Origin of the sequence: Pseudomonas sp. S4_EA_1b (assembly GCF_016307435.1) — a bacterium.
GTDB classification, from domain to species: Bacteria; Pseudomonadota; Gammaproteobacteria; order Pseudomonadales; family Pseudomonadaceae; genus Aquipseudomonas; species Aquipseudomonas rhodesiae.
Window position 1 is genome coordinate 1 of sequence record NZ_JAEILC010000044.1, and the last position, 55013, is coordinate 55013.

The following is a 55013-nucleotide window of genomic DNA, read 5'->3' on the forward strand; positions in this document are numbered from 1 at the left end:
GGCGTGGAATCCGCACTGTAGGCCCAAAAGCCCTGTCTGGGCGAGATATTGATGGCGAGGTGGGTTACATGACTGCAGCCCTGCCCTTTTTCAAACTTAGTGAATCTGTTACGCAAGCGTGTACGCCTTCGCATAGTTTGCCGCCACCAAACTTGATATCGAAATCGAAAGCACGGGGCGATTTACTCACGAAAGCAAACATGACCGTCCATAGCAGAGCGGAAAATAGTGCCCATTGTCAGCCTGTTGCTTTCAGCATATCTTGCACAAATGTTATACAAGAGCGTCCACCATGTACAAGAAAATGAATTGGCCACTGACGCTGTACTTTGACGGTGAATGCCCTCTATGTGCGCGCGAAATCAAGCTCCTGCGCGGGCATGCCGTTAAGGATCATCTGCTTTTCGTGGACATCAGCAACAGTGAATTCGACGCAAATGCACTCGGGTTCACGTTCGAGCAGATGCAGTCCTCGCTGCACGCCCGCTTCGCTGATGGACGCTGGATAACCGGCCTGGATGCCACCCTGTGGAGCTGGCGAGCCGCCGGCTTGGGCTTTTGGACAACGCCACTGACTTGGAATGTACTCCGCCCGCTGCTTGAATTCGGCTATCGCCTTTTTTGCCGTATACGCCCCCATTTGGCGTGGTTACCTCACCCAGATAGCGGCAGCCGCTGTGTCGATAACCGTTGCGTAGTGCCGGCGTCAAAACCCGCATCAGACGAGCAGTCCACTTTGAAAAATAAGCAGACCTAGACAGCTTCGCCTTGTCATGTCGCAGACGCATAAGCTGGGTCATAGCTGATCCGGCGAAGCCTGTGGCATCTGCGTCAGATAGTGCGCAGTAGATACTCTCCTACCACCAAGGTTTGCCGACTCATAAAGCGCAGCGTCGCTGATGGGATTCAAGATGAACCCATCATCAGTCGAACATTATCGTGAGATTCTCCTCGGCGTAGATGGGAACCCTGAGCGTGAAGAACTGCTGGATACCCCCACAGCGCGAAGCCAAAGCGATGCAGTACCTGTGCAATGGCTACACACTGAGTCTGGAGGAATTGATCAATGGCGCATTGTTCGAATCGCAAAATGATGAAATGGTCATCGTGCGCGACATCGAACAGTGTTCATTGTGTGAGCATCACATGCAGCCCTTCATCGGCAAGGCTCATGGAGCGTACATCCCCACTCGAAGGGTACTGGGCCTGTCGAAGATAGCCCGAGTGGTAGATGGCGTGCGAGTTATCATTGACTTTACCTCGCTGCAAGCAATCGGAAGGCACTGTGAGTGAGAGCTATGCCGAAGATTCGAAGAGCACCGCAGCCGCTTCCCTCAGAAAAATTTCAATAGTTTTTGGCCCTATCCCTTCGAATTCAGACAAGCGTTTTTCGAACGCGCGACGATCGGCGCTAGCCGCAACAATGTTGCTGACCTTGCCATCGTATTCAGTATTCACTTTGTTAGCTAATGCGAGTAACCGCGACGACGTAGTCTCGTCGTAACGCACGTAGTGAGCCTCTCCAAGCATTGTGACCAACTGGCGGTGAGTGCAGCTCGCCAGTTTGTGCGGCGTATCCCGATGGTGTTTCTCGACGATCACCCGGTACGCGTTAGCCGCAATCTGCCCCTGGATTCTTTTGCCCATCAAGAAACTGGCAAGCAGCCATTTGAACAACCCGGCTTCGTTCGCACCTTGAAGGTCGATTTGTAAGTCATGTGCGCTGATGATTTTGCTCACTGGTTCACCCTTTAAGCGACGATCTCTATATAGACCACCTTACTCTCAGATACAGGCGAGCTTGGTCTGAAGCAACCAATGCTGAGTCATCAGTTTTTCGTAAGCGCCTGAACAACCCACCTTGTGAAGTGCGCGCTGAGGAGTAAGCGTCTGACCAACACATCTTGCTCAATGTTCAGCGCCTGTCTGGAAGTAGGAAATCTACCTCGTAGATTCCCCGTGCCGCACGGATGGCCACAGGGTGTGTGACTGGCCTTACGTCACTCAACTCCCATGCGAGCCAGCCATCCTCAAAATAGCTTGCACAGGCCGCTTGCATGTCAGCGAGGATGAAGGGGCGCACGGTTTTCACGCGCACAATTGCGACGGCAGTACCGTTATTGTCTTCGTCCCCGTCGTTATGGAGAAAACGCCCGTTTTCCACAATCAGGAGATCCTCAGAAGGATCTAAGTCTGGATGCCAACGACGGACTTCGAGGATTTTCTCGCCAGAAGCGATTCGGCGTAATAGATCGCGGTCGAGAAAAAAATCAGCGTCGCCAGGCATGCCCCGGTGCTGCCGAACAACAGTCGTGAGAACAACGCCACCGACAAACCGCTGCGAATCGCAAAGCGGCTGAGAACGCTGTTGACCAATCCATAACTGATCACCGACAGGAGCATGCCGATCAGCGCATTGCGCGCACCGAACGACAATGCCAATGAAGCCCCCACTACGATGTAAAACATCGCACTGCACACCGCCCACCACGCCATGGTCAGAGACAGTCGCCCCATGCGCGCTTCGGTGGGAACAGGATAATGCGCCGGGTCTTGCCCGGTTTGACTCGATTGCGATAAAGCAGCCATATGCGTGAACTCCAAAACCAGTCAATGGTTGAAGCGCGGGCAGCCATCACCGCACCGAAGTGCGGCGTTGGCGTACCGTTTGGCATGGCCCGCGCTAGACGGCGGGCAGAATCAGGAAGGGAACAGCTTGCTCAGGCAGCTGAGTTTTTTCTTATAGGAACGTCGCGCTTCCAGCGCCTCTTCGAGGGTTACCGCAACAAAGCGGGCATTCTGGTTGGGTTGCATCTGGCCGATCAAATCGAGGTCGGCGCTGATCACCGTGCCAATCATCGCGTAGCCGCCACCGGACACCGCATCTCGGTGCAGCACGATGGGTTCGAGCCCGGCGGGCACCTGGATCGAGCCGATTGGGTAGCAACTGTCGACGATATTCGACGGATCGGAACCGGCTCCGAACGGCTGCTCTCGGGGCTGAAAGCTCAGCGCGCTGCCGCCCTTGAAGCGATAGCCGATGCGATCGGCTTCCGAACCGACCGTCCACGGCTCGGCGAAAAAGCTTTTCGCCGCCGATTCGGTCAAGCGGTGGTAGTACAAACCGGGCACCACTCGCAGGGTTATCTCGCCACCCAATGATTGCCGTAACGTCATGGGCAAACTGGCCCCGGCGCGGCTCTTGCCACTGGCGATGCCCACCGGCAACTCGTCGCCTGCAATCAGGCGTCGCCCCTGAAAACCGCCGAGCGCGCCGAGCGCATAGGTGGAACGACTGTTGAGCACCACTGGTACATCAATGCCGCCGGCCACCGCCACATAAGCGCGGGCACCAGCCTTGGGAAAATCAAAGCGCAACACTTGCCCGGCCTTCACGGTGAACGCGGTGTCGTGGTGCATTTCCACGCCATCGAGCCGAGGCGTCATGTGCGCGCCGCTGACCGCCACCAATGCATCCTGCTGAAACTCCAACTCAGGCCCGAGCAACGTGCATTCCAACCCCGCCAAACCGGCCGGGTTGCCGACTAATTGATTGGCCGCGCTCAAGGCGTATTGATCGAGTGCGCCGGACGGCGGAATGCCCAAGTGGTAATAGCCTTCGCGGCCCAGGTCTTGTACCGAAGTGGCGAGGCCGGGTTTGAGGACCTTAATCATGCCAACACCTCCTGCAGCGACTTGGGATAGCCAACGGGATCGGCGAGGAACGCGTCCAGCGAAAACTCCACCGGCCGAATCCGCAGATCAAAGCAACCGGCGTCCACTTCGGCCACCGCGTGGTCGTAAGCCTCACGGTCCATCGGTTTGAACTGCACGATGTCGCCTGGACGGAAAAACACCATGTGTTCTTTCAGGTACGCGAGCTTCTGTTGCGGGTCGTAGATCGGCGCGGGGGTCACGCCAAACATCTGATAACCGCCGGCGCCGCGCACCGAGTAAATGCAACCAAAGCAACCGCCATGGCCCAAGGTCAATTTCGGCGTGTCGGTGCGTGGGCGCAGGTACTTGGGCACCTGCAACTGACGCTCGCGCTCAACCATCTGGAACATGAACGGCAACCCCGCAACGAAGCCGACCATCGAGACAAACCACGGCGCGCCACTGTGGGCCGCGATGAACGCATCGACGTCGGCCAAACCATTGATGCGTGCGGCGTATTCCAGGTCTGTGGCGCTCGGGTCTTGGTGGCGGTCGCGAAAACGCATCAGGGTTTCGTGAGTCCAGGGATCGTTGTAGAGCACTGGAATCTCGATAATTCGCGTCTGTAAGGTGCGCTCGGCGACGGCTCCGGCCTCGGCGGTTTTTACCGCTTCAAGCAAGGTGTGCGGAGCGATGCGATCCGGGTCGAAACGAATCTGGAACGACGCGTTGGCCAGGCAGATATCGAGCACGCCATCCAGCGCCAGCCGCTCCACGGCGCGGGTGACGGCCAGTCCTTTAAAAAACGCGTCCAGGGACATGCTGTCGCTGACTTCGGCAAATAAATGCTCATCGGCGCCAAAGCTGTAGCGGATGGGCGTACTCATGCTTCACCTCCGCTGCGGCGCTCGGCCAGCCAGGTTTCCAGGGTGCCAGTGTGAAAGTCGGCGCTGTGCAGCCACGGTTGTTCCAGCAATTCACCGTGCAACGCCAAGGTGTTGGCCATACCGGTGAGCGTGGTGTTCGCCACGGCATCACGTGCGCGAGCCAAAGCCTCGGTACGATCGTGACCATGAACAATCAACTTGGCCAGTAGCGAGTCGTAGTATGGCGGCACGCGGTAACCTGGGTAGAGATGGGTATCGACACGAATACCCTCCCCTTGCGGCCAGATCAGCGATTCGACCAGGCCGGGGCTGGGGAAAAAATCCCGCGCAGGGTCTTCAGCATTCAGGCGCATTTGCAGGGCGGCGCCGTTGAGTCGAATGTCGCTTTGCTTGAAGCCCAGCGGCTCGCCGCCAGCGATGCGCAACATAGCCTGGACCAGGTCGATGCCCGTGATCAGTTCGCTGACCGGGTGCTCCACCTGAATCCGCGTGTTCATCTCGATAAAGAAAAACTCACCGGTAGTATCGTCATACAGGTATTCCAGGGTGCCGGCGCCCTTGTAACCCAGGGATTCAGTCAGGCGTACCGCGCTGGCGCACAGCGTTTCCCGTTGCTGCTGGCAGAGGACTGGCGATGGCGCTTCTTCGAAGATTTTCTGCCGGCGCCGTTGCAGCGAACACTCGCGCTCAAACAAATGCACGGCGTGCTGACCGTCGCCCAGCACTTGCACTTCAATATGCCGGGCCCGGCTGATAAACCGCTCCAGGTACACCGCGCCATTGCCAAACGCCGCTTGGGCTTCGCGCTGGGAACGGGGGAATTCTTCGCTCAGCTGCTCGGCGTTTTCCGCCAGCCGAATACCGCGCCCGCCGCCACCGGCCGAAGCTTTGATCAACAGCGGGAAGCCAACGGATTCGGCAGCCTTGAGCGCCGATTCAACGTCGAACAGTTCATCCGGCGAACCCGGCACCACCGGCACACCGGCGGCTTGCGCCGTGCGCCGCGCCTCGGCTTTATCGCCCATGCGCCGGATCGTCTCCGCGCTCGGGCCGACAAAAATGGCGCCGGCAGCCACCACTGCTTCGGCGAAGTCGGCGTTCTCCGACAGAAAGCCGTAACCGGGATGCACCGCGTTGGCGCCCGTGGCTTTCAAGGCGCCGAGCAATGCCTCGACATTCAGGTAACTTTTGTCGGCACGGGCCGGGCCGAGAATATGCACCTCATCGGCCATACGCGCAGCCTGGGAGTCGACGTCCGCCTCGCTGCACGCAGCAACGGTAGGAATGCCCAGTTCCTTGGCAGCGCGGATAATCCGCACGGCGATCTCGCCACGATTGGCAATCAGCAATTTATGAATGGCGTGAGTCATGATCGTGCCCTCACTCGCCGTCGAGTGTTGCGACGACTTGACCCGGTTCCACCGGATCACCGTCTTCTACCAAAAAGGCATTGAGGCGACCGGCCGTCCCGGCGGTCAGTTCGGAGAACTGCTTCATGACCTCGATCAGGCCAATCACCGTGTCGGCGCTGACCTGCGCGCCGACCTCGACGAAGTTCGCCGATTCCGGAGTAGCTTTGCGGTAGAAGGTTCCCGGCAACGGGGTGATTACAGTGTGTTCGGCCATGTCTGTTCCTCTTGGAATAGTTGTAGAAAGGCAGGCAAAAAGTAAATCGGTGAGTCAACCCTGGCGTCTGTGTGCCAGGTGTTTTCATTCGGTCTCAGCGCGGTGCTCGGACCTTTATGCTCGCGCCATCAAGTGCACGACGCGTGGCTTCGACCAACGCCAGGGCACCCGGCGTGTCGCTGTGCAAACAGATGGAGTCGAACTCAATCGCCAGGTCCTCGCCCTCGACGGTGCGCACCACGCCTTGTTGGCAAGCACGCAGCACTCGCTCGGCGACGAAGGCCGGGTCGTAAGCTCGCACGTTGCGGGTGAAAACGATGGAGCCGCTGAGGTCGTATTCGCGGTCGGCGTAGAACTCGCGGATCACCGGTTGCCCCAGTTCCGTGGCAACCCGCCAGATCACCGACTCGGGCATGCAATACAGCAGCAACTCCGGTTCCAGACGTTGGAGGTTCTCCACCAGCAAACGGGCAGCCTCTTCGTCCCGGGCCAGATGCATGTAGAGCGCGCCGTGGGGTTTGATGTGTTGCAGGGCCACGCCTTGAGCCCGGGCGAGTTCACGCAAGGCGCCCAACTGATAGAGCATGTCGTCGACCAGTTCTTGGGCCGGTGCATTGATGTGCCGTCGGCCAAACCCCACCAAGTCGCGAAACCCCGGATGCGCGCCGATGGCCACGCCCAGGCGCTTGGCCTGCTCGACGGTGCGGCGCATGGTGCCGGGATCACCGGCATGAAAACCGGTGGCAATGTTGGCCGAACTGATAAAGCCCATCAGCTCATTGTCGACACCATCGCCGATGGTCCAGGGGCCAAAGCCTTCACCCATGTCCGAGTTGAAATCTACTGCCTGCATGACGCTTGCTCCCGACGCTTGTGACTTCATACAGGCCAAGTTAAATTCCTGCCTACCCCTTGGGAAGATCTATTATCAGATAGGCCATCTTCTGAAAAACAGATACCTCATCGTCCGGAGTGCTAATGTCCCTGACCCTGCGCCAAGTACGCTATTTCGTCGCTACCGCCGAGATCGGGCAAATCTCTCAAGCCGCAATTCATCTGAATATTTCCCAATCCGCAGTGACCACGGCGATCAAGGAACTGGAAGGCATTCTCGGCACGCTGTTGTTCCAGCGCTCGGCCCAGGGCATGAGCCTGACCGACGCCGGGCGGCACTTTTTGAACCGGGCCTACGTGATTTTGCGCAGCGTCGATGACGCGTTGAACAGCCCGTTGCCGGATATCCGCGCCAGTGGCGTGTTGCGCTTAGCGGCAAGCTACACGGTGATCGGCTATTTCCTGCCGCACCATTTGCAGCGCCTGGAACACTGGCATCCGGACGTGGCGATTGAAGTCCATGAACAGGAACGGCAAGCGATTGAACAAGGCTTGTTGGAAGGTCGTTTTGATATGGCCGTGGTGCTCACCGCCAACCTCACGCACCCAGACATCGTTTCAGAGATTCTCTTCAACTCCGAACGGCGGTTATGGCTGCCCAGCCACCATCCGCTGTGCGAGCGCTCGGCGGTCAGTCTCGCCGACGTCGCGAAAGAACCCTACATCCTGCTGACCGTCGACGAAGCCGAACAAAGCGCCATGCGCTACTGGGAACATGCGCATCAGCAGCCAAACGTGCGGGTGCGTACCAGCTCAGTCGAAGCGGTGCGCAGCATGGTCGCCAATGGCAGCGGCGTGGCAATCCTCTCAGACTTGGTGCACCGCCCCTGGTCATTGGAAGGAAAACGCATCGAAACCCTGACAGTCACCGACAAGGTGACGCCGATGAGTGTCGGATTGGCGTGGCATCGCGAGCGCGAATTCAGCCCGGCAATGCAGGCTTTTCGTAACTATTTCCACGATGCATTTTTGGCGCCGCAACAGCTGTCTGCGCGCCGCTGAAACAGAAAACTCACCCTGAGCATGGCCCGAGCGCCTTGCGGCGTCGGGCCAAGGTTCACTCAATCAGAACGGTTTGGTAGGCAGGTACTTACCGTCCAGCGTGATGACGGCACGCGAACCGCCGTCTGGATCTTCCACTTTTTTGACATCCAGTTTGAAGTTGATCGCGCTGATAATGCCGTCGCCAAACTTCTCGTGGACCAGCGCCTTAAGCGTGGTGCCATACACCTGAATCATCTCGTAGAAGCGGTAGATGGTTGGATCGGTCGGCACGCCGTTACCGATGCTGCCGCGTACCGGGATGGTTTGCAGCAGCAGCACGGCATCCGCATCGAGGCCCAGGGTGTCGGCGACGACTTGGGCGGCGTTAGCCGGCAGCGGGTGCTGGCCAAGCAAGGCGGCGGTGACGAAGGCTTCGTGCAGGCCGGTGCCTTCGGCGATCTGGGCGAACGATAGGTCTTTACGAGCTTTGGCCAAGAGGATGACGTCGGTCAGGGCAAGGCGAGTGGTTTGGCTGATTTGCGACTGGATCATGGGGATTTCTCCGTGGGTAAAAAAGGGGCATAGGCTTACCTGCGATACAGGTACCTGGGAACTTCAGTTGGAGCGAGGTGTTGCCGGGATGTCGGCGCTCACTGGGTAGTCGGCCAAGGCCACGAACGTGCCGGTACGGCTGTCGAAAGCCTGGATGCAGCCGCTTTCGATGTCGTAGACCCAGCCATGCAGCGTCACGCGTTTTTCTTCAAGGGCCAGGCGCACAGACGGGTGCGTCTGGAGATTGGCCAACTGTGCGATCACGTTTTCGCGCACCATGGACGCGACTTTGGCGGGCTGGTCGACGTGCTGGCGTGCTTCGTTGACCACTCGGCCGGAATCGGCGTAGCGCAACCAGCCGGCCACTGCAGGCATATGGTCCAGGCAGGTGCAGGTGGCGATGGCCGTCATGGCGCCGCAATCGGAGTGGCCGCAGATCACGATGTCGCTGACTTGCAAGGCGGCGACGGCGTATTCCACCGAGGCCGACACGCCGCCCGGCTCAGGGCCATAGGACGGCACGATATTGCCGGCATTACGGATCACAAACAGGTCGCCCGGCTCACGCTGGGTGACCAGCTCCGGCACCAGGCGGCTGTCGGAGCAGGAGATGAACAACGCACGGGGGTTTTGCTGATTGGCCAGGTCTTTGAACAGACCGGCCCGCTTGGGAAAGGCATTGCGCTGAAACTTCAGAAAACCGTCGATGATGTCTTGCATGGGGTAACTCCTTTGGCTCGCATTGCGATGAACCAAGGTTACGGCGCCCTTAAAATAAGGTAAAAGTCTTATATATGATCAACTGCATCAGATAATCTTATGGAAACAAACAAGCTCGCACGCCACCTTCAATACTTTCTCGCCGTCGCGGAACATCAAGGTTTCACTAAGGCGGCAGCGGCCCTGCATGTCTCGCAACCGGCGCTGTCACAGCAAGTTCGACAACTGGAAGAAAGTCTGGGCGCTCAGTTATTTGATCGTTCAGGGCGCAAAACCCGCCTCACCGACGCCGGTGAGGTCTACCTGCGTCATGCGTTGCGGGCGGCGCAGGAGCTACAGCAAGGCAAACGGGCCATCCACGATGTGGGCGATTTGAGCCGGGGCACCTTGCGCATCGCCGTCACACCCACCTTCACCACGTACCTCGTTGGGCCGTTGGTGGACGCCTTTCACAGTCGCTATCCCAACATCACGTTGACCGTGCGTGAAGTTGCCCAGGAACAAATGGAGAACCAACTGCTGGCTGACGAGCTGGATGTAGGCATCGCCTTTGACGAGGTACACGCGCCCGACATCGACGCTTACCCCTTGCTGGTGGAAACCCTGGCGCTCGTGGTGGGCAGCCAACACCCGTTGGCAGGCCGGTCGTCCATCGGGCTGGAAGCGCTGAACAGCGAATCACTGATTATGCTGAGCAAAGAGTTCGCCACCCGCGACCAGATCGACCGCTATTGCAACCAGCACGGTATCCGCCCGCGTGTAGTCATGGAGGCCAATGTGATCGGCGCCTTGATTGAGGTGGTGCGCCGGACTGCCTTATCGACACTCTTGCCGGCTGCGATTGCACGGGCCCATCCCGAGTTGGTGGCGATTGAGCTGGCCCCGCAGCGCTTGCAGCGCACGGCGGTGTTGATGCAGCGCAAAGGGGTGTATCCCTCGGCGGCGGCGCGGGCGTTTATCGACGTGGCCAAAGCCGTGGCCGTAGCCCTGAATAATCATGAACGGGCAAACGCAGCCGATTGAGGGCGCGTGGGCTGGCCTGCGAGCGCGCTGCGGGCTCCTCACTCCTCGTCCATGGCCGTACCCGTACCTTGCAATCACCCCCATAACACGATGACTCGCCTTGTCACTTATGCTCATCCGCCTTGCCTTCTTGCATCTGCACAGAAGATTTGGTCGTACTGCTATTGCCTTTAGTGGCGTTGTCCGAGCTGTCGAAGCAGCCATGCAGCAGGAACAGGCTGCACACACTCAAACACAGATATAACTTCTTCATGATCGTTTACCGGATTAATAAAGCGACGTGTGATGGCGTGCGCTTCGCATGCGCCAGCCCCTTTTGGTCTGGCCGGCCGCTCGCAGTTTATGTTCAACAAATGTGCTCTGGGCCTGATGAACGGTTGACCTCGCGCGTTGTATGACTCGGCCTAAGAAACTTTCCCGGAGTACGGGTTATCCATAGGAATGCACTCGACTCAACGGAAAGGACTCAAACATGGCGGGCATTCAAACAATCCCTACACTCAAAATGGCCTGTGCAAGCGCAATGGCGCTGCTGCTCGGCGCCTGCGCGGCTGGCAATTCGGCATCCAACGTGGTCGCACCTGGCGATGCCTCTTCGACCACCACGCGCTCCCTGGACGCTGGCGCAGCGCTGTTGCAGTCGCGTCCCCCGATTGAGGCGTTGAACGCCTACCTCGACGGTTTCCATTTCTACAACGGTCAGATGGACGTGCAAATGGAGGCGCATCATTACTGCGCGATCCTCAACGAAGAGGTGATCCAGTGTGTGATCTACGATGGCAACCGCAAGGACGCTAAGTTGATGGGCGTGGAATACATCATCAGTGAGCGCTTGTTCACCGGCCTGCCCAAGGCCGAGCAGGCGCTATGGCACAGCCATGTGCATGAGGTGAAGTCCGGCCAACTGGTGGCGCCTGGCATTCCTGAGGTGGCCGAGCATGCACTGATGGAAAAGCTCGTGCACACCTATGGCAAGACCTGGCATACCTGGCATACGGACCTGCATAAAGACCTGCCCTTGGGTGTTCCCCAGCTGATGATGGGCTTCACCGCCGACGGCCAGGCCGACCCACAGAAAGTCGCCGAGCGCGACCGTCGGTTCGGCATCGACAGTGCGCAAAAGCGCAGAACCCGCGCCGACATACCGACGCCTACCGTGGCACCGGGCGCGGATGCGTGGCGCGAGGGGCAGGTATTTCAGATAGCTGACCCTACCCGCACGCCCCATCAGCACTGACGTCACCGGTTGAGGAGCCTGGCCATGCACCCTCTCAAGATCGCCACATTCAATGTCAATGGCATCAGCGCGCGGCTGCCAAACCTGTTGCGGTGGCTGGAGCGGGAACGTCCGGACATCGTCTGCCTGCAGGAGTTGAAAGCGCAGGACAACGCCTTTCCTGCCGAGGCGCTGGAGCACGTCGGATACGGCTCTGTGCACCATGGGCAAGCTGCATGGAACGGGGTGGCTATCCTGGCGCGCGACGCCGAGCCGCTGCTGATTCATCGAGGTTTGCCAGGGGCCGATAACGATCCCCAGGCCCGCTACCTGGAAGCGGCGGTGCTGGGCGTGGTCGTCGGCTGCCTGTACTTGCCCAACGGCAACCCTCAGCCTGGGCCGAAATTCGACTACAAACTGCACTGGTTCGAACAGTTGATCCAACACGCCCAAACCTTACAAAGCAGCGAGCACCCGGTGGTGCTGGCCGGGGATTACAACGTGGTGCCCACCGATCTGGATATCTACAACACTCGCTCATGGCTCAAAGATGCGCTCCTTCAGCCGGAAACCCGCGCGTGCTACCAGAAGCTGCTGGATCAAGGTTGGGTCGACTCGTTACGGCACCTGTATCCCGATGAGCGCGTATACACGTTCTGGGATTACTTCCGTCAGCATTGGCAGACGAATTCCGGCTTGCGCATCGATCATCTCTTGCTCAACCCGGTGCTGGCCTCGCGCCTTAAAAACGCAGGCGTCGATGCCTGGGTGCGCAACGAAGAACATGCCAGTGACCATGCGCCTGTGTGGATTGAAATCAGTGCCAAGCCGCGGACGCACAAACGTACCCGCCGCACCAGCACAAGGTGACCCTTATCTCTTTAGCTCGGTGATGCAACGGGCGTCGCCAGACGGTTGCAGCCATACAACATAACCCCAAGCAGCATCAGCGCACCGCCCCGCAGCCAGGTGTCGAGGCTTTGCTGGCTGAGCAGAACCAGGCACGACATGATCGCTAGCACCGGCACCCAGATCGGCACGCGGAAGTAATCCCTGTCGACACGGTCCCGACGTAGCACCAGCACGGCCAGATTAGTGCTGAGGAACACAAACAACAGCAGCAGCACCACCGTTTCGGCCAGGGCCGCGAGCGTGCCGGTGGCGGTCAGTGCCATGGCCACGCCGCTGGTGGCCAAGATCGCCACCAGCGGCGTACGGCGTTTGGGCAGAACCCGCGACAATGGCGCCGGCAGCAACCCCATGCGAGCCATTCCGTACGCCAGGCGGCTGGCCATGATCATCGTCAGCAGTGCGCCATTGGCAACCGCCACCAGGGCAATGAAGGCGAATAGTTGGGGCGGAATGTTCAGGCCCGAAGCCCGCACCACTTCCAGCAGCGGCGCTGAGGTAGCCATCAGTCGGTCCGTCGGCAGCACCACGGAGGCAGCGACTCCGACCGCCATGTACACGATACCGGCGGTGATCAATGCGGCGAACAGTGCGCGCGGATACACGGTGCGCACGTTACGGATTTCTTCCGCCAGGTTGGCCGAGGTCTCAAAGCCGACAAACGAATAGAACGCCAACAATGCCGCCCCCAATACCGCGAGCATTGGGTTCACGCCAGGCTTGAATTCTACGGCGCGCCCCAGGTTCGCCTCACCGGCCTGGAAACACCAGCCCGCCGCTATCACCACCAGCAACAACCCAGACAACTCAATACAGGTCATGACCATATTGGCGCCCAGGGACTCTTTGATACCACGCGCATTGAGCAATGCGATCACCGCCAGGAACACCAAGGCCGCCAAGGTCGGTGGCACCTCAAAAAACGCCGCCAGATAGTCGCCGGTAAACGCCAGGGACAGCCCCGCCGCACTGGTGACCGCGGCCGCGAGCATACTGAAACCCACCAGAAACGAAACCAGCGGCGACTTGAACGCCTTCTCAGCGAACACCGACGCGGCGCCGGCGTGGGGGTATTTGGTCACCAGTTCCGCGTACGAGCCGGCGGTGAGCATGGCGAAGAACAACGCCACCAGCAGCGGCACCCAGATCGCCCCGCCCACTTGCCCGGCAATGGTGCCAGCCAACGCATAGACACCGGCGCCCAGCACATCGCCAAGGATGAACAAAAACAGCATCGGTCCGGTGACGGCGCGGCGCAGTGACGGCTTGGAAGGCGAAGCGTTGCTGAGGCTGGAATCAGTCATGGGCGGCTCTACGGGCGGGTTGCACTGTGGATTCAGCCGGCGTGAGCCGGCAATAGCAAAGTTGTTTAAACATGGAAAAGCTTTACGCTGCCATAGTTCATTTATTTGCTAATTCCAAAGCCGTAAGAGCCATGAAAAAGAGTGATCTGCCAGTCAAGACCTGCGCCACATGTGGCCTGCCTTTCACCTGGAGAAAGAAGTGGGCGCGTTGCTGGGACGAGGTACGTTATTGCTCGGAGCGCTGCCGACGCAACAAGCCCTGAGCATGACCTTGGTCAACGCTGGACGATCAACTGCAGGGCTTACGGCCGCATAGCCAATTCCGGTAAGGCTTGTGCTGCGGGTCCTGCACCGTAAAAAGCAGCGGCGCCTTGATTTCCAGCTCCCCCGAACTGTCCGTCAAGGGCGCGGATTCGCCCATGGTCACCCGCGCGGCGGCCCTCATGACCCACTGATCCACATTGGCATCCCCCGATGGCTCGACCATTGTCACCTGAGGGGCGCCACTGTCTGACTTGAAGCGGTAGGACAGCGTGACGCGCTTGGCCTCGCCTGTGGCGTCAACGGCCTCGAACACTTCACCCACTGCCATCCGCCGCTTTTGTAAATTGACGAAGCTGCTCAGCCACATCTGCTGATAACGTTTGGCCTGAACCTCAGTGAGCGGCTGGCCGGCTTTACGCAAACGGTTCATCGCCAGCCAGGCCTCATCGCCACAGCGTTCGGAGGCCTCCAGATATAAGGCCAGGGCGCCAGGCAGGTCCTGCGACCCTCCTTTGCCCTCCTCCATCAAACGCCCCAACGGTAGCGCAGCGTTCTTACCGGAAAGACGGTAGAACGTACGCGCCCTGGCGTAATCCACCGGCTCACCTTCGCCGCGCTCGGCCATCTGCCCGAGCAGCACATTGACAGCCGGGTCTAACTTGGCGGCTTCGACGAACAAGGCGTGGGCCTCGCGAAAGTCTTGATCGACCCCATAGCCACCCTCCTGATACAGCTTGCCCAAGATCGCCATGCACGTAGCATTGCCATACTCGGCATAGCGCTCGATATAGCGCAGATTGTCGCGCTCAAACGGTTTCTGGCCGGCAATCCACATGCAGCGAAAGCCAGTCATCGATGAGTCGTAATCGGCGGGTCGGGTCAGGCTTTTACAGCCCATGATGGTGCTCAACAGCACCAGAAGCGTCAGGGTCTTTAACATAGCGTCCATGCATCCGGTTGAACGGGAAAACGGCATTATGCCAGTAATGACTGGATTGGCTTTAACCCTAGAAGCCGCGAGTCAGGGTTGCTTGCGCCTGGATCGGTAATGGCGTATCAGCCCCACTGCCACCACCACGCCGACGACGCCTAGTGCAATGGGCAGTCGATAAGGTTTCAAGTCGCCCAGGACGCGTTGCAAAAACTCCCCAGCCCAATACCCTGCACTGGCAAACAGCGTGGCCCAGACCAGCGCGCCCACCGCATTGATGCAGGCAAACTTGAGCGGTGAAATCCTGCTCGCGCCAATCACCATCGGCCCCAACAAACGCATGCCATAGAGAAAGCGCACCGAAAAAATCGACACCGTGGGGTACCGATGGATCAACGTTGTGATCTTGTCGATGGCCGCTTGTTTTTTATGTAAGCGCGGCAACAAACGGTCGCCGAAATAGCGCCCCGCCCAGAACAGCAATTGGTCCCCCAACATGCCGGCGAGACTGGCGTAGGCGATCACGGGAAGCAACTTGAGCACCTGCTGATGCGCCGCGACGCCTCCCAGTATCAGAATGGTTTCGCCTTCCAGTAGGCAGCCGACAAAAACGGCCAAGTAACCATAGGTGGCCAGCAGGTGATTAAGGTCGAGGTGTTCAAACATGCGCGCGCATTTGCTCCATAACGGCTAGATATCTCGGGGCCAGTGCTGACAGGTGGCGACAGCACATGGACACAGCCGTGAGCGAGACGGTTCCTTCAACAGGTGATGAGCAGCCGCTTATGGGACATTCGCGCCAGCGCCGCCCCCTGCTTTATTTACCCCCGGTCACATCGAGAAAGGTGCCGGTTACGAAAGACGCCTCCGCGCCCGCCAGCCATAGAATCGCCCGTGCCACTTCTTCCGGCTGGCCGCCACGCCCCATGGGGATTGAGTCCTTGACGCGATCGACCCGCCCAGGCTCACCGCCACTGGCGTGCATCTCGGTGTAGATATGCCCGGGGCGAATACCGTTGACGCGTATGCCTTCCCGCGCCACCTCTTTAGCCAGCCCGATGGTGAACGTTTCGAGGGCGCCCTTGGAGGCCGCGTAGTCCACGTATTCATTGGGGCTGCCAAGTCGGGCCGATGCCGAAGAGACATTGATGACCACCCCACCAGGGCCATTATGCCGATAGGACATGCGCCGTACCGCCTGTTGGGCACAGAGTATCGGCCCGATGGCGTTGACAGCGAAGATGCGCTGCATCCGCTCGAAGTCGAGAGCCTCCACCCGTGATTGCAGCGCCAGTACCCCGGCGTTATTGACCAGGACGTCGATGCGCCCGAACTCACGGTCGATGGCTTCGAATAGATCGGCCACCTGGCGCGGATCCGCACTGTCGGCGCGCATGGCCAAGGCTTTGCGTCCCAGTGACTGCACATCCGCAACCACCGCCTGCGCCGCGGACTCGTTGCTGACGTAGCTGATGGCCACGTCATACCCTCGTTGGGCCGCCAGCCGGGCGGTGGCGGCACCCACCCCGCGACTGCCGCCGGTTATCAGGATCAAAGGGGCCTGCGAAACAGTGGTCATAGTGAATCCCTCTCTAGGTGATTGGCCGAGTCAGCCGATGATGATGGCGCCGCAGGCGATCACCACGCACGCCAGAATGCGGCGCGCAGTCAGCGCCTCGCCGAGGAACCCGTAGCCAATCAATGCTGCGAACAACACGCTGGTTTCGCGCAATGCGGATACTGCGCCCAAGGGCGCTTCGTTCATGGCGTAGATGACCATGGCATAGGCAAGCAAAGAGACTAGCCCGCCGAGCACCGCCGTCAGGGTGCCGGGCCGCGCGCGGAACAGGCTGCGGGTATCGCGCAGAGCGATGTAAACCATGGGCATCAGCACACCCCAGAGGGCGCTCATCCAGACGGTGTAGGCCATTGGCGCGCCGGAGAGCCTGGCGCCGATGCCATCGACAACACTGTAGGCGGCGATAAAGCAGCCTGTGCCCAGGGCATAGGGCAGGCTGGGGACCGAAAGCCGGCGCCCTTTGAACGCCAGCGAAATAATCCCACCCGAGACCAACGCAATACCGAGCAACTGGCCAGGAGCGATGGTTTCCCCGGCAAAAACGGCGGCCCCGAGGGCGATCAGCACCGGCGAAGAACCACGGGAAATCGGATAGATCTGCCCCAGGTCGCCGACCCGGTAACTGCGCACCAGGAACAAGTTGTAGCCCACATGCAGCAGCCCCGACAGCAGCGCATAGCGCCAACTTTCCACCGCAGGCGGCAGCATAAACACGGCAGCGACCGCGCAGGTGATAGCGATGGCCATGCACATCACCGTCATGGACCACAGCCGATCGGCACCGCTGCGCAGCAGTGCATTCCAGCTGGCATGCAAGAGCGCGGCGAAAAGGACGAGGCAGACCAGATGAATAGGCATGCCTCATTCTATTTACGCCGATGTCGGGACTACAGCGAAGTCTCCTCATCGAGGCATGAATGAACACTCATCATGGGCGCCTTCACGTCCCGCACTTTCAGCGCCTCACTCAGTAACCATTGGCGAAAGCTGACGATGTGCGGCAACGTTTCGACGCCTTTGGGGCACACGAAGTAATAAGCCAGCGGTGATGGAAAATGCACGTCGAATAGCCGCACCAGACGGCCGTCGCTGATTTCCTTCTCGACATGCCCGCTGCGCACCAATGCCACGCCTTGGCCAAGCAATGCCGCCTCGACCGTCATGTTGGTATCGCCGAATCTGACACTTTCCCTAAGCGGCAGATACACCAGCCCCAGCGCCTCGAACCACGCCTCCCATTTGGGCGCCAGTTCTGCGCCATCACGGGCCAACAGCGGAAAATGCAACAACTCGCCGGGGCCCAGCGGTGTCCCGACGCGGCGCAGCAATTCGGGACTGGCCACGGGAAATACCTGTTCCCCGAACAAGAACTCCGAATACAGGCCAGGGTAACTGCCCTTGCCCAGCCTGATCGCGACGTCTGCCTGGGCGTTGGAGAAATGAATAATGGCATCCGTGGTGTCCAACGACACCAGCAGCTCGGGGTGCAGGCGAGAGAGGTTCGGCAGGCGTGGCAGCAGCCATTTCAGCGCAAAGGAATAGGTGGTGCTGACGCTGAACCGAACCCTGCCCTTCTGCTCGCGCAGGTCGCTGAGCGTCGCCTCCAGGCTCAAAAAAAACTCGCGCACGATAGGCGCCAGGGTAGCGCCCGCCGCGGTCAGGCGTAGCGCCTTGCCACGCTCGAACAACTGCACGCCCCACAGCGCCTCAAGATGCTTGAGCTGGTGACTGACGGCGCTTTGAGTCACATGCAGTTCCTGCGCGGCGGCAGTAAAGGTCGGGTGGCGGGTAGCGACTTCAAAAGCGCGGAGTGTCGCGGTGGGTGGCAGGTCTCTCATCAGGGCGTATCCAGCGAGTCGTCAGAGGGCGTTGCATGAACGTTAGCTCATCATAAAGCCAAGCTCATTGAATAATCTCGCCATTGAAGCCGCCCAAATACCTCACTCTAGGCTACAGTTCATAATAGTGGCATTTAGACATAACCGTCCGTCACCTGCTGGTCATAAACCAGACGGAAGGCACACTGCCGAGTCTAAAGTTGCGGCACATAGGGCAGATAACCCCTATGTTGTTTATATCCGCAGTACTGTTCAAGGATCGAACTATGACCCCGCCTCCTTCCAGCCGCACTTCCCTCTCCGGTCATCCGCGTTTTCGTTGGTTCGCTTTCATTCCCGTGGTGCCTGCGGTGATCTGGATCCTCATCCAGTCAACCTCCCCGGCCAACCTCGTCGCGTGTGCAGCGTTGGCGCTGATCGGTCTTGGGGCCTGCGCCTGGAGCGCGAAATCTCAGCGCGATGCCCTATGGCGCGCGACATCGAGCACGTTGGCCAATCAGGCCGATGCCGACGCAGCGCACAATAGCCAGGCGGCGCGGGCGCAACTCGATGAGGTGTTGCTGGGCGCCATGCCGATCTGGGCCAAACAGGTAGAAAGCTCACGCCAGCAGACCGAGGAAGCCATTGTCAGCCTGGCGAATCGTTTCACTGGGATCGCCGCACGCTTGCAGGAAACTGTCCAGGCTTCACAGCACGCAGCCGGTGAATTGGATGGGCAAGCCGCCGACGGCGCGCTCAAGGTGCTGGCACGCAGTGACAGCGAATTGAGCCAGGTGATCGACTCACTTAAGGCCACCCAATCCAGCCGCGACCAGACCCTGGCGCAAGTACGCGGCCTTACCGCCTACACCGGCGAATTACGCACCATGGCCGCCGACGTCGCCGCGATTGCCGCGCAGACCAACCTGCTGGCGCTGAATGCCGCGATCGAAGCGGCCCGTGCCGGTGAAGCCGGGCGCGGTTTTGCGGTGGTGGCCGATGCGGTGCGCAGCCTGTCGAGCAAGTCCAGCGAGACCGGCCAGCAAATGTCGGCCAAGGTCGACATTATCAACAACGCCATTACTCAACTGGTGCAGGCCGCCTCCACCAGCGCCGATCAGGACAGCAACTCCGTCGGCGCGTCCGAGCAAAGCATCCAACTGGTGCTTGAGCGCTTCCAGAACATCACCGGGCGCCTGGCCGAGTCCGCCGACCTGCTCAAGCAGGAAAGCTACGGCATCCGCGACGAAATGACCGACGTGCTGGTCAACCTGCAGTTCCAGGACCGGGTCAGCCAGATTCTCAGCCATGTGCGCGACAACATGAACGCCTTGCACGATCACTTGCGTCAGGCCAGACAAGCGCCGGACCAGGCCGTGAGCATCGACGCCCGACAATGGCTGGCCAGTATGGAGTCCACCTACGCCACCGACGAGCAGCGGCGCACGCACCATGGCAACGACGCCGCGCAGCAGAATTCCCAAGACATCACTTTCTTTTAGGAGCCCATCATGGCGAAAAGTGTATTAGTGGTCGACGACTCCAGTAGCGTGCGGCAAGTGGTCGGTATTGCCTTGAAAAGCGCCGGTTACGACGTGATCGAGGCCAGCGATGGCAAGGACGCCCTGGGCAAACTCAACGGGCAGAAAGTGCACCTGATCATCAGCGACGTGAATATGCCCAATATGGACGGCATCACCTTTGTCAAAGAGGTGAAGAAGCTGGCCAACTACAAGTTCACGCCGATCATCATGCTGACCACCGAGTCCCAGGAATCGAAAAAAGCCGAAGGCCAGGCCGCGGGCGCCAAGGCCTGGGTGGTCAAGCCGTTCCAGCCGGCGCAGATGCTCGCGGCGGTGTCCAAGCTGATTCTGCCGTGATCCGGGGAGGCTGGCATGTCCATCACCCACGAAACCACTGACGACACGGCCCGCGTGGGCATTGAAGGCGAGCTGACGATCTACACCGTCGCCGAGCTGGCCGCCGCGCTGCTGCCGCAGGTTGGCGCCGCGGCCCGCCTTGAGCTAGACCTGTCACAGGTCACTGAGATGGATGGCGCCGGCCTGCAACTGCTCGCGGTGATCGAGCGCGAAGCCGGCATCAACGGCACGGCCCTGAGCCTGACTGGCCAGAGCCAGGCCGTCACGCAAACACTGCAACTCTGTCGCGGCGCCGCGTTGTAGGCGGCGCCACCGTTCATTGATCGACAAGGAAAGTCCAGGTGAGCATCAATCTCGATCAGGCACAGCAGACCTTCATCGTGGAGGCCCGCGAACTGTTGCAGGCCATGGAGCAATCCCTGCTGCAACTGGAGAACGAACCCGACGATCAAGACGCCATCGGTGCGATATTCCGCGCCGCGCATACCATCAAAGGCTCAGCCGGGCTGTTCGGCCTGGCGCCGATCGTGGGGTTCACGCATATCGTCGAAGATGTGCTGGATCGCCTGCGCGACGGAGATATCGCGGTGGATGCCGATTTGATCGCCCTGCTGCTCAAGTGCGGCGACCACATGCTCGAACTGATTGACGTGGTTGCCAGTCGTGGTGAAGCCCTTACACCCGCCGCATTGCAGCGCGGTGAGGCTTTGCGCGAAGCGCTGGGTGTCTACCACCCGCTTCACGCCACCACCGCCGACGCCGTAACCGCTAAGGCGGCCGACGGCGAGTCAGCCGAAGTGCTATGGCATATTTCTCTGCGCTTCGGCGCGGACGTGTACCGCAATGGCATGGACCCGCTGTCGTTCCTGCGCTACCTCCAAACCCTGGGGCAAATGGTGCAGGTCGACACCCTCACCGACAGCATCCCGGCGCTGGAAAACTTTGACCCGGAAAGCTGCTACCTGGGCTTCGAGATCGACCTGCGTTCCACTGCCAGCCACGCCACCCTCAACGAAGTGTTCGACTTTGTGCGCGACGAGTGTGAGGTGCAGATCACGGCCGTCGATGAAGCGCCCATCAACCTGGCGAGCACCGGCACCGAGCTGGTTACCCAGGCCGAACCCACTCACCGGAGCACCGCGCCCCAGCGCGTGGCGACGGCCAGCGAGGCCAAACCCCGAGATGGCAACTATGTACGGGTCAATGCCGACAAGCTCGATGAGTTGATCAACCTGGTCGGTGAGTTAGTGATCGCCAGCGCCGGCGCGAGCCTGTTGGCGCGCTCCTGCAACCACGACCCACTGCATGAAGCCACGTCGACGGTGTCGGGGCTGGTGGAAGAAATCCTCGATGGCGCCCTGCATCTGCGCATGATCCCCATCGGCGACACCTTCAACCGTTTCCGCCGCGTGGTGCGCGACGTCAGCCAGGAGTTGGGCAAGGACATCGACCTGCTGATCAGCGGTGCGGAAACCGAGCTGGACAAGACCGTGGTGGAGAAGATCGGCGATCCGCTGATGCACCTGCTGCGCAACGCCATGGACCACGGTATCGAAAGCGCCGAGGCGCGGCGTGCGGCGGGCAAGTCGAGCAAGGGCCATCTGAGCCTCAATGCCTATCACGACTCCGGCAGCATCGTCATCGAAATCGCCGACGACGGCGCCGGGCTCAACCGCGAACGCATTCTGGAAAAAGCCCAGGAACGCGGGTTGGTGGCCAGCGGTGCGGTGCTGTCCGATCAGGAAATTTACAACCTGATTTTCGAAGCGGGCTTCTCTACGGCCGAGGCGGTGACCAACCTGTCCGGGCGCGGCGTTGGCATGGACGTGGTCAAGCGCAACATCACGCTGCTGCGCGGCACTGTCGATCTGGACAGCCGCCCCGGCCAGGGCACGGTGGTGCGCATTCGGCTACCGCTGACCCTGGCAATCATCAATGGCTTCCTGGTCGGCATCGACCAGGCCACTTATGTGATTCCCCTGGACATGGTTCAGGAATGCATCGAACTGGACGAACCACAGCGCGACTCCAGCCGCGAACAAGGCTATCTGGACCTGCGCGGCGAGGTGCTGCCATTGGTACACCTGCGCGACCACTTCAACCACGAAGGCCCCGCCGCCCGGCGCCAGAACGTGGTGGTGGTGCGTTATGCCGAGCACAAGGCCGGGCTAGTGGTGGACGACCTGCTCGGTGAGTTCCAGACCGTGATCAAACCCTTGGGCAAGCTGTTTGGCGCACTGCGCGGCATCAGCGGCTCGACCATTCTGGGCAGCGGGGCCGTGGCCCTGATCCTGGATGTGCCGGCCCTGCTCAACCAACTCGTACAAATGGAAGCTCGCACAGCCCAGGCGCCACAGTCGCCACTGGTCGTCGCTCGCTGACGTATTTGCAATTCCATGGAGGTTCCGCGATGAAATGGTTTTACGATCTAAAAATTTCCACCAAGCTGATCAGCTCGTTCCTGGTGGTCCTGGCGCTCACAGCGGCCATGGGTGCCTTCGCTATCCTCCAATTGGGGGGCGTCAACCAGGCCGCGCAGGACATCCGCGGCAATTGGATGCCGTCAATGCGCGCGGCGGCCGGTATGCGCTTCTTTGCGGCCAACTACCGCTTGAAAGAGAACCGTCATATCTCCACCGAGGTCGCCGAGGAAAAGGCCCTGGCCGAACGCGAAGCCGCCGAGGCGCGCCAGCAGTTCGAGACGCGCATGGGCACCTATGAACAACTGCTATCGAATGACGAAGACCGGCAGTTGCTGGACAGCGTGAAAACCGGATGGGCTGCGTACCTGGCCACCAGTAAACAGTTGCTTGAGCTGTCCCGGGAGAACCAGGAAACCCAAGCGCGCGGGCTGCTCAGGGGCGAATCCAAGACGCACTTCGATGAAGTGACCGCGCGCCTGCAAAAAATGGTCGAGCTCAATGATGCTGGCGCCACTGCTGCCGGTGACAAGGGTTCTGCGCTGTATGAAAGCTCGCGTCTGTCGATCATCGCGGCCTTGGTCGCCGCCCTTTTGATCGGCTTGGGCCTGGCAATGTTTATCGCACGGATCATTTCTCGCCCCCTAAGGCAGGCCGCCAACGCCGCCGAGCAATTGGCCGAAGGTAACCTCAGTGCACAGATCGAACCGGGCGCCAAAGATGAAACCGGTATGGTGCTCAACGCCATGCGCAATATGGTCGGCAAACTGGCGCATATCATCGGCGAAGTGCGCAATGCCGCAGACAACCTGGCCAGCGCCTCCGAGCAAGTCAGCGCCACGGCGCAATCGATGAGCCAGGCCACCAGCGAACAAGCGGCCAGCGTCGAGGAAACCAGTGCCTCTATCGAACAAATGAGCGCCAGCATCAACCAGAACACTGAGAACGCCAAGGTCACCGATGGCATGGCCAGCAAGGCCGCCAAGGAAGCCACCGACGGCGGTGAGTCAGTGCAGCAGACCGTAGTGGCGATGAAGAAGATCGCGCAGCGCATCAGCATCATCGATGACATTGCCTACCAGACCAATTTGCTCGCGCTCAATGCCGCCATCGAGGCCGCGCGGGCCGGCGAGCACGGCAAAGGTTTCGCCGTGGTCGCCGCCGAGGTGCGCAAGCTGGCCGAACGCAGCCAGGTTGCCGCTCAGGAAATCGGCGAACTGTCTTCCAGCAGCGTCGACATGGCCGAAAAAGCCGGCAAGTTGCTTGATGAGATGGTGCCGTCGATCAACAAAACGTCCGACCTGGTGCAGGAAATCAGCGCGGCGTCCGAAGAGCAGGCCGCCGGTGTGGCGCAGATCAACACGGCGATGACCCAGCTTAACCAGGTCACCCAGCAGAACGCCTCCAGCAGCGAAGAACTGGCCGCCACCGCCGAAGAGATGAGCAGCCAGGCCGAACAATTGCAGCAGGCCATGAGTTTCTTCGTGCTCGACACGACGTCCAGGGCCGCCACCCAAAGCAGTGTCGACAGCGCCGGCAGCAAGCCGACTCGCCAGCCGCCGCGCCCCGCGCAACCGCCAGCGCGCAAGGCCTTTGCCTACAACATGGCCAGTGCCCCGGACGAATCGGAATTCACCCGTTTCTGATCGTACGCATCAATCCGGGCTCACAGGGAGTAATGAGATGGGCGCAGTGATGACTACCCGCCAGGCCGCCGTCGCGGTCGACGAGGATGCGCAATACCTGACCTTTATGCTCGGCGGCGAGATGTTCGCCATCGGCATTCTGGGAATCAAGGAAATAATCGAATACGGCAGCCTGACCGTGGTGCCGATGATGCCCGCGTTCGTGCGCGGGGTGATCAACCTGCGCGGCGCGGTGGTTCCGGTGGTGGATCTGTCGGCGCGTTTTGGCCGGGCCAATTCGCAGATCACCCGCCGTTCATGCGTGATCATTATCGAAGCCAGCACCGAGGACGGCCTGCCCCAGGATATCGGGTTGCTGGTGGACACCGTGTCCGCCGTGCAGGAAATCCCGGCCACCCAGATCGAGCCGCCGCCCAGCTTCGGCGCGCGGATTCGTGCAGACTTCATCAGCGGCATGGCCAAGGTCGAGGGCAAGTTTGTGATTGTGCTGGAGGTGGACAAGGTGCTGTCCATCGATGAGATGTCCAGCCTTGCCGAAGCCGGCCAGGCGCCGGCCCTCGACTTCGACCCGCGGTGAGGTGCGATCATGCCTGATACCACCCCGCTGGATGACCGCGAGTTCGGCCAGTTTCAGTCCTGGCTGCATCGCGCGGCGGGCATCAACCTGTCACCGGCCAAAAAGGCCCTGGTGGCCGGCCGGCTGTTCAAGCGGCTCAAGCACTATGAACTCAAGAGCTACGGCGAGTACTTCAAACTAATCATGAGCGACCAGCGCAAAGGCGAGCTGCAAGTGGCGCTGGACCTGCTGACCACCAACGAGACCTACTTTTTCCGCGAGCCCAAGCACTTTGATTTCCTGCGCCAGCAGGTGCTGCCCAACGCCGCGCCCGGCAAGGTGTTCCGCGTGTGGAGCGCGGCCAGTTCCTCGGGCGAAGAACCCTACAGCCTGGCCATGACCCTGGCCGAAGGCCTGGACACCACGCCTTGGGAAGTGCTCGGCTCCGATATCAGCACCCAAGTGCTGGCCAAGGCGCGCAACGGCCACTACCCCATGGAGCGCGCCGCCAACCTGCCCCAGCCACTGCTGGTCAAGTACTGCCTCAAGGGCATCGGCCGCCAGGAAGGTACGCTCCTGATCGACAAGCCGCTGCGCAACCGCGTCAGTTTTGTCCAGGTCAACCTTAATGAACCCCTGCCCAGCCTGGGCGAATTCGACGTGATCTTCTTGCGCAACGTGATGATCTATTTCGACCAGCCGACCAAGACCCAGGTGGTAGCACGACTGTTGCCGCAGCTTAAATCCGGCGGTTATTTCATCATCAGCCACTCTGAAAGCCTCAACGGCGTGAATGACACGTTGAAGCTGGTGGCGCCGTCGATTTACCGCAAGCCATGAAAAAGCCAGCCAATGCCGCCGAAGTGGTGCTCGCCCCTGGCCAAGTCAGCTTTGCCACCTGCCCGACGCGTTTGCGTACCTTGCTCGGCTCCTGCGTGGCGTTCACTTTCTGGCACCCCCAGCGGCGCATCGGCGGCATGTGCCATTTCATGCTGCCGGCGCGCAACCGCACGGGCCAGCCACTGGATGGCAAGTACGCTGACGAAGCCCTCGAACTGTTACTGCGCCACGCCCGCGCCAACGGTACACGGCCGCAGGATTACCAAGTCAAAGTGTTCGGCGGCGGCGAGATGTTCCCTGAGCAACCGCGCCAGCGACCGGCCCACAACGTGGCCAACCTTAATATCCGCGCCGCACTGGCCCTCGCAGAACGCCACCACCTGCACCTGACGGCCCAGGACATGGGCAGTACCGGCTATCGCACGATTATGTTCGACCTCTGGAACGGCAACGTCTGGGTCCGGCACCAACCAATGGGAATACTCGAAAAAGATGCCTACCAAAAAAATCAGCGTGCTGCTGGTCGATGACTCGGCCGTGGTACGCCAGGTGCTGCTGGCGATTTTCAACGACACACCGGATATCCACGTCATGGGTGCGGCTTCCGACCCGATCTTCGCCATGGACAAGCTCGCGCGGGAATGGCCGGATGTGATCGTGCTGGACGTAGAGATGCCGCGTATGGATGGCATCACTTTTTTGCGCAAGATCATGAGCGAGCGCCCCACGCCAGTGGTGATCTGTTCGTCGCTGACTCAGAAAGGCGCGGAAACCTCCCTACAGGCGTTGTCGGCCGGCGCCGTGGAGATCATCACCAAGCCCACCACCGGGCTGAAAAACTTCCTGATCGAGTCCGGCCCCGAGCTGGTGGCGGCGATTCGTGCGGCGGCCAACTCCAACGTCAAGAACCTGGGCAAGCGCATCGCCAAGCCCACACCAGCCCCCGTCCCTGCCAGCAAGCTCACGGCGGATGCGATCCTGCCCGCCGCCAATGGCCAGGCCATGGCCCAGACCACCGAACGCATCGTCGCCATCGGCACTTCCACTGGCGGTACCCAAGCGCTAGAAGCGGTGCTCACGGCGCTGCCGAGGGTGTGCCCGGGCATAGTGATCGTGCAGCACATGCCGGAAAAATTCACCGCGTCCTTTGCCGAGCGCCTCAACGGCCTGTGCCAGATCGAGGTGCGTGAAGCGCGCAATAAGGACCGTATCCTGCCCGGCCTGGCCTTGATCGCCCCCGGCGGCAAACACCTGATGGTCACCCGCAGCGGTGCCTTCTATCACGCCCAGGTGATTGACGGGCCGCTGGTCAATCGCCATCGGCCGTCGGTGGATGTGCTGTTTCGCTCAGTGGCCAAATTTGCCGGCAAGAACGCCACCGGCATCATCATGACCGGCATGGGCGACGACGGCGCCCGCGGTCTCAAGGAAATGCTCGACGCCGGCGCCGCCACGGTAGCTCAGGACGAAGCCAGCTGTGTGGTGTTCGGCATGCCCAAGGAAGCCATCAAACTCAACGCCGCCCAACGCGTCATGCCGTTGCAGGAGATTCATCAGGCGATTTTGCATAAGTGACGTCCAGGGGCTGCGCCCTTGTCAGCTGGCGACAGTGTTGCTAGTGTCGATTTATGACAAGTTATTGCCTCACCTCGACCACCCTCACCACGACCGCTCAAAGCGGTGCGTGCGAGGTGTCGTGAGCCCATAGCCAACGAACTTCAAAGGCCCGCCAGCAATGGACAGGGCCTTTTTTTGTGCCTTGTGTTGCTGGCGCAAACGCAAGGAGATGCACCCATGTATGCGCTGTTGGTACTCGATATCCAAGTCGGCCTGGTTCATGGCCCGGAAACACCCTGGCGTTGCGAGGCGATGCTCGACACCGTCAATGGCCTGATGGATCAGGCCCGCCGCGCCGGGGCTGGGATTTTTCTCGCGCGCCACGTCGGGCCCGCAGGGTCGCCGATGGCGCCGAACAGCCCGCTCACAAGGCTGGCGCCGCAGCTGAAGCTTTCAGGCAATGAAGTGGTGTTTGAAAAGCAGCGGCCTAATGCTTTTGCCCAGACCGACCTGGCGAACAGCTTACGGTCTGTCGGGGCGACGGGCGTGGTGATCGCGGGTATGAAAACCCAATACTGCGTCGACAGCACCTGCCGTGCCGCCCGTGATCTTGGCTTCGATGCAGTGCTGATCGCCGATGGGCACACCTGCTCGGACACCGCGGCGCTGCAGGCCAAGGATATCGTGGCCCATCACAACGCGACGTTGCACGGGCCGTTCTGCCAGGTGGTAAAAGCTGAGGACTGGTGCTTCTAGCAGCGATGGCCAATGCGGGGAGCAAGCGCGTGCCCTCCCCGCAGACAGCACGTCAGTTGTCCGGATGCTCACTGGCGACCGAATCCGCCGCATCTACGTCTGACATATCCTCTTCCAGCGGCGCTTCGTCATCGGGTGGCAATGGCAACGCGTCGTCGCCTTTGCGCGGATCATGCCCGGTCTCGTTGTCGGTGCCCCGCGTGACAGCCTGCTGTGAAAGGTTGCCCGGTGCGTTCTTATCGATATCCATGTTGGCTCTCCGTGGTGACTGAGCACGGAATACCCGCGCCTGATCATAAGAGCCAGTGGCTGACCCACGAGTGCCGAGTACTGGACGAACGGTGACCACCAACGTCGGTCAGCCCAGGGAGGATTTGAGTCGTCGGAAACTGCCAAACGTTGCCTCGGAGCGTGCTTGCTCCAGCACACTCATGGGCATCGGCTTGCGCACGACGTTGATCACCGGCTTCTGCACCACCGTGCGCTCAAGCGTCGCCAACCGCTCATCGCTGGGCGGCACACCGAAGTATTCTCGATAACACTTGGAAAAGTGCGGCGTCGATACAAAACCGCAGAGCACCGCCAATTCGACGATAGAGATGGGCGTCTGCTTGAGCAATTGGCGCGCGCGGATCAACCGCAGCCGCAGGTAATAGCGCGACGGCGAGCAGTGCAAGTACTTCTGAAACATCCGTTCAAGCTGCCGCCGAGAGAGCTGGACATACTCCGCCAGGTGGTCCAGGTCGATGGGCTCCTCAAGGTTCGCCTCCATCAGCGTCACGATTTCCTGCAGCTTGGGCTGCTGAGTGCCCAGCATGTGCTTGAGCGGTATGCGCTGGTGGTCTTGCTCACTGCGCATGCGTTCGTAGACGAACATGTCTGAAATGGCTGCTGACAGTTCATGCCCGTGATCCAGGCCGATCAAGTGCAGCATCATATCCATCGGCGCCGTGCCCCCTGAACTGGTGAGGCGGCCGCGGTCGAGGGTGAACAAGCTTGGGCTGACAGTCACTCGCGCAAACGCTTCTTGAATCGCGGCCAGCCACTCCCAGTGAACGCTGCACTCAAAGCCATCCAACAGCCCTGCCCTGGCCAATACCCAACTGCCGGTACAGATGCCGCCCAAGCGTTTGGAGTAACGCGCCTGCGCGCGCAGCCACTTGACCAGCTCGGGGGTTACCGTGTTTTGAATGCCCGTCCCGCCGCACACGAAGATAATGTCGGCCGACGGGGCGGCATCCACCGAGCTGTCCGGCGTGATGGGCACGCCGTCGCTGGCCCAGATGGGCGTGCCGTCGAAACTGGCGGTGTACCAACGATAGAGCTCCTGCCCCGACAATTGGTTGGCCATGCGCAGCGGCTCGACCGCCGACGCCAATGAGATCAGCGTGAACCGGTCCAACAACACAAACAGGATGCTGGTCACAGGTCGTGCATTCATGGCGGCGAAACCATCGAAAGTGGGCTCTGCGCGCGCACGGGTTGGCGCGCAGTGATAACCCCCACCAGTGAAATCAGCAACGCCAACCCAATCGTCGAAGACACCTCAAGACGATGCTCTGGCGTCACCAGCATCACCCCCAGCGCGGCGCAAATAAAGGCGATGACCAACCAGGTCAGCCAGGGAAACAGCCACATCTTGAACGTCAGCGTGATATTGCGGCGCTGCATAAGCTTGCGCATACGCAGTTGCGAAATGGCGATCACCAAGTACACCAACAACGCGATCGCCCCGGAACTGGCCAGCAGGAACTGGAACAGCCCGGCCGGCATGAAGTAGCTGAGCAACGTCACGCCAGCCCCCAGCACGGTACTGGCGATCACCGCGGCCCTAGGCACGCTGGCTGCCGACGTCTTTTTCATCAACGTGGGCGCATCGCCGCGTTTGCCCAGGGAATACAACATACGCGAGGCAATGTAGATAGAGGAGTTCATGCAACTGGCCACGGCAATCAGCACGACACCGTCGACCAGCAACTTGGCATGGGGAATATTCATCAACTCCAGTGCCCGTTGATAGGAACCGACGGACGCCAGCAAAGGGTCATTCCAAGGCACCACGGAAATCACCACGAAGATCGACAGCACATAGAACACGCCGATACGCCACATCACCGAACGTGTGGCGCGGGCGATATTCTGCGCGGGGTTGCTGGACTCCGCTGCGGCGATGGTGACCGCCTCCGTTCCGATAAAGCTGAACATGATGGTAATGAACGCGCCCACGACCGCAGACATACCGTTCGGGGCAAAACCGCCATGCTCCTCCATCAGTCGACTCAAGCCACTGGCCTCCCGCTCGGGAATCCAGCCCATCAGCACGGCGCCACCCAGGCCGATAAAGCCGATGATCGCCACGACCTTGGCCATGGCAAACCAGAACTCGAATTCTCCGTACTTGGAGACACTGAACAAATTGGTGACCACTAACAAAAAGATCGACAACAAGGCAAACAGCCAAGCGTCGATCTGGGGAAACCACTGGTTCAAGATATGCCCGGCGGCCAGGGCTTCGATCGGTATCACCAGCACCCAGAACCACCAGTACAGCCAGCCAATCGTAAACCCGGCCCAGCGGCCGATGGCCTGGTCGGCATAGGTCGAGAAGGAGCCGGTGTCCGGATTGGCCACCGCCATCTCCCCCAGCATGCGCATGACCAGCACCACCAGCAGCCCGGAAAAAAAATACGCCAGCATGACTGCAGGGCCCGCCGCCGCAATCGCATGCCCGGACCCGACAAACAACCCAGCACCGATAATGCCGGCGATGGAGAGCATGGTGACATGACGCGGCTTGAAGCCCTGCGCCAGTTGGCCGTTCGAATCCTTGGAACTCAGGCTATTCATCGTTCTTTTTATTCTCTGTGATCGACGTTAAGACGTGCTGACCAGAGGGTCAGGCGATCATCATTTCTCAATGACGGGTCACAGTACGCGGCATACCACTGGCCAAAATAGCCTCATTGCGTCATCCAGGCGCCTGATATCGACATTGGCGTCACGCGCAAGCGCTCGATCCAATGCCCACTCCCCAGCCTATTGGATCCAAATTTATTGGAACGCTGGCGCTTCTCGGGACTCTTCTAGAACAGAGCGCGAACAGCGCCGGATAAAGGCTTATAGCCAGCAAGTGCTTGTGTGTGGAGTATGGAAAGTGGTCGATATCAGCAAAGAAATGCCCACCGGCGTGAAGCGCCAGGCAGACAAAATCATGACTGAAATTCAAAAAGCTGGCTCGATGATCATGGCCGTAAAGGCCGGAGCACGGGCGGACGGTTTTGTTATAGGGTTATTGTGCTCGGGCAGCATTACAGATGACACGGCGCAATGGCTTCAGGCGCAATTCGATGCGGCAACCGAACAAAAGCTCAAGGAGCTCTCGGTATGGTCTGCGCCGCAGCATTGAGTCTAAAAAGGGAGAACATTGATCACCGTCGCCGCGACGTATGACTCGTCCGCTACCAAGTCTTCGACTTACTCAAGATACAGGGTTGTTCTTTCAAGCAGTTAGTTTGCCTCTAACTGCTGATTCGCGGTTGCCAACATCGCCTCGCAGATAACCCGGCGCAAGCGTGGCCGGAGCAACGATGCCCTACGCCACACCGCCAACGCCAACGACCCCTCCCCCGTTTGTTGCGCCGTCCCCAGAGTTACTCCTTTTTTTGTCGGCCAACGATACGCAGATTTTCCACGAAATTCCGAACGGTCACGGACTTCTCCCGGGGCCTGAAAACCAGCGCGATCGTCGTCTTCAACGTCTTGTGCCTCAACTTTTGATAGGTGACGCCGACCGCATGGATCTGGCGGATAGATGCAGGAATCAACGTCACGCCAAAACCTGCAGCGACCATATTCACCGTGGAAGATAGCTGTGGCGACTCCAATTCGATTCGCGGGGAAAATCCGGCCGATCGGCAGGCGCTGATGATCGAGTCGTAGAGGTCCGGCCCGATTGAACGGGGAAAAATGATAAAAGGGTCGCAAGCGAGTTGCGCGAGTTCCACGCTCCGCAATCGGCCCAACGGATGACCGGTAGGCAATACCGCAACCATCTCCTCTTCGACCAAAGGAACTGTTAGCAGCTCTGCGCAATTGAGGGGTAAGCGGACGATGGCACAGTCCATCTGGCTATTGACGACTTTATCCAGCAGCGCGGTGCTGTTGCTTTCTTCTGTCTTAATCAGGACACCCGGGTAGCTTTGGCGAAACTGCCGAAGAGTCGTTGCCACCAACGGATGGAACACCGTTGAGCCAGCGAATCCAATTGAGAGATGACCGCTCTCCCCCCGAGCGGCCTTCTTGACATGCTCCAAGGCGTCGTTGGCTTCGTCCAGCACCCGCTTCGCGTGCTCCTTGAAGATGACGCCCGCTTCGGTCAACTCAACGCGACGCGGATAGCGCATGAAAAGCTTGGTGCCGATTTCCTTCTCGAGCTTAAGAATCTGCTGACTCAACGGCGGCTGTGCAATGCCGAGCCGTTCTGCGGCCAGGGTGAAATGAAGGTGCTCGGCGACGGCAAGGAAGTACCGCAGTTGGCGAAACTCCATGGTTGATCCTCCGCAGACTGATAGTGGGCGTCCTTGGGATCATACGCTCCAAGACGAATATCGTCTTGAAGATGCAATCACGAAGTATTGGATCGAATGGGTGTGCGTTCTTACGATAACGGCCATGCACTCCAGCGAATAGCTTTCTGACACCGGCTGGAGTGTCCTGGCACTGCGTGACATGTGCCCGATGAACTCAATCAAGGAATCATCTATGTCTGCCGTTCCCGAATGGGCGCCCGCCGCTTCTGTTAAACCTGGCAGCGATCATAGCCATCTCGTTTCCAATCTCGCAGCAATCGTCGGGAAGAAGCATCTTTTGACCGGCGAAAGCAAGACCCGCCGCTACCGCACGGGATTTCGCTTCGGTACAGGCCGGGCACTGGCCGTCGTGCGGCCCGGGTCGCTGGTTGAGCAATGGCGTGTGCTGAAGGCGTGCGTCGAGGCAAACGTCATCGTGATCTCACAAGCATCCAATACAGGGCTGACCGGGGGCTCGACGCCAGATGGGGACGACTACGACCGCGACATCGTCATCGTCAGCACCTCGCGCATGAAGACCATCTACTTGATCGAGGGTGGCAAGCAGGTAGTCTGCTTGCCCGGCGCGACGCTAGACCAGCTTGAACGCGCGCTTCAGCCCATCGGCCGTGAGCCCCATTCGGTCATAGGCTCAAGCTGCATCGGCGCTTCGGTGTTCGGCGGCATCTGCAACAATTCAGGCGGTGCTCTGGTGCAGCGCGGGCCGGCCTATACCCAGATGTCGGTGTTCGCGCGTGTTGACGAAGCCGGCCGCCTGCACTTGGTGAACCACCTTGGCATCCGCTTCCAGGGAACAGAGGAGGATGTGCTCGCGAGCCTGGATGCGGGGAAAATTTCCGATGACGACGTTCTTCATGACGCAGGCGTCGGCCACGATCATGCCTATGTCGAACACGTCCGTGAGATCGATGAGCCGACCCCGGCCCGCTTTAATGCAGATCCTCAGCGACTCTATGAATCGTCAGGGTCGGCCGGAAAAGTCATGGTATTCGCTGTGCGCCTGGACACCTTTCCGATCGAAAAGAACCCGCAGGTCTTTTACATCGGCACCAACAAGACTGAGGAACTGACCGACGTTCGCAGGGCCGTACTGGCCAAGTTCAAGCACCTGCCCATTTCAGGTGAATACCTGCACCGCGACGCCTTTGAGATCGCCGAGAAGTACGGCAAGGATACGTTCCTGATGATCCATTACCTCGGTACGGCGCGACTGCCGGGGCTGTTCGCACTCAAGGCCCGGTTCGACGCGCTCTTCGATCGCATTCCTTTCCTACCGTCGCATTTGACGGATCGCATCATGCAAGCGGCCAGTCATCTCTTTCCGCGTCATCTACCGGCACGGATGATGGACTTCCATAAGAAATATGAGCATCACCTCCTATTGAAAGTAACCGCCGAGGGCGCAGATGAGGCGCGAGCTTTCCTCAAGGGCTATTTCTCCAAGACTCGCGGGAGTTTCTTCGAGTGCACGCCGGAAGAAGGCGAAAAAGCCTTTCTGCATCGCTTCGCAGCTGCAGGTGCAGCCAATCGCTACCGCGCCGTACATACCCGATCCGTGGAGAACATTCTGGCGCTGGACATCGCCCTGCCACGCAATGAACGTAGCTGGTTCGAACAGCTGCCGGCAGAGATCGAAGAAGCGATCATTCTCAAGCTCTACTACGGCCATTTCCTTTGCCATGTCTTCCACCAGGACTACATCGTGAAAAAGGGGAACGACTGCATGGCCATCGAACATAAAATGTGGAAACTGCTGGATCGCCGGGGCGCCGAATACCCGGCCGAGCACAACGTAGGCCATCTGTATAACGCCAAACCAGCGTTGCGTAATCACTACGTGAACTTGGACCCATGCAACTGCTTCAACCCAGGCATCGGTCACACCTCCAAGTTCGCGTTCTACCGGGACCCGGAAATGCGCAATTGATGATGCCGACCATGGCGGCAACATGGGCGGGCAAGCGCATCCGATTGGAGGTGCCTGCGAAGCCGATTGGGTGGTCAGACCTTCCGAGGTCGCTCGATGAGTCGCGAGTCAGGGAGCAGATGGATCTGCAACGCACAGCAGTGCTATCAGTTCAGACGCCAAGGCGGCCGCTTCGTGTCGATAGTTTTTGTTCCAGCAGCATGACCAGTCATCGGGTCTTCCCTGCTCATCCCAGTGCGCCAACGCAAGCCCGTTGATTATCTCCAGTTCGAACCAAAGGCGCTGCCAAGCGACAGCGTCTTGGACCAAAGCAATGTCTTGCCACAGGAACTCGGTTTGCGCGACAAAAGCCGACCATGCGAACAGATCCTCTGATGCTCGTTCGCCGCGGTTCAGCCAATACTTTCGGACACCAAAAGACCGACTCCCAGTGTTCGTGTTGGCAGACATAAGTTTGTACTCGTCGATATTCTTATAAAACATCCACGCCGGGATAGTGATCCGCAGGTGGATGGTAATCGGGATTCTCAAAGCGGCTGTTGTTGTAATGAGTTTTGGCCGTCGGCCCTTCGCCCTTGTACGTCACTTGTGTATTTGGAGTGAGATGCCACCCGTCTCCGTCCTTGTCGCGCTCGATCAGCGACGGGTACATGGTGCAAGTGCCCGTCGAACCTGATGTCAGCCTGAACTGGTAAAAGCGCCCAGCTTGGGGCGTGAACTTCGCCGTGACGTAGCAGGATTGCGTGCGACCTCCCTCCCAGAGCATCCCAACGTGCGTTTCGATGCCTGGTCGGATCTGAGTTTCGTAGTAGTCCGACGTGAGGTTTTGCCCTGCTTTGGGCATCCCCTCATCCCGCGTCTGGATGAACGGAAGCGGCCCACTGCGAATTACTCCACCGGAACGTTTACCGTCTTGGTATTGATACAGATCGGCATGCTGAGTGAAGTTGACGATGCGTATCCAGGCGGGGTTGGACTCGTGTTCGGGTGCAGTGAAGTAATCGGTGTGTGGGAAATACTGGCAGCCTGCGAACAGCGGAAGGGTCAGCAGGCAGAGGGTGGCGCGTATCGACATGGAGCCTGTCCTTTTGCGGAGTCAGGGTAGAGACCACAAGAAAGGAGGAGCATTGCATAACAGATGAAAATCGCATCCTAGAAACCAAAGGTCTAGCGCCGTGACGCGCTTGAAGATCGGCTTCAGAATGAAGTCGCGATAGCCTGGGCGAGCTGCATGTCCGACATAAGTGGCGTGGTGTGCTTCGAGCGGTAGTACCGGGATGCTTGTTCAAACTGAGCGCCGCGTATTTCGCCGTCGGAACCGATGAAGGCTAAGGCATCGGTCTTGGCCGCTTTGAATGTCTTGGGCGGCTCGGTCGTCAGCGAAGTTATTCCGCCAATCAAGATGGTAGGTAGGAATGTGGTAATCATCAGCCCTTTATCGATAGGGTTGGCGTTTTCTGCAGCCACTGCCTGAGTACCGACTAGCGCCAATATGGCGATCGCCAGGGGCGTCCATGAATTCATTGTTGAAGCTTCCATTGCGATCAAAGGGTGTCACCCTAACAGAGTGATGGACACCTATAACAATAGCCCAGCACTTCGCCGGGCTCGATGGCAGGTGCCTATGCTGCTACCCGCCAAGGCATTACGCACCACAAGCACCCGGATCTTTGTAGGCTTCGCACCAGGCGGCCTTCAGAAGGACTCTGCATTCGGCGTCATATTTTTCACGTAGCTTGGCAGTGCCAGCTGGCGTCATCGGCCCGGGTATCTCTTTGCGCAAGTCCACCAATTTTTGCGCAACGTCATCCTGAGCTTTCGGGGTATCGCCAGCATGCACCAGCAGTGCATAGAAGGCTCTTGAGGACTGCTTGCGGCTTAAATCGGGTTGGTCACCCGCTACTGAAAGCAATTCGTAGTAGGCCGCGCAATGGATGCCTCGGTCATTTTGCGTTTCAGCGTGGGCGGGCAAGGAAATGCTGGTGAAAATGGCCAAGAAGGCCAGCGGCATCAGGGATGTGCGCATTAAAACGAGTCCATTCGAGGGGGGGCTGAATCTTATCAGTTCAGGAGAATGGAAACAAAAAGCTCGGGGCTCGACCGTGCTTAGTGAATCTGTATCACTCCTTGATTCGGCTCCATGCCTGTAATCCGTAATACTCAATCAACGCCAAATTGCTATTGCCCTGGAGAACGGTATCTGCCCAAACACACACGATACTTAGCGTGGGGTTTTGCTTGCACTGCAAGGAGCGATTTGGATTACCACCAGCGCCGTAGACATCTCCAGCCTATGCCACCAAGGACCGCTTGGCCATGGGCACCGTGATGGTGAAGGGCACACCCTACGTGATCGTCGACATCTGCCTGCAGATGCAAAAGCCGTCCGAGCCGTACAAGGCCGATGGCTTCCCGGCCGACTACTTCATCAGCCACGGCGCCGACGGCAAGCCGTTCACCAAGACTGGTGCACATGTGCGGCAGTGGCATTGGCCCGCCGCCGATGGCAGCGCTGGCACGGGCCAATGACCCGTGTTGCACGGAGCAATGCCAAGCGCGCGCGGCTTGATAATCAGCTTGAACCAGGCGGAATTCCGTCCTTGTTGAAGTCCTTCAAGCGTTTGCGCTCTTCCTCGGTGGAGTGCGCCGGGGTTTCCTGCTCGGGCTCTTTGTTCTTTTCTTCAGTCATCGCTACGTCCTCGGGTGGTAGCTGTTTCGGCACTTGGTGGGATCGGCAGTTCAATCAATCTACTCCACTGCCGGACATGGCCCGGCAAGGGATGCCGTATGACTTAAGAAAACCTGATGGGGCCGACCAGTAGTGCTGGTATATCAGACTGGTTTAGGCTGCTTTCATTTGTCGAGATCTACCAACTCGCACATTCGCTCTCCTAACATTCCACGCAACCACGCACCATGAAACTCAATATTTTCCAGAGAAGTACCGTCCCCTACACAATGCTCAAAAAACTTGCCCTTCGCTCCGCGATACGCGACGCGAAAGTGTCCATCATGAGCAGACGATGTCATCACATAAGGGCGGATGGAGATGATCTCGCTAAACGGTACGTGTACTTGAACGGGGCTTCGACAACGACGAGTTATGGTGAGGGTCAGCCGCTGCTGGTATTCGTCGAACGTGAATGCCTGCACTTGAGGCTCAGAGACAACCCAGGCAAAGAACGCACCAATGAACACTGCACTGACCAGTATTAACAGAATGAAGGATGACGCCGTGAGGCTCTCGCCTTGGTTAGGCTGCACACCATGAATGACGTCCTGCCCTGAAAAAAGGTACATCGCTAGTCCGTAGCCCGGTAAAAGCAGAAGTAGCGCAAGAGAGAAGCCAAAAACACCCATACCGTTGTTTCCGATAATTGGTATTTCGGGGCCGTAATACCAAATAGGCGGGTGGGCAGCCCTGAGCCCGCCAGCATTGGTTGCCGTGGCGCTAGCGGATTTTTGATGATTCATCTGGCCGTCTCGAGGGATTGCAGCGCAGACGTTAGCACTATTACCGGACAGTCTGGAACGGATCACAGGGCTTTCTCATCGCGCTCTGCCCTTCGACTACTCACGTCACCCCGCAATAACCATACTGGTTTGCCTACTCGCTCTCATCCTGGGTTAGCCCAACGTTGATGGCTGGGCTTGTGGTGGCCAGGCCGGGCATGAGTCCCGCGTGGTTACGGTGCAGGTGCCGGCAACTCCTGGCACCACTTGATGGAACGCAACGCTTCCTCGCCAGGCACAAGCGCGTAGCGCGAGTAAAACATTGTTCCACTGAAACGACGGCCGTCGACTTCACCCAAGGTCTGCCCATCCGTGTAGTCAGAGGTGCTAAGTTGATCGGCGATGTAATACACCTTTCCATTTTCGACGGTGATATCGAAACGCTGGTTAACCATACCGCTGATGATGGGTGGCGAGGTGGAGGCGACGCTGTGCTTGCCGGCAGGAATACCGGCCTTGAAAAAACTACCGGAAGGCAAGCTGCCGATGGCGCGGCCATCGACCTCAATGGTCGGGGCCACGCCGCTACCGATGCTGGCCGAGGTGCGATAGAAGTACACCGTGGCCTCATCCGCACGGGGTTCAGCCGGTGATGTGAAGAACGGTTGACCTTTGAGGTCCGGACCGCTGATGCAGCCGGTCAGTGAGGCCAGGGCTGCGAACAGGCCGACCCAGAGTAGCGTACAGCGCTTCATGGCATGGAACTCCTTGAACGTGGATCAACGGCCGTCGGGTTGGATGACTGTCACCGCTACCGAATTCAGATCTTGCACAGCCCTTTACCGAAGTCAGTGGCATCAGAACTCGGCCAAGGCGCAAAACCGCTCTTCGGCGTCAGATTCACGATGTTGCGGTCCTTGAGCATCGGGTACTTACGCTTGAGCGCCTGCACCGTGTCCTCGGCGTTGTTCACGTTGGACAGGCAAAAGCGCAGGGCATCGGCGCGCAGATCGCCGATATAGAGAGTTTCCCCGGCCTTCACAGAGAAAACCGCAGGCACAGGGCGCGGCATCGATTTTCCTGAGTAATACACGTAATGCCACTGCGTGTACTCATACTCGCCAGGCGGCACTTCATACATGAAGTAATGGCCCAACAAAGAGGGTGATGGCTGATCATCTTCATTGCCCAGCGTCGTCAGCCGTATTGCGGTACCGGGTGCTCCCTGTTGGTCGATTTCAACCACCAGCCCATGGGGCTGCATCATCGGAAAGCTCTCACCAATCGAACCCATGATGATCGCCTTACTCGGGTCCGGTGCGTGCCTGCCGTCGTAGCGTGACGTAGCGCACCCGGACAGAAGGGCCGCGCAAAGTGCGCCCGTAACCCAGACAAGACGTTTACTGCTGACTTTCCCTAGCATTGGTCTTTTTTCCGATCAGTAATCTTGCAGTTTGTAGATCCCAGCCGAGCGAACCGAAAACGCATACATAGTCCCATGTTGCCGGCTCGTTCGAGCCTATTGTCCGCCAAGAAAAAGCCGTGCCGGTAATGGATAGGTTGTATGCCTGGATAATCGCCCAGCGTGACGCTGTGCCCGAAGGTTGGGCTATCAGCAGGGCGTTCGATTGTAACTTAAAACCCTGGGCAGGACTGTCCTTCTAACTCGATAACAGCGCCGTCCACATTGACAACAACTGGGCTGAGAACCGGATTGACCGTGGGCTGTTGGGCGCTCGAACTGGCTGTGTGAATCGCCCCGGATTTTTAAACACACCTTGCAATCTCATCCAGGGTTTCGCATCGCCCGCAGAAACCAGGTCGAACGTGCCGGTAAGGGTGTGAATCTGCTCAAGCAATGCCACAACTTGCGGTGACAAAGGAACGAAGTTTACATCCCCCGCCATTTTCGTTCCCCGTGTTGAGTGGCGTACCTCGTGAAGCTCGGGTCGCGTATCCGGGCTCTCCCACAACCCGTGTTTGAGGTCGAACCCGCACCAGCGGGAGAAACGCAATCCACTGGATCGAACAAACACATGCAACGACAACATAAGCGTCAGCCGGGTCAGCTCTCCTTCGGTTTTGGTTTTGGCTTTGCGTTTGTGTTCTACAGGGTCTATGCCATCTGCGCGCATCAGCTAGTCCAATTACGGGCTAGCTTCCGGGGGAGGTCAGCCCTTCCCGGTTATCTGGCTTTACATACCTGAGGCGCCAGCCTTTACGGCCATTGGGCTGGACAAGCAAGTACAGACCGTCACCGTCGAGCAGCTTGTAGGGACGCCCCTAGGCTTGGCTAAGCGGCAGGCAGAATCAGTAAGCGGAGCAGTTGTGCGCGACATAAGGGTACTCTCCTTAATCGAACCAATTACTACCCCTAAAATCACCCCTAAAACGGCTTGATTTCAGCAAACCGGACCAGCAACCGACAGAATGCAAAAACTAAAAAACCCGCCAGAAGGCAGGTTTTTCAAGGCTTCCACGGAGCTCGAAAGCTCTCAGTGGAATGTAAGATGGTGCCCGAAGCCGGAATCGAACCGGCACGCCCTTACGAGCGGGGGATTTTAAGTCCCATGCGTCTACCAGTTTCGCCATTCGGGCGGTAGCGCGGTGCAGCAGGGTTCGGAATATATAGACCCGAGCGCGTCGATGCAAGGTCGAGTGGCGGCTTTATGAAACAAACCCCGAATGAAAAAACCTGACAGATCAGTGATCTACACCCTCCCCCAGGCACGTCCACAGCGGTAGTTCAATCTGCGTTTGCGTTGTTCTTGATATATATCAAGCAGGCCCTGGTCATTCACTCACACATTAGAGCCAGCAGTCGCGCCATCGCCCTCGATGGCTGCAGAAACGTTGGTTTTTGTGGAGGCTTCCATGGCTACGCACCTGCAAGACACTCAACCCATCGCGCCGACGACTGCCCCACAACCGCTTGCGGGGGCTTTGCAAAAGGTCGAGCCAAAGCGCTTATCCCTGAGCCTGTTGATCGCTCTGGTGGTCGGGTCAATGATCGGCAGCGGCATATTCAGCTTGCCGCAGAACATGGCCGCCAGTGCCGGGGCCGCGGCGATTCTGATTGGTTGGCTGATTACTGGCATCGGCATGCTGTCATTGGCGCTGGTCTACCAGACGTTATCCAACCGCCAACCGGCGCTGGACAATGGCGTGTTCGCCTACGCCCGCGCACTGGGCGGTGAATACCTGAGCTTCAATTCCGCGTGGGGCTACTGGATCAGTGCCTGGATCGGTAACGTTAGTTATCTGGTGATTCTGTTCGCTGCGCTGAGCTACTTCTTCCCGTTGTTCGGCGAAGGCAATAATAAAGCGGCGATCCTTGGCGCCTCGGTAGTGCTGTGGGCCTTGCATTGGATGATCCTGCGCGGCATGCGCACCGCCGCGCGGGCCAATGCGCTGACAACGGTGGCCAAGATTGTGCCGTTGCTGCTGTTTATCGGCCTGGTGATCGCCGCCTTTCAGCGCGAGACATTCAGTGTCGATTTCTGGGGCGCGCCAGCGCTGGGCAGTACCCTCGACCAAGTCAAGAGCACCATGCTGGTCACGGTGTGGGTGTTTATTGGCATTGAGGGGGCCAACGTGTTCTCTGCCCGCGCGGCGGAGCGAGCGAATGTCGGTCGCGCCACGGTCTTGGGGTTTCTGATCACTCTGGTTCTGTTGATTGCCGTGTCGCTGCTGTCGCTGGGCGTTCTGAAGCAGCCTGAGTTGGCGACCCTGAAAAACCCATCGATGGCCGGTGTGCTTGAGGCTGCGGCTGGGCCCTGGGGCGCGGTGCTGATCAGTGTCGGTTTGATTATTTCGGTGGGTGGCGCCCTGCTCGCCTGGACGCTGCTGGCAGCGGAATCGATCTTCACCCCAGCCAAGGAAAAGGTCATGCCGGGTGCGCTGGCGGTGGAAAACAACCAAGGCGTGCCAGCCCATGCGTTGTGGATCACCAACGGTTGCATCCAGCTGTTCCTGCTACTGACGCTCTACTCAAGCGCGAGTTACCTGGCGCTGATTTCCCTGGCCACCTCGATGATCCTGCTGCCGTATCTGTTCAGTGGTCTGTATGCCCTGAAGATGGCCTGGCAAGGCCAGACCTATGCCGGGCACCGCGCCCTGCAACTGCGCGACATGGCCATCGCGGCCGTGGCCACGCTGTATTGCCTGTGGCTGCTGTACGCGGCCGGGCCCAAGTACATGTTGCTCAGCGCGTTGCTGTACGCCCCGGGTTCGTTGATCTACCTGGGCACTATGAAAGCGCGCCAAGGCCAACCGCTCAACGGCCCCGAAACCGGGCTGCTGATCATCATCTGGGCGGCCGCTGCGTATGCGGGCTGGATGCTGTGGTCCGGAGCGCTGAGCTTATAGCCGCTTGTGTTCTGTCTTGGTAAGCCGTGGGCAGGTTGCCCGCCGCTTACCGTTCATTCGAAGAGGAGTACCGCAATGAGCAATTCCGCGAAGAAAATGCCGGTAACTACCGAAAAGAAAGGCACCCAGCATCCGTTGTCCGCCGACCTTTGGCGCCCGCTGGAGAAACTGCGCCAGCAGGTGGACCACTTGTTCGACGACTTCAACCGTAGCCCCATGCCGTCCCCCTTTGGGCGCGGGCTGTTCGATGTCGAACCGTTCTGGCGCCGCGAGCTGATCGGTCACGGCACGCCTGCCGTGGATATCACCGAGAAAGACAAAAGCTACGAAATCACCGCCGAACTGCCCGGCATGGATCAGAAGGACATCGAGATCAAACTGTCCAACGGCAGCCTGATCATCCGGGGTGAAAAGCAGGCGGTCAAGGAAGAAAAAACCCAAGGCTACCACCTCAGCGAACGTCACTACGGCGCCTTCGAACGGGCGTTCAACCTGCCCAAAGGGATCGACGCCGACAAGATCGACGCACGCTTCAGCAAAGGCGTGCTGAGCATTTCGTTGCCGAAAAAAGCCGAAGCCATGAAGGCCGATAAAGTGGTGCCGATCAAAAACAACTGAGGTTTAGCCACGGTGCCCCTTGCCGATCTCTCGCCAAGGGGCTTTTTTTTGCACGGTTACAGGCTCGATCAGCGGCACCGTGACGGCGGTTGGACCAACAGCAGGTTGCACGGCGTACGGTTAAGCACGCGTTCGGCGGTGGAGCCCAGCACACCGTCGGTGCCGAGCGCCGCCGCGCCCAGTACCAGTGTGTCGAAAGCATTGCAACGGGCGAACCGAGTGATCTCCTGGTGCGGCACACCGTTGAGGTCATGTTGACGCTCACGCTCGATGCCGTAACGCTCGGTCAGCCCTTCCAGCGCTTCGTGCTGGGCGTCCCGCACGGCTTTTTTGAAGTGCGTGTCCAGGCTACGGGTCGGTACGCTCATGGGACTGTCGCCCAGAACGGTCCAACCGCTGACATTGCACAGGTGCAACGCAGCACCACATGGCGCCGCCACGGCCTGGGCCAATTCGAGGATGCGTTCGTTCAGGCCCCAGGTCATGTCTTCGAGATGGGACAGGTCGACACTCGCCAGCACCTTCAGAGGTTTAGGTGGCGTGGCCTGGGTGACCAGATACAACGGCGCCGAACCCCTGCGCAGCAGCCAGCTATCCAACGGGCGATGAAACGCACGGTCCAGTGCGGGCACATACAGGCAGTCGGTAAGTACCAGATCGGCTTGGAAGCAGTTCACATATTCAACGACCCGCGCCGCATCTGCGGCGCTGCCCACGTCATGCTTGAACGCGTCAACACCCTCCAACCTCAGGATCTGCAACGTGGCATGGGTGGCATGGGCCAGCGAATGGGCGCGTAAAAAGGCAGGTGTGTGGGCCGTGTCGGTCGATGCAAGCAACAGAACTCGACTAAGCGTGAGCATCCCATACTCCGGCAAACCAAGACCTGAGCAGTGCGTGTGGTGGGCTCGCTCTGCCGTTGAACAGGTGTATCCGGCAAAGCGCCAACCTCAGTATCGAGTGCTCGTTCGCGCAGGTGCTGATTTTTATCAAGTAAACCCACCGAACTGACTGGACGGGTGCATAGGAGTTAACCCAGCCACTCGAGCGAATTCGCCGATAGCTTCTCCTCAATCCATTCGGCCGGACTTCTTTTCCGCTCGTCGGTTTATCTCAGGAATGACAGCAATAGGCTGGTAAGGCATGACGCAGTACCTAGACTTGATCGGTGATCATTGGGGAGGCACGCCACTTGCCGGATACTCAGCCCATCAGCGTTCAGCACCTCAAGTCAGCCTGCTCCCAATGCAGCGTCGTTGAGCTGTGCCTGCCGATCAGCCTCTCCAGCCAGGAAGTCGATCGCCTGGACGAGCTCATCGTGCAACGCTTCAGAGTCAAAAAAGGCACGGCCTTGTACCGCGCCGGCGACCCCTTGCGCTCGCTTTACGCGATCCGCATCGGCTCATTCAAGACCAGTATTGTTTCAGTGGACGGCCGTGAGCAGGTTACCGGTTTCCAGATCCCTGGAGAGATGCTGGGCCTGGACGCCATCAGCGCCGACGAACACGCATGCAGTGCCGTCGCCCTCGAAGACAGCGAAGTCTGCCCCATGCACTTCGCGCAGTTGGAAAAGCTCGCACAAACCCTGCCCTCCCTGCAGCACAACCTCAATCGGTTGTTGAGCCGGGAAATCGTGCGCGACCACAGCATGCTCATGCTGTTGGGCAACATGAATGCCGACGAACGTCTGGCCGCTTTTTTGCTGAACTTGTCGCAACGTCTGAGTGCGCGCGGTTATTCCGGCACACGCTTCGTGTTGAAGATGCGCCGCGAGGAGATCGGCTCCTACCTGGGTCTGCGCCTGGAAACCGTGTGCCGCAGCATCGCCCACCTGCGCGACTTGCGGCTCGTCACGATCAACAGCCGCAATGTCGAGGTCCACGATCTGTGCGGGCTCACGCAGCTCGTTGCCGGTTGTCATCGTCCACCGACGTTCTGAACCCACCTGCGCTGCGCTACAACGTTTTGCCCGGTTTGATCGCCAACACGCTGCACGGCGCCCGCTGCAAGAGCAATTCGGCGGTGGTGCCCAGCAGTTTGTCCAGGCCGCCATGCTGCACGGTGCCCATCACAATCACATCGGTGTGATGGGCCTCGGCGAATTCACAGATGCGCGGTACGGGGGTGCCTTCCAGGAAGTGGCGATGTTGCGGCGGCACACCGTGGCGTTCGGCCAAGGCCGCGAACGCTTCCTCCTGGGCCGAACCCAGTGCTTCATAGATCCCGGTGGCCAGGGGCAGTACACCGACGCCCATGTCCATGGCATAGGCGGCTGTCCAGTCATACACATGCACCAGTTCAAGGGTGGCCGCACATTCGGTCGCCAGTTTTCGCGCAGCGGCGATAATCTGGTCGTTGAACACGGTGTCCTGTTCTTCACTGCGCAGCACATCGACAATTGCCAAGACTTGGCGAGGCCGTGGTCGCGCGTCCCCGGTGACCAAATGCACCGGCGCCGGGCAGTCGCGCAGCAATTGCCAATCCAGCGGGGTGAAGAACACCCGCTTCAGCCCGGAATCGTCCTCGGCGTCTTTGATAATCAACGCCAGCGACAGCTCGTTGACGAAATGCAGGATCTCTTCATAGGGATGCTGCACCCACACCACTTCGCTGGTCACTGTCAGGCCCTGTTCACTCAGCGCCTGCGCCTGGGCTGCCAGCCATTGGCGATGGGTGTGCAGATAGCCTTCGCGCGCCTGGCGAACCTGCTCGGGAGCGAACAGCCCGGCAAAGGCCAAGGCCTGCAGGTAATCGAACGCAACGATATGCAACGGTAATTGCATCGCCTTCGCCAGCGCCGCGGCACGCTCGAACGCAGGTGTGCGCGTCATGGTTTGGGGGGCGATCAACAGTAAACGGGCGGACGCAGACATAAAGCACCTCGGCACGCGGCCAGTGGGTGAGTGATAGCCCAAGGGTGCGCGTTCCCAGCGGGGACACCTTGACCTTTATCAGTAACGCTGCGGTTTTCTGGCGCGCGAGCCCATGCGGCAAAATGGCACGGCGAAGCGCTTTTACTTCGGCGCCCGACTGCGGCTAAATATCCGCCCCCTTTGTGCGACTGCTGTGATGGCCACGTTCCGACGCCTCAGCCCCTGGATCGCCTGCCTGGCCTTGCTGCTGAACCTGCTGGCCATGCCGCTGAGTCGCGCCATGCAGCCGCCGGACATGCGCCTGATGCTGTGGGGCGGATTCTGCTCCGGCGGCACCGCGAACACCTTGCCGTCCGGCATCGACAAACTGCTCGCTCCGCTCAAGTCTGGCCCCGCGACCAGCCCCATGCACCACGCCGACTGCTGCTGCGGGCACGCGGGCCTGGCCGCGTTGCCGTCGGACTACTACCGCCACTACCTGCCACGCTTCGCGCCGGATATCGCCTTCGACGCGCCGCTGTTACCTTCGCTGCACCCCAGGGTGCGCTGGCCGAGCCTGAGCCCGCGCGCCTCCCCTGTCGCCTGATCGCCGTCCTACTCCCTGTACTCAGTCGCGCCTGCGCGCGCGGCTCCACGTCTTTGAGAATTTTCCGGTTATCAGGAAGCTTGCCCTATGCCTGCTCCATTCATGCTGCTGCGCGCCAAACGCAGGGCTTTACCGCGCCCGTCCTGGCCATTGCTCTGCATCGGCCTGTTCGCCCTCAACCCGCTGGCCGATGCCAGCGAAACCTCAGCCCTGACCCTGGGCACCGTTACCGTGCAAGGCGACAGCGTTGCCAGCGGCCCACTGAGCACCAGCAGCGTGCTCAGTTCGGTGGATATCCTGGGTGGCGACATACTTGAAAAAATGCCGGTCAACTACAGCTGGGAACTGTTCAACCGCGCCCCGGGGGTGCTGCTCACGCCGTTCAACCAGGGCACCACCTCGGGGAAAATCTCCTTTCGCGGCTTCAACGGCGAAGGCGAAGTCAATGCGGTCAAGCTGCTGATCGACGGCATCCCCAGCAACAGCAACGACGGCAACATGCCGTTTATGGACATGATTTTCCCCCTGGAACTGGACAGTATCGAAGTGGTGCGCGGCACCAGCGATGCGCGCTATGGCCTGAACAACATTGCCGGCAACGTCAATATGTTCACCCGCACCGGCGGTGACTACACCAAGGCGCGTCTGCGCTACGGCAGCTACAACACCCAGGAAACCCAACTGGCCAAAGGCATCGAGGGCAGCAACTGGACCCAGAACTATTTCTTCGCTTACCAGAAAACCGACGGCTTTCGCGATCACGCCAAGGCGGACAAGTTTTCGCTGTCCGGCAAGTGGTTCTACACCCCGGACGACGACCGCTACCGCCTCGGCCTGATCGCCCGTCACTATGAAACCGAGGCCCAGGAGCCCGGCTATTTGAGCGAACAGGACGCGCACCATCACCCGTCCATGACCAACCCCTACAACGCCAGCGACAAAGGTACGCGGCGCATGAATCAACTGAGCGTGCATCTGGAGACGGAGCTAAGCGACACCTTGGCCTGGTCGGCGAAAACCTACCTCAACACCTTCGACGACCGCCGCTGGACCCAATACTGGCGCACCAGCCCCCAACAGGAACGCGACGCCTACGAAACCCATTACGGCGCCCTCACCTCGCTGACCTGGCGGCCTGACGTCAGCTGGCTGTATGACTTCGCCCTTGAAGGCGGCAGCGACTTCCAACAGCAACGCAACACCAGCGAGCGTTATCGCACCCGGGACCGCGCGCGCCTGGCCCAGACCCGCGACCAGCAGTTCGACTTCGACACCTATGGCGCTTACCTGCAGGCCGAGATCAAGCCGTTCGAATCGCTGAAAATCATCCCGGCGTATCGCGTCGACAAAATCCGCGGCAGCTTCACTAACGAAATGACCGGCCTGGACTACGCCATCAATGACTATGGGTTGATCAAGCAGCCCAAGCTCAGCGTGGTCTACTCGCCCTGGTCAGTCGCCAGCCTGTACGCCAACTGGGGTCGCACCTTCCAGGTGGGCACCGGGGCGGCGGCGTATAAGATCCCGCCACGGGACAGCGACCTGGCGCCTTCCATCAACGACGGTTGGGAAACCGGCATCAAGTTCACCCCCACCGCCTGGATGGACGGGCGTATCGCCTATTGGCAACAGGAAGCCAGCGGCGAAGTCAGCCGGCGTTTGAACGACCCCAGCGGCGAGTCGGACAATGTCGGCGAAACCCGACGCTGGGGCTATGACGCGCAGCTGAATCTGCACCCGAACGACCGCACCGAAATGTGGCTGGCCTACGCCTGGCAGTACTCCAAAATTCTCAAACCCAGTGCCACCTCGCCCAATAGCAAGGGCCGGGAAATCGACCACGTCCCCCATCACCTGTACAACGCCGGCGTCAGCTACCAGGCCACCCCGGCCTTGCAGTTGAGCGCGTGGATGAACGGTCAGACCCACTACTATCTGGAACGGGAAAACACCCAGGGCACCTACGGCGGCTATGTATTGATGAACCTGGGTGCCACCTACCGCGTGAGCGAGTCGGTGAGTGTCGACCTGCAGCTCAAAAACCTTACCAATCGCTACTACGAGTACGCCTGGTACGACCCGGACGGTGCCCGCGCCGCTTTGCACTCCCCCGGTGACGGACGTGCGGTGTACAGCGGCGTGACGCTGGATTTTTGAGCCGTGGCGGCGGCGCCATTGTGTGGATGTGTCACACCCCACAAATGCCGCCGATATACGCGGGAGCCAAGGTGACATAGCGCCAGCGCACCTGCATGATGGCGCGCGTGGCAGCCCCACGCCCCCATCGCTTGCCTTTCCATCGCGCACTACAGGGATATTCCGCACATGGCCGTTTCGAATAAATGGTTGATGTCTTCGTTCGCGTACTACCTCGATTTTTTCACCGTTCCCGCTTTCGTGATCTTTGCGCTATGCCTCGCGCCCTTCGAGCCAGGGCTCGCCCTCGTGGGCCTGATGGCCTGGACGCTGGTGGAGTATTCGGCGCACCGTTTCCTGTTTCACTCGCTGTACCGGCGCGAACACTGGACCCACCACGTGGATGTACTGGCCTATATCGGCGTGTCGAGTTGGAAAACCAGCTCGACCTTTGCCGCACTCTTGCTGTTGGCCTGGTACACCGGCCTGGTCTCGGTGTTTATCGGCGCGGTGACCGGCTACTTCTTCTATATCTCGGTGCATTACGTGATGCACCGCCCGCAGCATTGGGCTTATGGATGGATGGGCGGGCTGGTGGCCAATCACGACCTGCACCACCGACAGGGCATCGAGAAGAACTTCGGGGTCTCTTCACCGTTATGGGATCACGTATTCCGCACCTACATCCGCGTCGATCCCGCCCAGCACTAGAGCGCGCCCAACTGCTTCATCAAGGTCAGGTTATCTTCGATATGCCAGTTAGCGGCGATTTTGCCGTTGTCGATCTGATAGATATCGGTGGCAATAAAATCTACCGCCTGGCCACTGCCCTGGCGCTGACCAAAAGTGCCGGTGAAGTGCCCGCGAAAATGCAGATGTACCACCGCGCGGTCGCCGGCGATGATCAGTTGTTCGATTGCGCAACTCAGGTCCGGCACCGCCGCGCGGAAGGCCCGCGACGCCAGCAGCGGACCTTCCGGGCCCTGTTTGCGCCCCTCGGGGGGTGTTTTGTCGACAAAGTTATCCGCCAACGCCTCGCGCGCCAGGCGCTCCTCGCCGGTGTGCCAGAAGGTGTCGTAGCGGCGCGCGACGGTTTCCATCATCGCCTGTTGCTTCGGCGTAAGGCTCTTATCCACCACCAACACAGAGGGTTTGACCAACTCGGTCGTGGCAGCCGCAGCCGCTCCCGAGAGTAGCAACGCGGTAACGGCGATGGCGCAGCGTGAACGGGCAAAAGGTTTCATCGGTTATGTCCTTGAATGAAGGGGTTGGCGCCTTAGATCGTCTCGGTTTCCCGAAGGCTCTGCGGGCTATTGAGGGTGTATTGAGCAATCGCGTCCTTGCGCATAAAAGCAACGCCGGGATGGCTGTTGGCGTAGCGCAGGAATTCATCCCACACCTTGACCATTTGTGGCGTACCGCTGATGCGGTCGTGGGCGCTGATCGACATCATGCGGCGCCGGGTGCCGGCCTCTTCGTAGAGTTGATCGAAGTCCAGCTTGACCTGCTCCAGGAACTGGGACGGCGAATAGTTGCGGCCTTCAATCAGCACAATGTCGTTATTGCGCAGGGTGTAGGGCACCACCACGAAATCCTTGCCGTTGACCTGCTCGATAAAGGGCTCATCGCGGCTCACGTCATCGATGTGGTAGACGTAGCCCAGCTCTTGCAGCAGCGACAAGGTGTTGGGGCCGCGCCGCAGCCAGTTGCAGTTGTAGCCCGTGACGGCCTGGCCGGTGACCGCCTGTAGCATGCTTGCGGCCTGGCGCAAAAAGGTGCGCTCCTGATCGCGGCTCATGGCGAACTGGGAACTCCAGCGCGGGCCGTGGCCCGCCGCTTCGTGGCCACGGGCGACGATCTCGCGGGCCAACTCAGGGTGACGCTGCACCGCGTCGCCGATCATGTGGCTGGTGACCTTCACGCCGTGCCGGTCCCACAGGTCAAGCATGCGCGGGATGCCCTCGCGGTAGCCGTAAGCAAACCAGGTGTTGGTGGCCACATCCGCCGGCACGCTGTCGGGGAAATCCACCTTGGGGAACGGGCTGTCGGTGCCCTTTAGCGGCTGCCCACCCGCTTCGAACTGCATGGAAATCGACACCACCAGCCGCGTGTCGCCGGGCCAGAACCGTCCGCTGCGCTGACTGGACGCCGTCGTGGCGCGAGTTGCCTGGCCCGTTGGCGCGGCTGCGGCGCCGGCCGGGTTGAGTATCGAACCCGCCGCCAGCACCGCTGCGCCTGCGCTGGCCTGGGCGAGAAAGGTACGCCGTTGCGTGTTGATCAATGACATCGCATGACTCCGTTGGATAAGCACGATGCAACCCTAAGACTTTTGGATTATTTTGATAATTGAGCCATTTTCAAAAACCCCTTTCGGAAACTCCGAACAATGCCGCTGAAAAATCTTGAGCTGTTTTTGTTGATCATCGAGAAAGGTGGGCTGTCCGCCGCCGGGCGCGAGTTGGGGTTATCACCGGCCTCGGTGTCCGAACGGCTGGCGCAATTGGAGAGCTTCTACGGCGCCAGCCTGCTCAACCGCACCACCCGCGCTATTCACCTGACCGACGAAGGGCGCGTGCTGGCTGAAGGCGCGCGGCGCCTGCTGGATCAGGCCGAGGCGTTGCACAGCAGCATTCGCCTGGGTACCCAGACGGTTTCCGGGTTGATTCGCTTGAGTGCGCCGCAGGATCTGGGGCGTCAGTACCTCGAACCGATCCTGGAGCAATTCATGGAGGAGCATCCGCAGGTCAGCATCGACCTGCACCTCAGCGACGGTTATGTCGACCCGGTCGGCCAGGGTATCGATTTCGCCGTGCGCTACGGCGCCCTGGTCGACAGCAGCTTGCACGCCAAACCCTTGGGCGAGAACCGCCGCGTGGTGTGCGCCGCCCCCGCTTACCTGGAACGCCACGGCACGCCGTTGCAGCCTGCGGACCTGGCCGAACATGAATGCCTGGTAATGCGCTTCGGCATCAATCTGGCGCGGGAGTGGACCTTCAGCCAGCACGGGCATACCCAGCGCATTCTGGTGCGCGGCCGGCGTGTGGCGAACGACGGTGCGCTGGTGCGCCAGTGGTGCCTGGACGGCCATGGCCTGTGCTTGAAATCGGTGTGGGACGTGCGCGACGACCTGCACGCCGGACGGCTGGTGGAGCTGTTCAAGGACTACGACCTCGGGCGTACCGCTTTGAACATCGTCTACCCGGCCAGTCGGGCCCAGCCGCGCCGGGTCAGCCTATTGATGGAACGCATCGCAGCGCGGCTAACCGCCGACAGTGCGAGTTGAGAAATCGCTTCCTTGCACGCCACGCAAAACACTCTTGTCATCAAGGGCATTGATAGCTCCCTAACGAAAGCCCCATGCTAGAGGGCTTAATCGGCGCTTATATCATTCCGAATGATAGTTACCTTTGCTTCATTCGATTCGTGACATACCGCGTCCCCGCGCATGATCCGCCCATCTCAAATACATTGGCGGATGCACCCTATGGAACAGTCACTCAAACCTTTGCGCGTGCCCCTGGCGATTTTGGCCATGGTGGTGATGAGCGCGTGCGGCAAAACCCCGGAACAAGCGGCCGCCATGCCGGCGCCGAAAGTCAGCGTCGCCAAGGTGCTGGAGCAACCGGTCAACGAGTGGGACGAATTCACCGGCCGTCTCGAAGCGCCGGAAACCGTACAGATTCGTCCACGGGTGTCTGGCCAGATTGACCAAGTCGCTTTCACCGAAGGCGCTTTGGTCAAGAAAGGCGACCTGCTGTTCCAGATCGACCCACGCCCATTCCAAGCCGAAGTGCGCCGCCTTGAAGCGCAACTGCAACAAACCAAGGCCGCCGCCACCCGCAGCGAAAACGAAGCCCAGCGTGGCGAGCGCCTGCGCCAGAGCAATGCGATCTCCGCCGAACTCGCCGACTCGCGCACTACCGCCGCCCAGGAAGCCCGCGCCGCCGTCGCCGGGATCCAGGCGCAGTTGGACCTGGCCAAGCTGAACCTGAGTTTTACCCGCGTGACCTCGCCGATCAGCGGCCGCGTCAGCCGTGCCGAAATCACCGCCGGCAACCTGGTCACCGCCGACGTCACCGCGCTGACCAGCGTGGTCTCCACCGATAAGGTCTATGCCTACTTCGACGCCGACGAACGCGTGTACCTCAAATACACCGAACTGGCGCGCCAGGGCCGTCGCGGCGCAACCACCCCGGTGTACCTGGGCCTGTCCAATGAAGCCGGCAACCCGCACCTGGGCCAGATGAACTTCATCGACAACCAGGTCAACCCGGCCACCGGCACCATTCGTGGGCGCGCGGTGTTCGATAACAGCAAAGGCGAATACACCCCTGGCCTGTATGCGCGCTTGAAGCTGGTAGGCAGCGGCACCTACTCCGCCGTGCTGATCAACGACGAAGCGGTCGGCACCGACCTGGGCAAGAAGTTCGTGCTGGTGATGGAAGGCGACAAGCCGGCCTACCGCGCAGTGGAACTGGGGCCAAAGATCGAAGGGTTACGCATCGTGCGCAACGGCCTGAACAAGGACGACACCATTATCGTCAAGGGCCTGCAGCGTGCGCGCCCCGGTGCACCGGTCACCCCGGAAACCATTCCGATGGCCAGCAAGGAAACCCTCGCCGCCTTGGCCCAACAACGACAAGCGCTTGAAGCCAGCAACCTTGAGCAAGTGGCGCCGGAAAAAGCCGCGCCCAAGCTCGCCAGTGTTGCGACTCCACGCGGTTAAGGGATACGACTCAAGATGAATTTTTCCAAGTTCTTCATTTCGCGGCCGATCTTCGCAGCGGTGCTGTCGCTGCTGATCCTGATCGCCGGTGCGATCTCGCTGTTCCAATTGCCGATCAGCGAATACCCGGAAGTAGTGCCGCCTACCGTGGTGGTACGCGCCAACTTCCCCGGCGCCAACCCCAAGGTCATCGGCGAAACCGTGGCCGCGCCGCTGGAGCAGGCGATCACCGGCGTCGAGAACATGTTGTACATGTCTTCGCAGTCCACCGCCGACGGCAAGCTGACCCTGACCATCACCTTCGCCCTGGGCACCGACCTGGACAACGCGCAGGTGCAGGTGCAGAACCGTGTGACCCGGACCCAGCCCAAGCTGCCGGAAGAAGTGACGCGCATCGGTATCACCGTGGACAAGGCCTCCCCCGACCTGACCATGGTGGTGCACTTGACCTCCCCGGATCAGCGCTACGACATGCTGTACCTGTCCAACTACGCGATCCTCAATATCAAGGATGAGCTGGCGCGCCTGGGTGGCGTCGGCGATGTGCAGTTGTTCGGCATGGGCGACTACTCCCTGCGCGTCTGGCTGGATCCGAACAAGACCGCCTCGCGCAACCTGACCGCCACCGATGTGGTCACCGCGATTCGCGAGCAGAACCGTCAGGTGGCCGCCGGTGCCCTGGGTGCCCAGCCCGCGCCGTCCGATACCAGCTTCCAGTTGTCGGTCAATACCCAGGGCCGCCTGGTTACCGAAGAAGAGTTCGAGAACATCGTGATTCGCGCCGGTGCCAACGGTGAAATCACGCGCCTCAAAGACATTGCCCGGGTCGAACTGGGGTCCAGCCAATACGCGCTGCGCTCGCTGATCGATAACCAACCGGCGGTGGCGATCCCAATCTTCCAGCGTCCCGGCTCCAATGCCATCGACATCTCCAACGATGTGCGCAGCAAGATGGCCGAGCTGAAAAAGAGCTTCCCGGCGGGCATGGATTACCGCATCGCCTATGACCCGACGATCTTCGTTCGCGGCTCCATCGAGGCAGTGGTGCACACCCTGTTCGAAGCCCTGATCCTCGTGGTGCTGGTGGTGATTCTGTTCCTGCAGACCTGGCGCGCCTCGATCATTCCGTTGGTGGCGGTGCCCGTATCGTTGATCGGTACGTTTGCGGTGATGCACCTGTTTGGGTTCTCCCTCAATGCGCTGTCGCTGTTCGGATTGGTACTGGCCATCGGCATCGTGGTGGACGACGCCATTGTGGTGGTGGAGAACGTCGAACGTAATATCGAGCTGGGCTTGGAGCCGTTCCCGGCAACCGAAAAAGCCATGAGTGAAGTGACCGGGCCGATCATCGCCACGGCGCTGGTGCTGTGTGCGGTGTTCATTCCGGCTGCCTTTATCAGCGGCTTGACCGGGCAGTTCTATAAGCAGTTCGCTTTGACCATTGCGATCTCGACGGTGATCTCGGCGTTCAACTCGCTGACCCTGTCCCCTGCCCTGGCGGCCGTGTTGCTGCGCGGCCATGATGCGCCGAAGGACCGCTTTTCCAAGTTCCTCGACAAGCTGTTTGGTGGCTGGTTGTTCCGCCCGTTCAACCGCTTTTTCGAAAAGGCCAGCCATGGTTACGTCGGCACTGTGCGCCGAGTGATCCGCGGCAGTGGCATTGCCCTGTTCGTGTACGCCGGCTTGATGGTGCTGACCTTCTTCGGCTTCGCCCACACC

The 55013-nt window shown here is 59.8% G+C and carries 58 protein-coding genes, 1 tRNA gene and 5 pseudogenes (1 of these 64 running past the window's edge); 30 read left to right on the forward strand and 34 right to left on the reverse strand.

Features of this window, described 5'->3' with window-relative positions; all coding sequences use genetic code 11:
* Window positions 1–292: 292 nt before the first annotated feature.
* Entirely contained in the window at window positions 293–757 is a 465-nt protein-coding gene (locus YA0848_RS14545) for a thiol-disulfide oxidoreductase DCC family protein (protein ID WP_169902527.1), read from the forward strand.
* Between the two features lie 154 nt (window positions 758–911).
* Window positions 912–1233, forward strand: a pseudogene (locus YA0848_RS14550) (GTP cyclohydrolase I); the annotation flags it as partial.
* 63 nt (window positions 1234–1296) lie between these two features.
* On the opposite strand, the gene YA0848_RS14555 reads toward YA0848_RS14550, so the two are convergent.
* The 8 genes and pseudogenes from YA0848_RS14555 to YA0848_RS14590 form a co-directional block, all read right to left on the reverse strand.
* Entirely contained in the window at window positions 1297–1740 is a 444-nt protein-coding gene (locus YA0848_RS14555; RefSeq protein WP_169902526.1) for a DNA methylase, read from the reverse strand.
* A 175-nt stretch (window positions 1741–1915) separates the two neighbouring features.
* Complete coding sequence (locus tag YA0848_RS14560; RefSeq protein WP_080758754.1) at window positions 1916–2287, reverse strand: ASCH domain-containing protein; 372 nt, start codon at window positions 2285–2287, stop codon at window positions 1916–1918.
* Window positions 2242–2589, reverse strand: a pseudogene (locus YA0848_RS14565) (allantoin permease); the annotation flags it as partial. The pseudogene YA0848_RS14565 and the gene YA0848_RS14560, both read right to left, overlap by 46 nt.
* A 111-nt stretch (window positions 2590–2700) precedes the next feature.
* The gene (locus YA0848_RS14570; RefSeq protein WP_169902525.1) at window positions 2701–3675 is read right to left on the reverse strand and encodes a biotin-dependent carboxyltransferase family protein; all 975 of its coding nucleotides are present in this window, start codon (window positions 3673–3675) and stop codon (window positions 2701–2703) included.
* Window positions 3672–4544, reverse strand: coding sequence for a 5-oxoprolinase subunit B family protein (locus YA0848_RS14575; RefSeq protein WP_169867839.1), 873 nt, complete (start codon window positions 4542–4544; stop codon window positions 3672–3674). Before YA0848_RS14575 ends, YA0848_RS14570 begins: the two co-directional genes overlap by 4 nt.
* Window positions 4541–5914 (reverse strand): acetyl-CoA carboxylase biotin carboxylase subunit, encoded by a 1374-nt coding sequence (locus YA0848_RS14580; RefSeq protein WP_169902524.1) that lies wholly within the window; start codon window positions 5912–5914, stop codon window positions 4541–4543. Before YA0848_RS14580 ends, YA0848_RS14575 begins: the two co-directional genes overlap by 4 nt.
* A gap of 10 nt (window positions 5915–5924) precedes the next feature.
* Entirely contained in the window at window positions 5925–6170 is a 246-nt protein-coding gene (locus YA0848_RS14585) for an acetyl-CoA carboxylase (protein WP_034113616.1), read from the reverse strand.
* A 94-nt stretch (window positions 6171–6264) separates the two neighbouring features.
* Window positions 6265–7023 carry a 5-oxoprolinase subunit PxpA gene (locus YA0848_RS14590; RefSeq protein WP_047882403.1) on the reverse strand — a complete coding sequence of 253 codons (759 nt, stop codon included), beginning with the start codon at window positions 7021–7023 and terminating at the stop codon, window positions 6265–6267.
* 125 nt (window positions 7024–7148) lie between these two features.
* Here YA0848_RS14590 and YA0848_RS14595 point away from each other — a divergent pair, with 125 nt between their 5' ends.
* Window positions 7149–8066, forward strand: a complete 918-nt coding sequence (locus YA0848_RS14595) for a LysR family transcriptional regulator (RefSeq protein WP_047882404.1) — start codon at window positions 7149–7151, stop codon at window positions 8064–8066.
* A gap of 63 nt (window positions 8067–8129) precedes the next feature.
* Here the strand turns inward: YA0848_RS14595 and cynS are convergent, their stop codons facing one another.
* Window positions 8130–8600: a cyanase gene (cynS, locus tag YA0848_RS14600; protein ID WP_034097671.1), complete on the reverse strand. Its 471-nt coding sequence runs from the start codon at window positions 8598–8600 to the stop codon at window positions 8130–8132.
* A 63-nt stretch (window positions 8601–8663) separates the two neighbouring features.
* A complete protein-coding gene (locus tag YA0848_RS14605; RefSeq protein ID WP_034097669.1) occupies window positions 8664–9320 on the reverse strand; it encodes a carbonic anhydrase in 657 nt (218 codons plus the stop codon).
* A 99-nt stretch (window positions 9321–9419) separates the two neighbouring features.
* Between YA0848_RS14605 and cynR the strand changes: the two genes are divergently transcribed.
* Window positions 9420–10343: a transcriptional regulator CynR gene (gene cynR / locus YA0848_RS14610; protein WP_169902523.1), complete on the forward strand. Its 924-nt coding sequence runs from the start codon at window positions 9420–9422 to the stop codon at window positions 10341–10343.
* A gap of 103 nt (window positions 10344–10446) precedes the next feature.
* Here the strand turns inward: cynR and YA0848_RS14615 are convergent, their stop codons facing one another.
* Window positions 10447–10596 (reverse strand): hypothetical protein, encoded by a 150-nt coding sequence (locus YA0848_RS14615; protein ID WP_167389889.1) that lies wholly within the window; start codon window positions 10594–10596, stop codon window positions 10447–10449.
* Window positions 10597–10848: 252 nt separating this feature from the next.
* Here YA0848_RS14615 and YA0848_RS14620 point away from each other — a divergent pair, with 252 nt between their 5' ends.
* Together YA0848_RS14620 and xth are read left to right on the forward strand one after the other, a co-directional pair.
* On the forward strand, window positions 10849–11580 hold the full coding sequence (locus YA0848_RS14620; RefSeq protein WP_034099788.1) for an OBAP family protein: 732 nt from the start codon (window positions 10849–10851) through the stop codon (window positions 11578–11580).
* A 24-nt stretch (window positions 11581–11604) separates the two neighbouring features.
* Window positions 11605–12429: an exodeoxyribonuclease III gene (xth, locus tag YA0848_RS14625; protein ID WP_034097665.1), complete on the forward strand. Its 825-nt coding sequence runs from the start codon at window positions 11605–11607 to the stop codon at window positions 12427–12429.
* An 11-nt stretch (window positions 12430–12440) separates the two neighbouring features.
* Here xth and YA0848_RS14630 read toward each other — a convergent pair whose 3' ends face one another.
* Window positions 12441–13772 carry an APC family permease gene (locus YA0848_RS14630; RefSeq protein ID WP_169867845.1) on the reverse strand — a complete coding sequence of 444 codons (1332 nt, stop codon included), beginning with the start codon at window positions 13770–13772 and terminating at the stop codon, window positions 12441–12443.
* Between the two features lie 131 nt (window positions 13773–13903).
* Between YA0848_RS14630 and YA0848_RS14635 the strand changes: the two genes are divergently transcribed.
* Complete coding sequence (locus YA0848_RS14635; protein ID WP_082036879.1) at window positions 13904–14035, forward strand: DUF2256 domain-containing protein; 132 nt, start codon at window positions 13904–13906, stop codon at window positions 14033–14035.
* A gap of 26 nt (window positions 14036–14061) precedes the next feature.
* Here YA0848_RS14635 and YA0848_RS14640 read toward each other — a convergent pair whose 3' ends face one another.
* The 5 genes from YA0848_RS14640 to gcvA all read right to left on the reverse strand — a co-directional run bounded on the left by YA0848_RS14640 (window position 14062) and on the right by gcvA (window position 18384).
* Window positions 14062–14976, reverse strand: coding sequence for a tetratricopeptide repeat protein (locus YA0848_RS14640; RefSeq protein ID WP_169902522.1), 915 nt, complete (start codon window positions 14974–14976; stop codon window positions 14062–14064).
* Between the two features lie 81 nt (window positions 14977–15057).
* Complete coding sequence (locus YA0848_RS14645; RefSeq protein WP_047882408.1) at window positions 15058–15633, reverse strand: DedA family protein; 576 nt, start codon at window positions 15631–15633, stop codon at window positions 15058–15060.
* A 151-nt stretch (window positions 15634–15784) separates the two neighbouring features.
* Complete coding sequence (locus YA0848_RS14650) at window positions 15785–16546, reverse strand: SDR family oxidoreductase (RefSeq protein ID WP_169902521.1); 762 nt, start codon at window positions 16544–16546, stop codon at window positions 15785–15787.
* Between the two features lie 30 nt (window positions 16547–16576).
* Window positions 16577–17404, reverse strand: coding sequence for a DMT family transporter (locus tag YA0848_RS14655; protein WP_169902520.1), 828 nt, complete (start codon window positions 17402–17404; stop codon window positions 16577–16579).
* Window positions 17405–17433: 29 nt separating this feature from the next.
* A complete protein-coding gene (gcvA, locus tag YA0848_RS14660; protein ID WP_052229562.1) occupies window positions 17434–18384 on the reverse strand; it encodes a transcriptional regulator GcvA in 951 nt (316 codons plus the stop codon).
* Window positions 18385–18953: 569 nt separating this feature from the next.
* On the opposite strand from gcvA, the gene YA0848_RS14665 reads away from it, so the two are divergent.
* The 10 genes from YA0848_RS14665 to YA0848_RS14710 all read left to right on the forward strand — a co-directional run bounded on the left by YA0848_RS14665 (window position 18954) and on the right by YA0848_RS14710 (window position 28018).
* Window positions 18954–19865: a methyl-accepting chemotaxis protein gene (locus YA0848_RS14665; RefSeq protein WP_371918466.1), complete on the forward strand. Its 912-nt coding sequence runs from the start codon at window positions 18954–18956 to the stop codon at window positions 19863–19865.
* Window positions 19866–19874: 9 nt separating this feature from the next.
* Window positions 19875–20243, forward strand: a complete 369-nt coding sequence (locus tag YA0848_RS14670; protein ID WP_034097651.1) for a response regulator — start codon at window positions 19875–19877, stop codon at window positions 20241–20243.
* Window positions 20244–20258: 15 nt separating this feature from the next.
* Window positions 20259–20546 carry an STAS domain-containing protein gene (locus YA0848_RS14675; protein WP_034097649.1) on the forward strand — a complete coding sequence of 96 codons (288 nt, stop codon included), beginning with the start codon at window positions 20259–20261 and terminating at the stop codon, window positions 20544–20546.
* Between the two features lie 38 nt (window positions 20547–20584).
* Window positions 20585–22624 carry a chemotaxis protein CheA gene (locus YA0848_RS14680; RefSeq protein WP_040268195.1) on the forward strand — a complete coding sequence of 680 codons (2040 nt, stop codon included), beginning with the start codon at window positions 20585–20587 and terminating at the stop codon, window positions 22622–22624.
* A gap of 29 nt (window positions 22625–22653) precedes the next feature.
* Window positions 22654–24309, forward strand: a complete 1656-nt coding sequence (locus YA0848_RS14685; RefSeq protein ID WP_169902518.1) for a methyl-accepting chemotaxis protein — start codon at window positions 22654–22656, stop codon at window positions 24307–24309.
* 37 nt (window positions 24310–24346) lie between these two features.
* A complete protein-coding gene (locus YA0848_RS14690; protein WP_034097643.1) occupies window positions 24347–24886 on the forward strand; it encodes a chemotaxis protein CheW in 540 nt (179 codons plus the stop codon).
* 9 nt (window positions 24887–24895) lie between these two features.
* The gene (locus tag YA0848_RS14695; RefSeq protein WP_034097641.1) at window positions 24896–25705 is read left to right on the forward strand and encodes a CheR family methyltransferase; all 810 of its coding nucleotides are present in this window, start codon (window positions 24896–24898) and stop codon (window positions 25703–25705) included.
* The gene (gene cheD, locus YA0848_RS14700; RefSeq protein ID WP_034097638.1) at window positions 25702–26235 is read left to right on the forward strand and encodes a chemoreceptor glutamine deamidase CheD; all 534 of its coding nucleotides are present in this window, start codon (window positions 25702–25704) and stop codon (window positions 26233–26235) included. The genes YA0848_RS14695 and cheD overlap by 4 nt, the downstream gene beginning before the upstream one ends.
* Window positions 26198–27280 carry a protein-glutamate methylesterase/protein-glutamine glutaminase gene (locus tag YA0848_RS14705; protein WP_034097636.1) on the forward strand — a complete coding sequence of 361 codons (1083 nt, stop codon included), beginning with the start codon at window positions 26198–26200 and terminating at the stop codon, window positions 27278–27280. Before cheD ends, YA0848_RS14705 begins: the two co-directional genes overlap by 38 nt.
* A 219-nt stretch (window positions 27281–27499) precedes the next feature.
* Window positions 27500–28018 carry an isochorismatase family protein gene (locus YA0848_RS14710; protein ID WP_169902517.1) on the forward strand — a complete coding sequence of 173 codons (519 nt, stop codon included), beginning with the start codon at window positions 27500–27502 and terminating at the stop codon, window positions 28016–28018.
* Window positions 28019–28070: 52 nt separating this feature from the next.
* Here the strand turns inward: YA0848_RS14710 and YA0848_RS14715 are convergent, their stop codons facing one another.
* The 3 genes from YA0848_RS14715 to gabP all read right to left on the reverse strand — a co-directional run bounded on the left by YA0848_RS14715 (window position 28071) and on the right by gabP (window position 30865).
* Entirely contained in the window at window positions 28071–28268 is a 198-nt protein-coding gene (locus YA0848_RS14715; RefSeq protein WP_169902516.1) for a hypothetical protein, read from the reverse strand.
* Between the two features lie 108 nt (window positions 28269–28376).
* Window positions 28377–29459, reverse strand: a complete 1083-nt coding sequence (locus tag YA0848_RS14720) for a GlxA family transcriptional regulator (protein WP_169902515.1) — start codon at window positions 29457–29459, stop codon at window positions 28377–28379.
* Window positions 29456–30865 carry a GABA permease gene (gene gabP / locus YA0848_RS14725; protein ID WP_047882417.1) on the reverse strand — a complete coding sequence of 470 codons (1410 nt, stop codon included), beginning with the start codon at window positions 30863–30865 and terminating at the stop codon, window positions 29456–29458. The genes YA0848_RS14720 and gabP overlap by 4 nt, the downstream gene beginning before the upstream one ends.
* A gap of 307 nt (window positions 30866–31172) precedes the next feature.
* Here gabP and YA0848_RS14730 point away from each other — a divergent pair, with 307 nt between their 5' ends.
* Complete coding sequence (locus YA0848_RS14730; RefSeq protein WP_244192377.1) at window positions 31173–31424, forward strand: hypothetical protein; 252 nt, start codon at window positions 31173–31175, stop codon at window positions 31422–31424.
* A gap of 244 nt (window positions 31425–31668) precedes the next feature.
* Here YA0848_RS14730 and YA0848_RS14735 read toward each other — a convergent pair whose 3' ends face one another.
* Window positions 31669–32565 carry a LysR family transcriptional regulator gene (locus YA0848_RS14735; RefSeq protein WP_034097631.1) on the reverse strand — a complete coding sequence of 299 codons (897 nt, stop codon included), beginning with the start codon at window positions 32563–32565 and terminating at the stop codon, window positions 31669–31671.
* Between the two features lie 214 nt (window positions 32566–32779).
* On the opposite strand from YA0848_RS14735, the gene dld reads away from it, so the two are divergent.
* Window positions 32780–34534 (forward strand): D-lactate dehydrogenase, encoded by a 1755-nt coding sequence (dld, locus tag YA0848_RS14740; protein ID WP_034113584.1) that lies wholly within the window; start codon window positions 32780–32782, stop codon window positions 34532–34534.
* 108 nt (window positions 34535–34642) lie between these two features.
* On the opposite strand, the gene YA0848_RS14745 is transcribed toward dld, so the two are convergent.
* From YA0848_RS14745 to YA0848_RS14760, 4 genes are all read right to left on the reverse strand, one after another.
* Window positions 34643–34984, reverse strand: coding sequence for a hypothetical protein (locus YA0848_RS14745; RefSeq protein WP_232925120.1), 342 nt, complete (start codon window positions 34982–34984; stop codon window positions 34643–34645).
* Window positions 34985–35006: 22 nt separating this feature from the next.
* Entirely contained in the window at window positions 35007–35609 is a 603-nt protein-coding gene (locus YA0848_RS14750; RefSeq protein WP_034113582.1) for a hypothetical protein, read from the reverse strand.
* A gap of 122 nt (window positions 35610–35731) precedes the next feature.
* Window positions 35732–36058: a DUF2388 domain-containing protein gene (locus YA0848_RS14755; protein ID WP_034113580.1), complete on the reverse strand. Its 327-nt coding sequence runs from the start codon at window positions 36056–36058 to the stop codon at window positions 35732–35734.
* Between the two features lie 121 nt (window positions 36059–36179).
* A complete protein-coding gene (locus tag YA0848_RS14760; protein WP_169902514.1) occupies window positions 36180–36560 on the reverse strand; it encodes a hypothetical protein in 381 nt (126 codons plus the stop codon).
* Window positions 36561–36817: 257 nt separating this feature from the next.
* Between YA0848_RS14760 and YA0848_RS14765 the strand changes: the two are divergent.
* A pseudogene (locus YA0848_RS14765) lies at window positions 36818–37103 on the forward strand (DNA cytosine methyltransferase); the annotation flags it as partial.
* Between the two features lie 284 nt (window positions 37104–37387).
* Here YA0848_RS14765 and YA0848_RS14770 read toward each other — a convergent pair.
* The 3 genes from YA0848_RS14770 to YA0848_RS14780 form a co-directional block, all read right to left on the reverse strand.
* Window positions 37388–38008 carry a hypothetical protein gene (locus YA0848_RS14770; RefSeq protein WP_232925121.1) on the reverse strand — a complete coding sequence of 207 codons (621 nt, stop codon included), beginning with the start codon at window positions 38006–38008 and terminating at the stop codon, window positions 37388–37390.
* Window positions 38009–38220: 212 nt separating this feature from the next.
* Window positions 38221–38742 carry a DUF2846 domain-containing protein gene (locus YA0848_RS14775; RefSeq protein ID WP_169867857.1) on the reverse strand — a complete coding sequence of 174 codons (522 nt, stop codon included), beginning with the start codon at window positions 38740–38742 and terminating at the stop codon, window positions 38221–38223.
* Between the two features lie 65 nt (window positions 38743–38807).
* Window positions 38808–39281: a hypothetical protein gene (locus YA0848_RS14780; RefSeq protein WP_232925122.1), complete on the reverse strand. Its 474-nt coding sequence runs from the start codon at window positions 39279–39281 to the stop codon at window positions 38808–38810.
* A 230-nt stretch (window positions 39282–39511) separates the two neighbouring features.
* On the opposite strand from YA0848_RS14780, the pseudogene YA0848_RS14785 reads away from it, so the two are divergent.
* Window positions 39512–39735 (forward strand): annotated as a pseudogene (locus YA0848_RS14785) (IS66 family transposase); the annotation flags it as partial.
* Window positions 39736–39777: 42 nt separating this feature from the next.
* Here the strand turns inward: YA0848_RS14785 and YA0848_RS14790 are convergent.
* Window positions 39778–40326: pseudogene (locus tag YA0848_RS14790) on the reverse strand (integrase arm-type DNA-binding domain-containing protein); the annotation flags it as partial.
* Between the two features lie 172 nt (window positions 40327–40498).
* A tRNA-Leu gene (locus YA0848_RS14795) sits at window positions 40499–40585 on the reverse strand.
* Window positions 40586–40861: 276 nt separating this feature from the next.
* Between YA0848_RS14795 and YA0848_RS14800 the strand changes: the two genes are divergently transcribed.
* Together YA0848_RS14800 and YA0848_RS14805 are read left to right on the forward strand one after the other, a co-directional pair.
* Window positions 40862–42355: a basic amino acid/polyamine antiporter gene (locus YA0848_RS14800; protein WP_034113571.1), complete on the forward strand. Its 1494-nt coding sequence runs from the start codon at window positions 40862–40864 to the stop codon at window positions 42353–42355.
* A gap of 75 nt (window positions 42356–42430) precedes the next feature.
* Window positions 42431–42973 carry an Hsp20/alpha crystallin family protein gene (locus YA0848_RS14805; RefSeq protein ID WP_034097617.1) on the forward strand — a complete coding sequence of 181 codons (543 nt, stop codon included), beginning with the start codon at window positions 42431–42433 and terminating at the stop codon, window positions 42971–42973.
* A gap of 68 nt (window positions 42974–43041) precedes the next feature.
* On the opposite strand, the gene YA0848_RS14810 is transcribed toward YA0848_RS14805, so the two are convergent.
* Entirely contained in the window at window positions 43042–43836 is a 795-nt protein-coding gene (locus YA0848_RS14810) for a universal stress protein (RefSeq protein WP_034097616.1), read from the reverse strand.
* A 329-nt stretch (window positions 43837–44165) separates the two neighbouring features.
* Between YA0848_RS14810 and fnr the strand changes: the two genes are divergently transcribed.
* Window positions 44166–44912, forward strand: a complete 747-nt coding sequence (gene fnr / locus YA0848_RS14815; RefSeq protein ID WP_034114290.1) for a fumarate/nitrate reduction transcriptional regulator Fnr — start codon at window positions 44166–44168, stop codon at window positions 44910–44912.
* A gap of 16 nt (window positions 44913–44928) precedes the next feature.
* Here the strand turns inward: fnr and YA0848_RS14820 are convergent, their stop codons facing one another.
* The gene (locus YA0848_RS14820) at window positions 44929–45846 is read right to left on the reverse strand and encodes a universal stress protein (RefSeq protein ID WP_169902513.1); all 918 of its coding nucleotides are present in this window, start codon (window positions 45844–45846) and stop codon (window positions 44929–44931) included.
* A gap of 196 nt (window positions 45847–46042) precedes the next feature.
* On the opposite strand from YA0848_RS14820, the gene YA0848_RS14825 reads away from it, so the two are divergent.
* The 3 genes from YA0848_RS14825 to YA0848_RS14835 all read left to right on the forward strand — a co-directional run bounded on the left by YA0848_RS14825 (window position 46043) and on the right by YA0848_RS14835 (window position 49279).
* Entirely contained in the window at window positions 46043–46432 is a 390-nt protein-coding gene (locus YA0848_RS14825; RefSeq protein WP_034097612.1) for a DUF2946 family protein, read from the forward strand.
* An 87-nt stretch (window positions 46433–46519) separates the two neighbouring features.
* Window positions 46520–48589: a TonB-dependent receptor gene (locus YA0848_RS14830; protein ID WP_169902512.1), complete on the forward strand. Its 2070-nt coding sequence runs from the start codon at window positions 46520–46522 to the stop codon at window positions 48587–48589.
* A 168-nt stretch (window positions 48590–48757) separates the two neighbouring features.
* Complete coding sequence (locus tag YA0848_RS14835) at window positions 48758–49279, forward strand: sterol desaturase family protein (protein ID WP_169902511.1); 522 nt, start codon at window positions 48758–48760, stop codon at window positions 49277–49279.
* Here YA0848_RS14835 and YA0848_RS14840 read toward each other — a convergent pair.
* Together YA0848_RS14840 and YA0848_RS14845 are read right to left on the reverse strand one after the other, a co-directional pair.
* Window positions 49276–49812: an ester cyclase gene (locus tag YA0848_RS14840; RefSeq protein WP_169902510.1), complete on the reverse strand. Its 537-nt coding sequence runs from the start codon at window positions 49810–49812 to the stop codon at window positions 49276–49278. The two genes, YA0848_RS14835 and YA0848_RS14840, sit on opposite strands and share 4 nt — an antisense overlap.
* Window positions 49813–49844: 32 nt before the next feature.
* The gene (locus YA0848_RS14845; RefSeq protein ID WP_034113565.1) at window positions 49845–50855 is read right to left on the reverse strand and encodes a polysaccharide deacetylase family protein; all 1011 of its coding nucleotides are present in this window, start codon (window positions 50853–50855) and stop codon (window positions 49845–49847) included.
* Window positions 50856–50954: 99 nt separating this feature from the next.
* Between YA0848_RS14845 and YA0848_RS14850 the strand changes: the two genes are divergently transcribed.
* The 3 genes from YA0848_RS14850 to YA0848_RS14860 form a co-directional block, all read left to right on the forward strand.
* Window positions 50955–51851 carry a LysR family transcriptional regulator gene (locus YA0848_RS14850; protein ID WP_034113563.1) on the forward strand — a complete coding sequence of 299 codons (897 nt, stop codon included), beginning with the start codon at window positions 50955–50957 and terminating at the stop codon, window positions 51849–51851.
* Between the two features lie 201 nt (window positions 51852–52052).
* On the forward strand, window positions 52053–53294 hold the full coding sequence (mexE, locus tag YA0848_RS14855; protein ID WP_047882422.1) for a multidrug efflux RND transporter periplasmic adaptor subunit MexE: 1242 nt from the start codon (window positions 52053–52055) through the stop codon (window positions 53292–53294).
* A 15-nt stretch (window positions 53295–53309) separates the two neighbouring features.
* A protein-coding gene (locus YA0848_RS14860) for an efflux RND transporter permease subunit (protein ID WP_040268178.1) crosses the window boundary here: on the forward strand, window positions 53310–55013 show its 5' portion. 1476 nt of this gene lie beyond the right edge of the window; the window shows 1704 of its 3180 coding nt (coding positions 1–1704); the start codon lies at window positions 53310–53312; its stop codon lies off the right edge, out of view.

Bases quoted from the DNA above. Each gene is read 5' to 3' on its own strand.
- YA0848_RS14545 (WP_169902527.1), top strand. From the start codon at position 293: ATGTACAAGAAAATGAATTGGCCACTGACGCTGTACTTTGACGGTGAA.
- YA0848_RS14560 (WP_080758754.1), bottom strand. From the start codon at position 2,287: ATGCCTGGCGACGCTGATTTTTTTCTCGACCGCGATCTATTACGCCGA.
- YA0848_RS14570 (WP_169902525.1), bottom strand. From the start codon at position 3,675: ATGATTAAGGTCCTCAAACCCGGCCTCGCCACTTCGGTACAAGACCTG.
- YA0848_RS14575 (WP_169867839.1), bottom strand. From the start codon at position 4,544: ATGAGTACGCCCATCCGCTACAGCTTTGGCGCCGATGAGCATTTATTT.
- YA0848_RS14580 (WP_169902524.1), bottom strand. From the start codon at position 5,914: ATGACTCACGCCATTCATAAATTGCTGATTGCCAATCGTGGCGAGATC.
- YA0848_RS14585 (WP_034113616.1), bottom strand. From the start codon at position 6,170: ATGGCCGAACACACTGTAATCACCCCGTTGCCGGGAACCTTCTACCGC.
- YA0848_RS14590 (WP_047882403.1), bottom strand. From the start codon at position 7,023: ATGCAGGCAGTAGATTTCAACTCGGACATGGGTGAAGGCTTTGGCCCC.
- YA0848_RS14595 (WP_047882404.1), top strand. From the start codon at position 7,149: ATGTCCCTGACCCTGCGCCAAGTACGCTATTTCGTCGCTACCGCCGAG.
- cynS (WP_034097671.1), bottom strand. From the start codon at position 8,600: ATGATCCAGTCGCAAATCAGCCAAACCACTCGCCTTGCCCTGACCGAC.
- YA0848_RS14605 (WP_034097669.1), bottom strand. From the start codon at position 9,320: ATGCAAGACATCATCGACGGTTTTCTGAAGTTTCAGCGCAATGCCTTT.
- cynR (WP_169902523.1), top strand. From the start codon at position 9,420: ATGGAAACAAACAAGCTCGCACGCCACCTTCAATACTTTCTCGCCGTC.
- YA0848_RS14615 (WP_167389889.1), bottom strand. From the start codon at position 10,596: ATGAAGAAGTTATATCTGTGTTTGAGTGTGTGCAGCCTGTTCCTGCTG.
- YA0848_RS14620 (WP_034099788.1), top strand. From the start codon at position 10,849: ATGGCCTGTGCAAGCGCAATGGCGCTGCTGCTCGGCGCCTGCGCGGCT.
- xth (WP_034097665.1), top strand. From the start codon at position 11,605: ATGCACCCTCTCAAGATCGCCACATTCAATGTCAATGGCATCAGCGCG.
- YA0848_RS14630 (WP_169867845.1), bottom strand. From the start codon at position 13,772: ATGACTGATTCCAGCCTCAGCAACGCTTCGCCTTCCAAGCCGTCACTG.
- YA0848_RS14635 (WP_082036879.1), top strand. From the start codon at position 13,904: ATGAAAAAGAGTGATCTGCCAGTCAAGACCTGCGCCACATGTGGCCTG.
- YA0848_RS14640 (WP_169902522.1), bottom strand. From the start codon at position 14,976: ATGTTAAAGACCCTGACGCTTCTGGTGCTGTTGAGCACCATCATGGGC.
- YA0848_RS14645 (WP_047882408.1), bottom strand. From the start codon at position 15,633: ATGTTTGAACACCTCGACCTTAATCACCTGCTGGCCACCTATGGTTAC.
- YA0848_RS14650 (WP_169902521.1), bottom strand. From the start codon at position 16,546: ATGACCACTGTTTCGCAGGCCCCTTTGATCCTGATAACCGGCGGCAGT.
- YA0848_RS14655 (WP_169902520.1), bottom strand. From the start codon at position 17,404: ATGCCTATTCATCTGGTCTGCCTCGTCCTTTTCGCCGCGCTCTTGCAT.
- gcvA (WP_052229562.1), bottom strand. From the start codon at position 18,384: ATGAGAGACCTGCCACCCACCGCGACACTCCGCGCTTTTGAAGTCGCT.
- YA0848_RS14665 (WP_371918466.1), top strand. From the start codon at position 18,954: ATGCCGATCTGGGCCAAACAGGTAGAAAGCTCACGCCAGCAGACCGAG.
- YA0848_RS14670 (WP_034097651.1), top strand. From the start codon at position 19,875: ATGGCGAAAAGTGTATTAGTGGTCGACGACTCCAGTAGCGTGCGGCAA.
- YA0848_RS14675 (WP_034097649.1), top strand. From the start codon at position 20,259: ATGTCCATCACCCACGAAACCACTGACGACACGGCCCGCGTGGGCATT.
- YA0848_RS14685 (WP_169902518.1), top strand. From the start codon at position 22,654: ATGAAATGGTTTTACGATCTAAAAATTTCCACCAAGCTGATCAGCTCG.
- YA0848_RS14690 (WP_034097643.1), top strand. From the start codon at position 24,347: ATGGGCGCAGTGATGACTACCCGCCAGGCCGCCGTCGCGGTCGACGAG.
- YA0848_RS14695 (WP_034097641.1), top strand. From the start codon at position 24,896: ATGCCTGATACCACCCCGCTGGATGACCGCGAGTTCGGCCAGTTTCAG.
- cheD (WP_034097638.1), top strand. From the start codon at position 25,702: ATGAAAAAGCCAGCCAATGCCGCCGAAGTGGTGCTCGCCCCTGGCCAA.
- YA0848_RS14705 (WP_034097636.1), top strand. From the start codon at position 26,198: ATGCCTACCAAAAAAATCAGCGTGCTGCTGGTCGATGACTCGGCCGTG.
- YA0848_RS14710 (WP_169902517.1), top strand. From the start codon at position 27,500: ATGTATGCGCTGTTGGTACTCGATATCCAAGTCGGCCTGGTTCATGGC.
- YA0848_RS14715 (WP_169902516.1), bottom strand. From the start codon at position 28,268: ATGGATATCGATAAGAACGCACCGGGCAACCTTTCACAGCAGGCTGTC.
- YA0848_RS14720 (WP_169902515.1), bottom strand. From the start codon at position 29,459: ATGAATGCACGACCTGTGACCAGCATCCTGTTTGTGTTGTTGGACCGG.
- gabP (WP_047882417.1), bottom strand. From the start codon at position 30,865: ATGAATAGCCTGAGTTCCAAGGATTCGAACGGCCAACTGGCGCAGGGC.
- YA0848_RS14735 (WP_034097631.1), bottom strand. From the start codon at position 32,565: ATGGAGTTTCGCCAACTGCGGTACTTCCTTGCCGTCGCCGAGCACCTT.
- dld (WP_034113584.1), top strand. From the start codon at position 32,780: ATGTCTGCCGTTCCCGAATGGGCGCCCGCCGCTTCTGTTAAACCTGGC.
- YA0848_RS14745 (WP_232925120.1), bottom strand. From the start codon at position 34,984: ATGTCTGCCAACACGAACACTGGGAGTCGGTCTTTTGGTGTCCGAAAG.
- YA0848_RS14750 (WP_034113582.1), bottom strand. From the start codon at position 35,609: ATGTCGATACGCGCCACCCTCTGCCTGCTGACCCTTCCGCTGTTCGCA.
- YA0848_RS14755 (WP_034113580.1), bottom strand. From the start codon at position 36,058: ATGAATTCATGGACGCCCCTGGCGATCGCCATATTGGCGCTAGTCGGT.
- YA0848_RS14760 (WP_169902514.1), bottom strand. From the start codon at position 36,560: ATGCGCACATCCCTGATGCCGCTGGCCTTCTTGGCCATTTTCACCAGC.
- YA0848_RS14770 (WP_232925121.1), bottom strand. From the start codon at position 38,008: ATGAATCATCAAAAATCCGCTAGCGCCACGGCAACCAATGCTGGCGGG.
- YA0848_RS14775 (WP_169867857.1), bottom strand. From the start codon at position 38,742: ATGAAGCGCTGTACGCTACTCTGGGTCGGCCTGTTCGCAGCCCTGGCC.
- YA0848_RS14780 (WP_232925122.1), bottom strand. From the start codon at position 39,281: ATGGGTTCGATTGGTGAGAGCTTTCCGATGATGCAGCCCCATGGGCTG.
- YA0848_RS14800 (WP_034113571.1), top strand. From the start codon at position 40,862: ATGGCTACGCACCTGCAAGACACTCAACCCATCGCGCCGACGACTGCC.
- YA0848_RS14805 (WP_034097617.1), top strand. From the start codon at position 42,431: ATGAGCAATTCCGCGAAGAAAATGCCGGTAACTACCGAAAAGAAAGGC.
- YA0848_RS14810 (WP_034097616.1), bottom strand. From the start codon at position 43,836: ATGCTCACGCTTAGTCGAGTTCTGTTGCTTGCATCGACCGACACGGCC.
- YA0848_RS14820 (WP_169902513.1), bottom strand. From the start codon at position 45,846: ATGTCTGCGTCCGCCCGTTTACTGTTGATCGCCCCCCAAACCATGACG.
- YA0848_RS14825 (WP_034097612.1), top strand. From the start codon at position 46,043: ATGGCCACGTTCCGACGCCTCAGCCCCTGGATCGCCTGCCTGGCCTTG.
- YA0848_RS14830 (WP_169902512.1), top strand. From the start codon at position 46,520: ATGCCTGCTCCATTCATGCTGCTGCGCGCCAAACGCAGGGCTTTACCG.
- YA0848_RS14835 (WP_169902511.1), top strand. From the start codon at position 48,758: ATGGCCGTTTCGAATAAATGGTTGATGTCTTCGTTCGCGTACTACCTC.
- YA0848_RS14840 (WP_169902510.1), bottom strand. From the start codon at position 49,812: ATGAAACCTTTTGCCCGTTCACGCTGCGCCATCGCCGTTACCGCGTTG.
- YA0848_RS14845 (WP_034113565.1), bottom strand. From the start codon at position 50,855: ATGTCATTGATCAACACGCAACGGCGTACCTTTCTCGCCCAGGCCAGC.
- YA0848_RS14850 (WP_034113563.1), top strand. From the start codon at position 50,955: ATGCCGCTGAAAAATCTTGAGCTGTTTTTGTTGATCATCGAGAAAGGT.
- mexE (WP_047882422.1), top strand. From the start codon at position 52,053: ATGGAACAGTCACTCAAACCTTTGCGCGTGCCCCTGGCGATTTTGGCC.